General features: G+C 50.5%; 47 protein-coding genes, 1 tRNA gene, 2 pseudogenes and 1 other annotated feature (1 of these 51 running past the window's edge). Of the genes and pseudogenes, 12 read left to right on the top strand and 38 right to left on the bottom strand.

Features of this window, described 5'->3' with window-relative positions; genetic code table 11:
• From FYJ45_RS18550 to FYJ45_RS18520, 7 genes are all read right to left on the bottom strand, one after another.
• Window positions 1–153, bottom strand: partial view of a GntR family transcriptional regulator gene (locus FYJ45_RS18550; RefSeq protein WP_154466490.1) — the start only. It extends 900 nt beyond the left edge of the window; only the first 153 of its 1,053 coding nucleotides appear in the window; its start codon is at window positions 151–153; its stop codon lies off the left edge, out of view.
• Between the two features lie 453 nt (window positions 154–606).
• Window positions 607–810, bottom strand: coding sequence for a hypothetical protein (locus FYJ45_RS18545; protein ID WP_154466488.1), 204 nt, complete (start codon window positions 808–810; stop codon window positions 607–609).
• Window positions 811–1,209: 399 nt separating this feature from the next.
• Window positions 1,210–2,730 (bottom strand): 23S rRNA (uracil(1939)-C(5))-methyltransferase RlmD, encoded by a 1,521-nt coding sequence (gene rlmD, locus FYJ45_RS18540; RefSeq protein ID WP_330588744.1) that lies wholly within the window; start codon window positions 2,728–2,730, stop codon window positions 1,210–1,212.
• A 132-nt stretch (window positions 2,731–2,862) separates the two neighbouring features.
• Entirely contained in the window at window positions 2,863–3,177 is a 315-nt protein-coding gene (locus tag FYJ45_RS18535; RefSeq protein WP_330588743.1) for a hypothetical protein, read from the bottom strand.
• Window positions 3,178–3,396: 219 nt separating this feature from the next.
• Window positions 3,397–5,736 (bottom strand): DNA helicase PcrA, encoded by a 2,340-nt coding sequence (gene pcrA, locus FYJ45_RS18530; RefSeq protein WP_154466484.1) that lies wholly within the window; start codon window positions 5,734–5,736, stop codon window positions 3,397–3,399.
• A 202-nt stretch (window positions 5,737–5,938) separates the two neighbouring features.
• Window positions 5,939–6,559 carry a hypothetical protein gene (locus FYJ45_RS18525; RefSeq protein ID WP_154466482.1) on the bottom strand — a complete coding sequence of 207 codons (621 nt, stop codon included), beginning with the start codon at window positions 6,557–6,559 and terminating at the stop codon, window positions 5,939–5,941.
• A 122-nt stretch (window positions 6,560–6,681) separates the two neighbouring features.
• A complete protein-coding gene (locus FYJ45_RS18520) occupies window positions 6,682–8,433 on the bottom strand; it encodes an O-antigen ligase family protein (RefSeq protein ID WP_154466480.1) in 1,752 nt (583 codons plus the stop codon).
• Window positions 8,434–8,654: 221 nt separating this feature from the next.
• Here FYJ45_RS18520 and FYJ45_RS18515 point away from each other — a divergent pair, with 221 nt between their 5' ends.
• A complete protein-coding gene (locus FYJ45_RS18515; protein ID WP_117544649.1) occupies window positions 8,655–9,674 on the top strand; it encodes an ABC transporter substrate-binding protein in 1,020 nt (339 codons plus the stop codon).
• 153 nt (window positions 9,675–9,827) lie between these two features.
• Here FYJ45_RS18515 and FYJ45_RS31485 read toward each other — a convergent pair whose 3' ends face one another.
• Genes FYJ45_RS31485 through FYJ45_RS18505 form a run of 3 tightly spaced genes read right to left on the bottom strand, consistent with a single transcriptional unit; the run spans window position 9,828 to window position 11,840 of the window.
• Window positions 9,828–9,956, bottom strand: coding sequence for a hypothetical protein (locus tag FYJ45_RS31485; RefSeq protein ID WP_268890953.1), 129 nt, complete (start codon window positions 9,954–9,956; stop codon window positions 9,828–9,830).
• A 16-nt stretch (window positions 9,957–9,972) separates the two neighbouring features.
• Complete coding sequence (locus FYJ45_RS18510; protein ID WP_154466478.1) at window positions 9,973–11,166, bottom strand: sensor histidine kinase; 1,194 nt, start codon at window positions 11,164–11,166, stop codon at window positions 9,973–9,975.
• Window positions 11,163–11,840, bottom strand: a complete 678-nt coding sequence (locus FYJ45_RS18505) for a response regulator transcription factor (protein WP_154466476.1) — start codon at window positions 11,838–11,840, stop codon at window positions 11,163–11,165. The genes FYJ45_RS18510 and FYJ45_RS18505 overlap by 4 nt, the downstream gene beginning before the upstream one ends.
• 313 nt (window positions 11,841–12,153) lie before the next feature.
• Here FYJ45_RS18505 and FYJ45_RS18500 point away from each other — a divergent pair, with 313 nt between their 5' ends.
• Window positions 12,154–12,675, top strand: a complete 522-nt coding sequence (locus FYJ45_RS18500; protein ID WP_021639897.1) for a hypothetical protein — start codon at window positions 12,154–12,156, stop codon at window positions 12,673–12,675.
• A gap of 109 nt (window positions 12,676–12,784) precedes the next feature.
• Here the strand turns inward: FYJ45_RS18500 and FYJ45_RS18495 are convergent, their stop codons facing one another.
• Window positions 12,785–13,804 carry a LacI family DNA-binding transcriptional regulator gene (locus tag FYJ45_RS18495; RefSeq protein ID WP_154466474.1) on the bottom strand — a complete coding sequence of 340 codons (1,020 nt, stop codon included), beginning with the start codon at window positions 13,802–13,804 and terminating at the stop codon, window positions 12,785–12,787.
• A gap of 223 nt (window positions 13,805–14,027) precedes the next feature.
• On the opposite strand from FYJ45_RS18495, the gene FYJ45_RS18490 reads away from it, so the two are divergent.
• The 4 genes from FYJ45_RS18490 (at window position 14,028) to FYJ45_RS18475 (ending at window position 19,142) form a co-directional block, all read left to right on the top strand.
• A complete protein-coding gene (locus FYJ45_RS18490; protein WP_154466472.1) occupies window positions 14,028–15,350 on the top strand; it encodes an extracellular solute-binding protein in 1,323 nt (440 codons plus the stop codon).
• A gap of 122 nt (window positions 15,351–15,472) precedes the next feature.
• On the top strand, window positions 15,473–16,420 hold the full coding sequence (locus tag FYJ45_RS18485; protein WP_235930880.1) for a carbohydrate ABC transporter permease: 948 nt from the start codon (window positions 15,473–15,475) through the stop codon (window positions 16,418–16,420).
• Window positions 16,417–17,259 carry a sugar ABC transporter permease gene (locus FYJ45_RS18480; RefSeq protein ID WP_154466470.1) on the top strand — a complete coding sequence of 281 codons (843 nt, stop codon included), beginning with the start codon at window positions 16,417–16,419 and terminating at the stop codon, window positions 17,257–17,259. The genes FYJ45_RS18485 and FYJ45_RS18480 overlap by 4 nt, the downstream gene beginning before the upstream one ends.
• 134 nt (window positions 17,260–17,393) lie before the next feature.
• Entirely contained in the window at window positions 17,394–19,142 is a 1,749-nt protein-coding gene (locus FYJ45_RS18475; RefSeq protein WP_154466468.1) for a glycoside hydrolase family 13 protein, read from the top strand.
• A 64-nt stretch (window positions 19,143–19,206) separates the two neighbouring features.
• Here FYJ45_RS18475 and FYJ45_RS31850 read toward each other — a convergent pair.
• The 4 genes and pseudogenes from FYJ45_RS31850 to FYJ45_RS18450 form a co-directional block, all read right to left on the bottom strand.
• Window positions 19,207–20,807: pseudogene (locus FYJ45_RS31850) on the bottom strand (alanine--tRNA ligase-related protein).
• Between the two features lie 114 nt (window positions 20,808–20,921).
• Window positions 20,922–21,165: a binding site (T-box leader), on the bottom strand.
• 135 nt (window positions 21,166–21,300) lie between these two features.
• A tRNA-Ala gene (locus FYJ45_RS18460) sits at window positions 21,301–21,373 on the bottom strand.
• A gap of 76 nt (window positions 21,374–21,449) precedes the next feature.
• The gene (locus FYJ45_RS18455) at window positions 21,450–22,436 is read right to left on the bottom strand and encodes a CobW family GTP-binding protein (RefSeq protein ID WP_195841880.1); all 987 of its coding nucleotides are present in this window, start codon (window positions 22,434–22,436) and stop codon (window positions 21,450–21,452) included.
• 139 nt (window positions 22,437–22,575) lie between these two features.
• Window positions 22,576–23,637: an NAD(P)-dependent alcohol dehydrogenase gene (locus FYJ45_RS18450; protein ID WP_154466460.1), complete on the bottom strand. Its 1,062-nt coding sequence runs from the start codon at window positions 23,635–23,637 to the stop codon at window positions 22,576–22,578.
• 453 nt (window positions 23,638–24,090) lie between these two features.
• Here FYJ45_RS18450 and FYJ45_RS18445 point away from each other — a divergent pair, with 453 nt between their 5' ends.
• A complete protein-coding gene (locus FYJ45_RS18445; protein WP_154466458.1) occupies window positions 24,091–25,221 on the top strand; it encodes a hypothetical protein in 1,131 nt (376 codons plus the stop codon).
• Window positions 25,222–25,251: 30 nt separating this feature from the next.
• Here FYJ45_RS18445 and FYJ45_RS18440 read toward each other — a convergent pair.
• Window positions 25,252–25,947, bottom strand: a pseudogene (locus FYJ45_RS18440) (DEAD/DEAH box helicase); the annotation flags it as partial.
• A 218-nt stretch (window positions 25,948–26,165) separates the two neighbouring features.
• On the opposite strand from FYJ45_RS18440, the gene FYJ45_RS18435 reads away from it, so the two are divergent.
• Window positions 26,166–26,591, top strand: coding sequence for an SDR family NAD(P)-dependent oxidoreductase (locus tag FYJ45_RS18435; RefSeq protein ID WP_154466454.1), 426 nt, complete (start codon window positions 26,166–26,168; stop codon window positions 26,589–26,591).
• Here the strand turns inward: FYJ45_RS18435 and FYJ45_RS18430 are convergent.
• From FYJ45_RS18430 to FYJ45_RS18420, 3 genes are all read right to left on the bottom strand, one after another.
• Window positions 26,530–27,537 (bottom strand): transglutaminase domain-containing protein, encoded by a 1,008-nt coding sequence (locus tag FYJ45_RS18430; RefSeq protein WP_154466452.1) that lies wholly within the window; start codon window positions 27,535–27,537, stop codon window positions 26,530–26,532. The two genes, FYJ45_RS18435 and FYJ45_RS18430, sit on opposite strands and share 62 nt — an antisense overlap.
• 53 nt (window positions 27,538–27,590) lie before the next feature.
• Window positions 27,591–28,502, bottom strand: coding sequence for a sensor domain-containing diguanylate cyclase (locus FYJ45_RS18425; RefSeq protein WP_154466450.1), 912 nt, complete (start codon window positions 28,500–28,502; stop codon window positions 27,591–27,593).
• Between the two features lie 113 nt (window positions 28,503–28,615).
• Complete coding sequence (locus FYJ45_RS18420) at window positions 28,616–30,394, bottom strand: bifunctional 3'-5' exonuclease/DNA polymerase (RefSeq protein ID WP_154466448.1); 1,779 nt, start codon at window positions 30,392–30,394, stop codon at window positions 28,616–28,618.
• A 257-nt stretch (window positions 30,395–30,651) separates the two neighbouring features.
• On the opposite strand from FYJ45_RS18420, the gene FYJ45_RS18415 reads away from it, so the two are divergent.
• A complete protein-coding gene (locus FYJ45_RS18415; RefSeq protein ID WP_154466446.1) occupies window positions 30,652–32,217 on the top strand; it encodes an alanine/glycine:cation symporter family protein in 1,566 nt (521 codons plus the stop codon).
• 32 nt (window positions 32,218–32,249) lie between these two features.
• On the opposite strand, the gene FYJ45_RS18410 is transcribed toward FYJ45_RS18415, so the two are convergent.
• On the bottom strand, window positions 32,250–32,570 hold the full coding sequence (locus tag FYJ45_RS18410; protein ID WP_195841879.1) for a helix-turn-helix domain-containing protein: 321 nt from the start codon (window positions 32,568–32,570) through the stop codon (window positions 32,250–32,252).
• Between the two features lie 228 nt (window positions 32,571–32,798).
• Here FYJ45_RS18410 and FYJ45_RS18405 point away from each other — a divergent pair, with 228 nt between their 5' ends.
• Window positions 32,799–33,137, top strand: coding sequence for a helix-turn-helix domain-containing protein (locus FYJ45_RS18405; RefSeq protein WP_025491401.1), 339 nt, complete (start codon window positions 32,799–32,801; stop codon window positions 33,135–33,137).
• A 214-nt stretch (window positions 33,138–33,351) separates the two neighbouring features.
• On the opposite strand, the gene FYJ45_RS18400 is transcribed toward FYJ45_RS18405, so the two are convergent.
• The 4 genes from FYJ45_RS18400 to FYJ45_RS18385 form a co-directional block, all read right to left on the bottom strand.
• Window positions 33,352–34,830 carry an L-fucose/L-arabinose isomerase family protein gene (locus FYJ45_RS18400; protein WP_025491400.1) on the bottom strand — a complete coding sequence of 493 codons (1,479 nt, stop codon included), beginning with the start codon at window positions 34,828–34,830 and terminating at the stop codon, window positions 33,352–33,354.
• A 127-nt stretch (window positions 34,831–34,957) separates the two neighbouring features.
• Window positions 34,958–35,578: a DUF4867 family protein gene (locus tag FYJ45_RS18395; RefSeq protein ID WP_021639865.1), complete on the bottom strand. Its 621-nt coding sequence runs from the start codon at window positions 35,576–35,578 to the stop codon at window positions 34,958–34,960.
• Between the two features lie 111 nt (window positions 35,579–35,689).
• Complete coding sequence (gene xylB / locus FYJ45_RS18390) at window positions 35,690–37,159, bottom strand: xylulokinase (protein ID WP_154466442.1); 1,470 nt, start codon at window positions 37,157–37,159, stop codon at window positions 35,690–35,692.
• Between the two features lie 24 nt (window positions 37,160–37,183).
• Window positions 37,184–37,387, bottom strand: a complete 204-nt coding sequence (locus FYJ45_RS18385; protein WP_154466440.1) for a hypothetical protein — start codon at window positions 37,385–37,387, stop codon at window positions 37,184–37,186.
• A gap of 434 nt (window positions 37,388–37,821) precedes the next feature.
• On the opposite strand from FYJ45_RS18385, the gene FYJ45_RS18380 reads away from it, so the two are divergent.
• Window positions 37,822–38,838, top strand: a complete 1,017-nt coding sequence (locus FYJ45_RS18380; protein WP_025491398.1) for a LacI family DNA-binding transcriptional regulator — start codon at window positions 37,822–37,824, stop codon at window positions 38,836–38,838.
• A gap of 171 nt (window positions 38,839–39,009) precedes the next feature.
• Here the strand turns inward: FYJ45_RS18380 and FYJ45_RS18375 are convergent, their stop codons facing one another.
• From FYJ45_RS18375 to FYJ45_RS18350, 6 genes are all read right to left on the bottom strand, one after another.
• On the bottom strand, window positions 39,010–42,432 hold the full coding sequence (locus tag FYJ45_RS18375; protein ID WP_154466438.1) for a glycosyl hydrolase 115 family protein: 3,423 nt from the start codon (window positions 42,430–42,432) through the stop codon (window positions 39,010–39,012).
• A 487-nt stretch (window positions 42,433–42,919) separates the two neighbouring features.
• Window positions 42,920–43,771: a hypothetical protein gene (locus FYJ45_RS18370; protein ID WP_154466436.1), complete on the bottom strand. Its 852-nt coding sequence runs from the start codon at window positions 43,769–43,771 to the stop codon at window positions 42,920–42,922.
• Between the two features lie 101 nt (window positions 43,772–43,872).
• On the bottom strand, window positions 43,873–45,480 hold the full coding sequence (locus FYJ45_RS18365; protein ID WP_154466434.1) for an ABC transporter substrate-binding protein: 1,608 nt from the start codon (window positions 45,478–45,480) through the stop codon (window positions 43,873–43,875).
• Complete coding sequence (locus FYJ45_RS18360) at window positions 45,477–46,352, bottom strand: carbohydrate ABC transporter permease (RefSeq protein ID WP_154466432.1); 876 nt, start codon at window positions 46,350–46,352, stop codon at window positions 45,477–45,479. The genes FYJ45_RS18365 and FYJ45_RS18360 overlap by 4 nt, the downstream gene beginning before the upstream one ends.
• Before the next feature lie 13 nt (window positions 46,353–46,365).
• Window positions 46,366–47,256 carry a carbohydrate ABC transporter permease gene (locus FYJ45_RS18355; RefSeq protein WP_154466430.1) on the bottom strand — a complete coding sequence of 297 codons (891 nt, stop codon included), beginning with the start codon at window positions 47,254–47,256 and terminating at the stop codon, window positions 46,366–46,368.
• Window positions 47,257–47,268: 12 nt separating this feature from the next.
• Entirely contained in the window at window positions 47,269–48,372 is a 1,104-nt protein-coding gene (locus tag FYJ45_RS18350) for an ABC transporter ATP-binding protein (RefSeq protein WP_154466428.1), read from the bottom strand.
• Between the two features lie 225 nt (window positions 48,373–48,597).
• Between FYJ45_RS18350 and FYJ45_RS18345 the strand changes: the two genes are divergently transcribed.
• Complete coding sequence (locus tag FYJ45_RS18345) at window positions 48,598–49,425, top strand: helix-turn-helix domain-containing protein (RefSeq protein WP_154466426.1); 828 nt, start codon at window positions 48,598–48,600, stop codon at window positions 49,423–49,425.
• Between the two features lie 20 nt (window positions 49,426–49,445).
• Here FYJ45_RS18345 and FYJ45_RS18340 read toward each other — a convergent pair whose 3' ends face one another.
• The 8 genes from FYJ45_RS18340 to FYJ45_RS18305 all read right to left on the bottom strand — a co-directional run bounded on the left by FYJ45_RS18340 (window position 49,446) and on the right by FYJ45_RS18305 (window position 57,284).
• Window positions 49,446–50,264 carry a metal ABC transporter permease gene (locus tag FYJ45_RS18340; protein ID WP_154466424.1) on the bottom strand — a complete coding sequence of 273 codons (819 nt, stop codon included), beginning with the start codon at window positions 50,262–50,264 and terminating at the stop codon, window positions 49,446–49,448.
• Window positions 50,257–50,967 (bottom strand): metal ABC transporter ATP-binding protein, encoded by a 711-nt coding sequence (locus FYJ45_RS18335; RefSeq protein ID WP_154466422.1) that lies wholly within the window; start codon window positions 50,965–50,967, stop codon window positions 50,257–50,259. Before FYJ45_RS18335 ends, FYJ45_RS18340 begins: the two co-directional genes overlap by 8 nt.
• A 72-nt stretch (window positions 50,968–51,039) precedes the next feature.
• The gene (locus FYJ45_RS18330; RefSeq protein WP_154466420.1) at window positions 51,040–52,107 is read right to left on the bottom strand and encodes a metal ABC transporter substrate-binding protein; all 1,068 of its coding nucleotides are present in this window, start codon (window positions 52,105–52,107) and stop codon (window positions 51,040–51,042) included.
• A gap of 37 nt (window positions 52,108–52,144) precedes the next feature.
• Complete coding sequence (locus tag FYJ45_RS18325) at window positions 52,145–53,062, bottom strand: putative ABC transporter permease (protein WP_154466418.1); 918 nt, start codon at window positions 53,060–53,062, stop codon at window positions 52,145–52,147.
• Window positions 53,063–53,092: 30 nt separating this feature from the next.
• Window positions 53,093–53,863 carry a YlmH/Sll1252 family protein gene (locus tag FYJ45_RS18320; RefSeq protein ID WP_154466416.1) on the bottom strand — a complete coding sequence of 257 codons (771 nt, stop codon included), beginning with the start codon at window positions 53,861–53,863 and terminating at the stop codon, window positions 53,093–53,095.
• 12 nt (window positions 53,864–53,875) lie between these two features.
• A complete protein-coding gene (locus FYJ45_RS18315; protein ID WP_276890534.1) occupies window positions 53,876–54,805 on the bottom strand; it encodes a TIGR03943 family putative permease subunit in 930 nt (309 codons plus the stop codon).
• A 170-nt stretch (window positions 54,806–54,975) separates the two neighbouring features.
• Complete coding sequence (locus FYJ45_RS18310; RefSeq protein WP_154466412.1) at window positions 54,976–56,169, bottom strand: CobW family GTP-binding protein; 1,194 nt, start codon at window positions 56,167–56,169, stop codon at window positions 54,976–54,978.
• 257 nt (window positions 56,170–56,426) lie between these two features.
• Window positions 56,427–57,284: a S1 family peptidase gene (locus FYJ45_RS18305; protein ID WP_154466410.1), complete on the bottom strand. Its 858-nt coding sequence runs from the start codon at window positions 57,282–57,284 to the stop codon at window positions 56,427–56,429.
• Between the last annotated feature and the right edge of the window lie 387 nt (window positions 57,285–57,671).

The raw sequence follows: 57,671 nt of genomic DNA, 5'->3' as shown, positions 1-57,671 counted from the left end.
TTCCTCCAGTTCCGCAATTGCCTTATCCACCGTATTACGTGCCACTTCATATTTTCTGCTCAAAAAATTCCGGGAAGGTATTCTGCTGCCTGATTTCAACCCAGAAATTATCTTTTTTATTTCCTGCTTTACTTCCTGATATCTAAGCGGCATATTCAGATCCTTTCTGAAAAAAATGCATAAAAATTATGAATATCACACATATTTATGTCATATTTTCCCTGTTTTTTATTTATTTTGTCTTATATTGTCATTCTAATCAAAGAGGATCATAACGTCAATATGATTGCCTTTTATTACTCATCTTCTTTTATTATTGAACTATTTTATGTTTTACTGCCTATTTATAAGCAATTTCCGATATCATCTTAAAAAACATTCTATTTTGGTTGAAAATAAAAAGTCCTAATTCTGGATGCGTTTTCTGCAAAATTCAAATAATTATCATAAAAAAGTTGCTTCTATATCACTCTCAACACTGATTTTTCTGGAGTAGAGAGCCTGGAAGCATTGATTAAACATGGTTTTTCGATCCCCTGCTCATTTTACGTCTAAGATCAATCCAAGCTTCCCGATACCCGTCTTTTTCTCCGACTTCCAAACATATCAAAATGGGACAGTTGGCTTCTTCTTTAAAGTTCTGTATTTTTTCATCATAAACATCATCCCATCCCTCTTCAAAACGAAAACAATACCCTTCCTCTGTAAAATTTCATTCTCCTGTTCAACAATATATGCTCCTACTTTTATCTCACTTAGCAAGTCGTAAATATCTTCCGGAAGGCTTTCAAAAACAGGGAGAATGTCCATATCTATAGCAGACGCTCCCAGTTTTTCTTCCGAATGTTGGCATCACCTCCTTTTCTGGTTCCCATTTACACACTAACTAAAGAAAACGGCCATGTGAAATATTTCACTTAGCCGCTTCTTATCTTAATCTCTTATATCTCATTTTTGTCTAACAAATTTTCTGTACTGATTCATAACTATCTTTACTTTTTCAAAAAACACACGGCACCGTTGAATATAAATTTCAAAAATTAAGCAAAGACCCTAATCTTCCTTCAGGCAGCATTCGCAGCTTAGCCATAATTCAAGCCATAAAAGCAGCAATATATTTAACTATACATGGCTGCTTCTTCCTCATACACCGCAGTTTTTAATAAGCGAATTATCGTAAACAAAGATTTTATATATTTCCCTTGTTTTTTATTCTAGCGCTAATGGTTTATTTTGATTTTTCCCAGAAAAACCACAACGTTCGATCATTATCACAGTCTCAACTCCGGAAGTCCACGGAAACTGATCCAAAGCAACCGCTCTCCTAACCGCATATCCGTTCCCAAGAAACACCTCCAGATCCCGTACCAGACTGGTAGGCTTGCAGGATATATACACCAGCCTCTCCACCCCATATCTGATAATCTTCTGCAGCGCCCCGGGATGAATCCCGTCCCTGGGCGGATCCAGGATAATAAAATCCGGTTTTTCTTCAATCTCATCCAGCACCTTCAGCACATCACCGGCGATGAACTCACAGTTATTAAGCCCGTTCAGCTGTGCGTTCTTTTTCGCGGCCTCCACAGCCTCCTCCACGATTTCCACGCCAATCACCTTTTCCGCCACCGGCGCCATCAGCTGCGCAATGGTTCCGGTACCGCTGTAAAGATCATACACCACACAGCCTTCCTTTTTCAGTTCTCCGATGTACTCCCGGGCCGTGCGGTAGAGCACCTCCGCGCCATAGCTGTTTGTCTGGAAAAAGGAGAATACCGATACCTTAAACCTCAGCCCCAGCAGCTCCTCATAAAAATAATCCTGCCCATAAAGCACTTCCGTCCGGTCGCTTTGAACCACATCGGCCACGGAATCGTTTTCAATATGAAGAATTCCCGCAATTTTTCCCTCCAGCGGCAGTCCCAGAAGCATGTCCCGGAATGCAGCCAGATCCCTGTTTTCCTGCGTTGTAGTAACCAGTGCAATCAATATCTCCCCGGTATGGGAAGCCTTTCTCACCAGCAGATGCCTCAGATACCCCTGATGTGTCAGCCTGTGGAAGAAGGCCGCCTTCTCCGCGGTAAAATAATCCAGCGTCCCCTTAAGAATCCTCCGGTAGTCCTCATCCACAATCCTGCAGTCCCTCACAGATACAATATCATAAAAACTCCCCCTCTTATGCATTCCCAATGCCAGGGGCCCGTCCTTTACCTCATCCCCGAAGGAAAATTCCATCTTGTTCCTGTAGCCCAGCTGCCTCGGGCTTGCTTTTATCGGTTCCCAAACCCATGGCTCCTCCTGCCTGCAAAGCACGCTGTCCAAAAGCTCCTTTACCTGCTTTTCCTTCAGCGCCAGCTGCTTTTCATAAGGAAGCGCCAGATATGTACAGCCGCCGCAGCTTCCGAAATGGGGGCAGGGCGCTTCCACCTCATCGGGCGCCTGCTCCAGCACTTCCAGCACACGCCCCTCCCCTTTTCCTTTGCGTACCTTTGTTATCATCACGGAAAGCTTTTGTCCGGGAAGCACATTTTTTACCGTGCAGTACTCAGCCGCAGAAGCCATTTTTGTTGGGGAAGTTCCCATTGCAGACGCTTCCGCCGCAAATGTTTCTGTCGCGGACATTCCCGGAGCCGTTCCTTCCTCCCTGTCTTTTAAAGGCAGCAATTCCACATTTCCTTTATTGGGGAACTTCACGTCCCGTACGATTCCTTCTCTGACCTGACCTTTTTTCATATCGCCCTCTCACTTCTTCCATTCTGTATAATAAACTTCATAACTGTCCCATTACATCACAATTACATAAACATTAATAAAACGCCTAAAAAACGGGATGCCTCAGCATCCCGTCTCCTGTCGATACTTTACTTATTCTTCACTTGTTTCTTCATCATTCCCGGCATCATCTGCCTTGGCAGTATCTTCTGTTGTATCGGTGCCTTCTTCATCCTCATCTTCAAAAAATTCGTCGTCGAAATCATCATCAAAATCGTCGTCGAAATCTTCCAGATAATCAGGAGTAAGATAACGGTACACCGCATATGCAATTCCTGCTACCGCCGCAATGGCTCCGATAATTGCAAGAATCCAGAGAACTGTATTCCCATTGTCTTTCTTTTCTACTTTTTTGCCAAGGAGTTCGTTTACTTTCATCATTTCTAATACCTCATCCAGCTTTCCCATGCAAACCATCCTTTCTTCCCTGCTACTAGTATGCTTAAATACTGTTCTTATCATACCACTTTTTACATTGCTTTACTATAAATTTTTCATGAAATAAATATGAACTTGCCGTATCCATATATCAGTTCAGTTTACTGAACCGATACATTACGATGCCCGGGAAAAATATAATCCGGCCGTCAGGGCACAACAAACCGGTTCTCCAAAAACGGCTTCCCCTTATATCTTCTTCAGCTTTGCAAAAGCGGCATACATGATCTTCTGGCCCGCTTTATCAAAAAGAACGGTGACCTGATAGTCTCTCGGTCCGTCCACAATGTTGAGCACGGTTCCTTCTCCATATTTAATATGGCGCACCCTGTCACCAATACCGTATTCCAAACTGGCCTGTTTGGTTCCTGCCCCCTTGCTCAGTCCTGCTACTCCGGCCAGGCTTCCGATGCCCTGGGCAATGAAGGGCTTGTTTTCCGGATCGGTCCGTTTGGGCTTTACCACAGCTTTCGGCCGCCAGTCCGCCGCCTGGGAAGGCGCGCCCGCATAATTGCCGCCGTAAGGGGCCGTCTGGAATCTGGCGCGGCTTTCCGGCGTCTCCCTGTATTCCTCAAAATCCGTTTTTTTCTTGAATATCTGAGGCTTGTTATCCAGCAATTCCCCGGGGACCTCCCGGACAAACCGGCTGACCGGGTTGTACTGTGTCTCGCCGCGCAGCATGCGCTGTTTTGCACAGGTAATCGTCAGATCCTCCTTGGCCCTGGTGATTCCCACATAGGCCAGGCGGCGTTCCTCTTCCACTGCCGAAGGGTCGTCGGAGGTGATTGTCATGTAGCTGGGGAACACGCCGTCCTCCAGTCCGGCCAGATATACATGGGGGAACTCCAGTCCCTTCGCGGAATGCAGGGTCATGAGAAGCACCCGGTTATCCTCCGCATCCACGCCGTCAATATCAGCCACCAGCGCCACCTCTTCCAAAAACTCGCTCAGGGAGGGGTCGTCATGGCTGTCCTCATAAGCCACTACCTTACTTACCAGCTCGTCGATATTCTGGATACGATCCTCCGCATCCTCCTCGTCCGATTCCTGAAGCTCCTTCACATAGCCCGTAGTTTCGATGATATCGTTCATCAGCTCTTGCAGGCTGTAATATTCCAGCTTGCTGCGGAAGGACTGGATCATCATTACAAAGGGCTTCAGCTTTGCCGCGCTTTTTCCGATGCTCAGAATCTGATCGGCTTCCCGGAGCGCATCATAGAAGCTGAGTCCCCTGGCGTCCGCATATTCCTGCACACGCAGGATGGTGGTTGCGCCGATTCCCCGCCTGGGAACGTTGATGATGCGCTTTACCGCCAGATCGTCCCGCCCGTTGTCAATGGTCTTAAGATATGCCAGCATGTCCTTGATTTCCCGGCGGGAGTAGAAATTAACCCCGCCCACCACATCGTAGGGAATGCCTTCCATAATAAAACGTTCTTCCAGAATGCGGGACTGTGCGTTGGTGCGGTAAAGAACCGCGCAGTCCCTGAATTCCGCTTTCCCGTATTTTTTCTTCTTTCCGATTTCACCTGCAATGAATTCGGCTTCCTCATAGGCAGTGTCAAACTGGCGGAAATGAATCTGGTCGCCCTCTCCCTTTTCCGTCCACAGCGCCTTCTCCTTACGCTCCACGTTATTGCGGATCACCGCATTGGCTGCATCCAGGATGGTCTGCGTGGAACGGTAATTCTGCTCCAGCTTGATAACCTCCGCTTCGGGAAACACCTTTTCAAAATCCAGGATATTGCTGATATTGGCCCCGCGGAACTTGTAGATGGACTGATCGTCATCGCCCACCACGCACAGGTTCCGGTACTTGCCCGCCAGCAGGTGTATCAGCTCAAACTGGGCCGTATTCGTATCCTGGTACTCATCCACCATGATATAACGGAAACGCTCCTGATAATAATCCAGCACATCCGGGCAGGTCTTAAACAGCTCCACTGTCTTTACGATCAAATCGTCAAAATCCAGCGCATTATTCTTATGCAGAACCTCCTGATATTCCTTATAAACCTGCGCCGCCCTCTGCTTCGTGTAATCCCCCATGGCCTTCAGCTCATATTCCACCGGGGAGATCAAGCTGTCCTTTGCCGATGAAATGACGGATAACAGCGTCCGCTCCTTCAGCGTCTTGGTGTCTATCTGCAGTCGTTTGCAGATATCCTTCATGATATTTTTCGTATCGTCCGTATCATAGATGGTGAAATTATTCCCATAGCCCAGCCGTTCTATGTATCTGCGCAGAATACGGACACAGGTGGAATGGAAGGTGGATACCCAGATGCTCTCCGAGCCAAAGCCCACAATATCGTCCACTCTGTCGCGCATTTCCCCCGCCGCCTTATTGGTAAAGGTAATGGCCAGGATATTCCAGGGGTTGACCCTCTTTTGTTCTATCAGATAAGCAATGCGGTGGGTCAGCACGCGGGTCTTCCCGCTTCCCGCACCGGCAAGTATCAGCACCGGGCCGTCCATGTGGTAGACCGCCTCCTGCTGCCTTTCATTCAAAGTATCATAAATGCTCATATTATTTCTCCATTCTCGCCTCTTCCGTAAATCCATGCTCTCTATTATATCGGAACATGCATTCGATGTCGATAGAAAAAAGGGGAATTTTTTATAAAACCAGTCTGCCAAACCGGTTGGGAAAGCCGGAAAAAGCTGCCGGGAATCATCTCCCGGCAGCCTGCCCGCCGCACACCGCTCTATATACGGCATCCAACTGTACTTAATAAACCAGCGCCAGCACGCCAAAATTGCTTGTGGCCACCGTCACCGTCCTCGGATCCACATCCAGATCCGGCAGCACCTCAATGGAGCCGTTTGCAATGCTGATTACCTGAAAATTATTCCAGGCCTGGAACTGATCCGGCACGCCGATGGTCAGCACCACAGGAGCAAGCGTCCGGCTTATGATGTTAGTCTTCCCGCCGGCATTGCTCGTCAGCTGCACATCCAGCATGGATATCACGTTTCTTCCGTTCATGGCTGCAGTGAGGAACACCGCCTGTCTGGCCTGCGGCCCTGTCTTTCCTTCCGTTACGGAAAAATAAAGGCCAGCACCGTTCTTTATCTGGGCATCCGTCAGCCCGGCAGCCGTTTTCACCATACCGTCCGGCGAAAGGATGATGACCCCTTTTACCGTATCCGCATAAAAATAGGTAGGCACCGTGGAATTCAGCTTAATTCCGGTACTCATCTGCACCACATTGGGCTTTGTGGGCGCCGGCGCATTCCCGCTGGCCGAATTGCCGCTAGCCGAGCCTGAGGCTCCGGCCGTAATGGGAATCACCACTGTGAGCAGCACCGCTGCCGCAAAATACATCAGCCATTTCTTTCCTTTTTCCATAGCAACACCTTACCCTTTCCCGTTGCACGCCTCCGGGCCAACCGGCCGGACGCTCCTCTTTTTCCATAAATCTTTGTAGCTGTTCACCATCCTCACTATTGAAGGTCTTTTACTCTTTATCCTCATTTTACTCTATTCTCCCGCTTTATACAACCACTGTTCCATGCCAGTCCTATCGCAAGAAAAAGGAGGGGTGTGCTCGTAATCTGCTGAAAACTAACCATATTATGAACCGTGTAGGTAATGATTGCCAGCGCTCCCGCCGCCCCTGCAGTTCCGCCCTTATGCAGGAAACGCACCGCAGCGCTGACCAGGAAGCCCGCATAGGCAATGAGTCCCAGCAGCCCGGTGTCCATCAGCAAGGTCATCCACTCGTTATGGCAGTTGGTCAGGACCGCATCCGCATAAATCTGTGTCAGAAGCGGCCTGCCCCCCTGCTCCGCATAAAGGAAGGCCTTCAGGCAGTCCGGCCCCACGCCGAACACCTTCCTGGCAATGTCCTGTTCCCGCCATATTTCCAGGCACTCCTTCCAGATACCGCCCCGTCCGTTCCCCCACTCCTCACTGAAAATAAAAATGGACGGCAGGCTTTCCTTCATTCCTTCCCCTCCCAGCGTACCAGCCGCCAGAAGTCCCGCACAAATCGCCGCTGCCGCCGCCGGCAGCAGCACGCCCATTTTCCGCATAAGGGAAAGCCGCCTCCCCTGCTGTACGGCATCTGCAGACTTGTCGTTCCCCGTCCTGCCTTTTTTTACTCCGATGCGCTCCGTCCCGCCTTTTTTCATTCCAGAGCGCTCCCCAGCGCGCTCCGTCCCGCCGCATTTCTTCCACCAGAGCCGCCCCGCAAACGCTGCCGCCGTAACCGCCCCCGCGCCATACAAAACGATCCCCGTTATCCAGCTGTCCGCTTCCACAGTCCCCCGAAATACCCGCAATCCCAGCAGCCCCACGAAAACAGCGCCCGAAGCCGTCAGAAACACATCCTGGAATGCGGACATTTCCGCTCCGTCCCTGCAGGCAATCAGGAACAGTACCCACAGCGCCGTCCCTATGATCAGAAAACCGCTGTCACTCCCCTGCACAGTCGTACACAGAAAAGCCGCCGCCGTGAAAACGCCCGCTCCCGCCTGCAGCCATTTTCTGCCTTTCCGCCCTTCCCTGCATTTTCCGCCGTTCTGCCCTTCCCTGCGGCTTCCCCAGAACACCGCGGTCCCCACAGGCAGCAGCACCGACAGATACCCGCACAGCCAGTTCACATTCCCAATAGTGGAAAGCGTCGTATCCGACCTTCCCCGGAAATCCACCGGCCAAAAGCCGAACCGGTTCAGCACCGCCAACAGGCAAATCCCACCGGAAACTCCCAGAATCACCCCAACCGCTTCTTTTTCCGCCTTCCAGACATACGCATAATAAAAATAAAGCGCCACAAAGCTCATCTGGGAAAAAAGCCCCATATTCCAGCCCTCCGCCCCAAACAATCCCTCTTTTTTATAGGAAGAAAGACAAAAAGAAAGTATCACCGCAGCGCCATAAGCCAGAAGAAAAAGCTCCGGCAGCCAGGTTCCGGCCTTGTCCTTAATCCAAACGCCCGGCAGCGTCCCATTCCCGCCTTTTTCCCTGCCCCAGAGCCTCCGGCGTCCCCCTTTACAGCCGCCCGCCGCTTTTACCGCAGCAAAAATCACCATCAAGGGCAGCGCCATGAAGCCCACATTCCGGTAAAGCTGGAATTTTGCCGTCCCAAGCCCATAATATCCGTCATGCATATACAGCGGCACCATACAGGCCGCAACCAGAAGATATACCGTTGCGGCGGCCTGTATGGCTTTTTCACACATCCCGCCCGCTTTTTTCCGCCAATCTGCAAATCCTGCCATTTTCCCGCCCAGCTTCCTTTTTCCGTAACCGCCCAGTCCCCTCGCAGCTTTTTGCCCCAATCCACAAGTGACTTTTTCCGCTCTTTTCTACTATTATCCCCAAACCCTCCTTAGCTGTCAAGCCGGTGCTTTCCAGCGGCTGTACAGCCATACCAGCCAAAAAAGAAGCACCTTCCGCGCTTTTTTTCATACAATATACCATCAAACCTATGGAGGGATTTATGAAAAAAAGAATTCTCGCATTTACTTTGGTTCTTGCCATGGCTGTCTTTACCTTTGCAGGCTGTGGTAAGAAGCAGGAAACCGCCAAGGATACGCCGGATAAAGCAATGACGGAGGTTACGCTGAATGAGGTAGCCCATTCCATTTTTTATGCGCCGATGTACGTGGCCATCGAAGAAGGCTATTTTGCCCAGGAGGGCATCGACCTCACGCTGGTTACCGGCTTTGGAGCCGATAAAACCATGACCGCCGTACTTACAGACGAAGCCGACATCGGCTTTATGGGCTCTGAAGCCTCCATTTATACTTATCTGGGCGGCACGGAGGACTATGTGGTAAACTTCGCACAGCTGACCCAGCGCGCGGGCAACTTCCTGGTAGCCAGGGAGCCGATTGACAATTTCTCCTGGGATATGGTGAAAAACACCACCATTCTCGGCGGCAGGGCCGGAGGAATGCCGGAAATGGTCTTCGAATACATCCTGAAAAAGAACGGCATCGATCCGCAGGCAGACCTGACAATTGACCAGAGCATTGATTTCGGTTCCACCGCAGCCGCATTTTCCGGCGGACAGGGTGATTTTACCGTAGAATTTGAACCACATGCCACCGCCCTGGAAGCCAAAGGCGACGGTTACGTGGTAGCATCTCTGGGCGAGGATTCCGGATATGTCCCTTACACCGCTTTTTCCGCGAAAAAGGGCTATATTGAGGCGCATCCCGACGTAATCCAGTCCTTCACCAACGCCCTCCAGAAGGGCATGGATTATGTAAAGAGCCACACTCCTGAAGAAATTGCCGCAGCCATCCAGCCGCAGTTTGAAGAAACCGACAAGGAAACCATCACCACCATCGTCACCAGATATTATGATCAGGATACCTGGAAGGACAATCTGGTTTTTGATGAGGACGCCTTCACCCTGCTGCAGAATATCCTGGAGGAATCCGGCGAGCTTTCCCAGAGGGTTCCCTATACCGACCTGGTAAATACGGAATATGCACAGACGGCAGCAAAATAACTGTCTCCCCGACGCTTTACAAAAAATCAGTAAAGGCCTCCGCTTTCTCCCCAACAATAAACCGCAAAGCTTTCTCTTGAAATAAAAAAACCGGCAGCCGCAGACATAATCTGCAGGCTGCCGGCGCTGTTTCAGCCTCTTTCCTGTCCTGTTTCAGCCTCTTCCCTGCCCTGTTTCAGCCTCTTCCCTGCCCTGTTTCAGCCTCTTCCCTGCCCTCACAAGCCGCTTCCCTTCAAAAGCAACGCGCCCGATTTCCACGCCGCTGTCCGATTTTCCCTCCACTGTCCGCCGTCCCCCCTCAGTGATGGTAAAACCGGACCGTAAAGCAGGCTCCTCCCTCCGGCAGGTTCTGCGCCGTAAGGAAACCATTTTGCATCTCAATCAGGGATTTCGCCAGGGACAGGCCGATGCCGATCCCGATTTCTCCCGCATCCTTTCCCCGGTAAAACCGTTCAAACACATGCGGAAGCTCCTCCGGAGCAAATCCCGCCCCCGTATCCCGGATCATAATCTGGGTATACAGCGGGTTCCCGGTATAATCCATCATAATCCGGCCGCCCTCAGGCGTATGCTCCGCACAGTTTTTTATCAGATTGGAAAAAGCCTCCATGCTCCATTCCATATCCCCCTGAAACGTAATATCGGGATGGTTGGGGATATCCACCCGGATTTTCCGTGCGCGGATTATCTCATCCACGCCCTCCGCTGAAAGCTCCAGCAGAGTAAAAATATCCACTTCCTTTTTTTCCAGCTGCAACACGCCCGCATCAATTCTGGACAGGGTCAGCAGCGCTTCAATTAGCCGTTCCAGCCGCGCCGTCTGTTTTCTCAGCGAAACCGCCCGCTCTCCCCCCTGTCCGTCCGTTTCCATCAGCTGCGCCACAATGGAAAGGGAAGCTACCGGCGTTTTCAGCTGGTGCGCTATATTCGCCAGATTATCCGCAAAATTCTTCCGCTCCTGCACCGCCGCTTCCCTGGCCAAACGCAGGGCAGTCACCGTTTTGTATATCTCATCCTGCAGCGGGGCCAGCATATCCTCTGCGTCAGACAGTATGGAGGCTGTCCCCTCCCGGTTTATTTTTTCCAGATATCCGGTCAGCTCCCCGACCCTTTTTTGCCGCTTCTTTTGCACATGCCCATACAGCCCTGCCAGCAGGAGCAGAACCACCGCCGTGCCCACAAAGGCCGTCCCTATGGAACGCTTCAGATAACCGGAAGCAAAATCCGACAGCCGGTAACCATATGCCGACAGATAGTCCGCCGTTTTTTCCTCCCCGCGCACAGCCGGCTGCAGCCCCTTCTTTACCAGAAGCATGATTTCCTTTTCCTCCTGCGGATATGCTTCCACCAGGCCGGCCGTGACTTCCGTAAGGATACGCTTCTGGCTCGCCGCAAAATACCGGGCCAGGAGCACTCCCGCACACATGCTGCAAAACAGGCAGCACAGAATCGCCAGTATCCCCGCCGCTATAACCGACTGTTTCTTATTCATTCCTCCACATCCTCCATACGGTATCCGAAACCGCGCACCGTTTTGATACAGGCCGGATTCGACAGCTTCTCACGCAGCCTTTTCATGGCAACGGTCAGGGTATTGTCATTTACAAAATTTCCGTTTGCATCCCACAAAAGCTCCAGAAGCTTCTGCCTGGTAAGCGTATGGTTTTTATGCTCCAGCAGCGCTGCAAGAAGCTGGTATTCCAGTGAGCCCAGACTGATTTCTTCCTTATGAAGAAACACCTTCATCTGATTTTTATCCATGGAAACCGGACCGCACACCAGATAGCTTCCCCCGGCCTGCCCGGCCCGTCTGAGAAGCGCACAGATTCTGGAATACAGCACCTCCAGTTCAAAAGGCTTGACCAGATAATCATCCGCCCCTTTCTGAAAACCGTTCACAATGTCCCTGGTATCGCCCCTGACCGTCAGAAAAATCACCGGCAGCATGGGCCACTTTTCCCTTATCCACCTGCACAGCCCCTCTCCGCTGCCATCCGGCAGATTCCAGTCCACTAGCACCACGGAGGGCAGACCTTTGCCCAGCAGCTGCTTCCCCTCCGCAACCGTAGCGGCCGTTATCACCTCAAAGCCCTTTCTTCGCAGGAAAAAAGCCACTCCCTCCGCTATCCCCGCATCATCCTCAATATAATAAATCCTGTGGGCCATATATGCCTCCTATCCATGTTTTGCAGTCTCCGACTGCATCTGATTACTGTATTTACGCCCCTGTATTGCACTCATTTTACCTGCTTTCCATATGTATTTCAAGAAATAAGGTAAAATGTAAAGGATGGTTCCTCTAACAGGCTCTCCCGCTAAGACCTCCCGCTGAGTTAAAATCCCGCAGTCCTGCCTCCCCTGGTCACAATACGGGAAATCCTGCCATAAATGTATGGTAAAACTGTGGTTGGCTTTCTCCTTAAACAATGGTATGATATACTGTAGATACATAAATTCATAAACTATGGAGGGTTAAATTATGAAAAAGAAAATGCTGTGCCTGGTTACCGCACTGCTGCTGGGAGTGCTCCTTGGCGCCTGTTCAGGCAGCTCCGCGGAAAAAATGTTCGGGGTAAAGCTTCCCTCGGGAGATAAGCTTAAGCTGTACATGAGCCGCGCCGATGTGGAGAAAATCATGGGGGACGAGGAATACAAACTGGTAAATAATACCTATGATTATGGCTATATCACTCTTGGCTACACAGATGGCTTGTTATCCTACATCTCTTTTAACGGTGATTCCACTGTTTCCCTGTTAAACGGATTATCATTGGGTGATACCAATTATGATAAATATGATTTTACCGTCTACAACGATAAAGACGGTAACGCCTATTATAAAAATAACAACGGAAAATATGAATTAACCGATACCTTTGATCCCAAAATGGAATTCCAGGACGGCGTTACGGTCACTATTTATTTATCTTCTGAAAAGAAGGTAGAAAGCGTTATGGTTCTCGACTCTTATGTTGCAATGGTACGCAGGCTGGACGGCTGACGCTGTACCCATCAATGCAGAGCATTCCTTATATAAGTATAATAGAAAAAGATTCGCGGGCAGTTATATCCGCGAATCTTTTTTATATCGTTCCCATGGAAAAACTGCACTAAAAAGCCGGTACGGTAGACAACCCCTGCCTGAGCACCGGCAGCGTGGTATAGGCCTGTACCAGCAAAGTAGGGTTTTCCAGCTTGCGCAGCAGCATTTGTGCTGCCTGGACGCCCAAATCATAAACATCAATGTCAATGACAGTGGGTGCCGGATCAATAATGGAGGAATAGGGATAGCTGTCGAAAGTCAGGAAGGCGGCTTCGCCGGGAATATGCAGCTGTCTTTCATGGAGAGCCTTGACGACGCCGAGCGCCAGCGTATTATTTTCACAGATGAAGGCCCGGGGAGGTACGGGCAGGGAAAGGACCTCATGTGTCTGCCGGCAGGCATCCTCTCTGGTGGAATCCGTGTAACGGATGTATTCGTCAGGCACCCTGTAGCCATAGTCATACATACCGCCCAGAAAACCGTTCAGCCGCTGGGTGGATATATGATCCGTGCGCCGTTCGCCGATGAATGCGACTTTTTCATAGCCGCATTCCAGCATATGCTGCGCGGCAAACTGCCCTGCCAGGCCGTTGTTTGTGTCGATCCAGCACATACGGCTTCCGGGGCCGGGATGGCCGATATGGATATGGGGAAACCGGCTTTCCGTAAGCAGCCTGGAGAGCTGCGGGAAGGAACAGGAACCATGGATGAGAATACCGTCTGCCAGCCCTTTCCCGATAAGCCCGGTGAGATATTCCTGCGGTTCGGCCGTATCCGGGAAGTCCGTCAGCATCAGTGTATATCCATGCTCCGCCAGAGTCCGACGGACGCCGCAGAGAATGTCAAACATATGTGGATTGCGGTAGGCCTCCTCTTTTTTCAGGCTGGATAAAAAGAGAATATTATGGGACGCGCCCTTTGCAAAGCTGACAGCCCTGGCATTGGGCGTATAATGCAGCTTTTTTATGGCTTCGTGAACCCGTTCACAGGTTGCGGGGGAAATCGAGCTCCAGTTGTTGAGTACCTTGGAAACGGTGGAGGTGGAAACACCGGCCTCCTTTGCCACATCGCTTATTGTTACGGCCATGGGAACCTCCTTGTGAAAAAGTGATAAGTTTAAAATTATAGTATAGCGGTTTCCTAACAAAGTCAACGTATTTTGCAAAAACCGATAGAAAAGGGAGCCGATAAATGCTATAAATGACTTAAATAAATGGTGCGCATCCTTATTTGAGAAATAAAAGTTGTTTTGGGTAAGCAAAGGACATGATTAATCAGGAAAGCGATTTCGCAGAAATGGAGGACGTGAAATGAAAAAGATATTGTGTTATCTTCTGACCGGAGTCATGGCGGCAGGAGTGCTGGCAGGCTGCGGACAGAAAGCGCAGACCGGCACGGAAAATACAGCGCCGGAGGAAAAAGAAGCCGTACAGACGGAGGCCTCCTCCCAGCCGGAAGCTCCGGTACAACAGGAGGCTCCGGTACAGCAGGAGCCGGGTGAGGCGGTTACACTCACCGCATGGCATGATAATGATGAAGCGATGATGAATGCGCTGGCGGATGTGGTGAATGAAGCGCTGGCGGGGGAAAATATCACCCTGAAATTTGAAAAGAAAAGCGATGTGACCGGACAGATCAAGCTGTACGGCACGGATGCTGAAAATGGTCCCGATATGTACCTGTTTGCCCATGATTCGCTGGGCAGCTTCGCGGAAATGGGTATTCTGGAGCCGGTGGGGAACCTGATAAGCGCCCAAAAGGAAGCTGAACTGCTGCCCATGACAGTTGAAGCCGCAACCTACAAGGGAGAACAGTATCTTATGCCGGTTTATTATGAAACCGTGCTGTTTATGTATAATAAGGCGCTGTGGGAAGGCGAGATTCCTTCCACCACAGAGGAGCTTTACGACTATATGACGGCTCACACGGATACCGCAGCCGGAACCTATGCGCTGGTGAACCAGCATTCCAACACTTATAATGTGGCCCCCTTTATCAACGGGTTCGGAGGCTATGTCATCGATAAGGATGGAAATCCGGGGCTGGATGCGCAGGCGACAAAGGACGCCATCCTATACAATGAAAAGTTTTCCAGGCTGCAGGCCGACGGGGATTATAATACGGTAACCGCCCTGTTTAATGAAGGGAAAGCGGCGGCAATTATAGGCGGCCCCTGGCTGGTTTCCGGAATTAAGGAAGCCGGCATTGATTTGGGTGTCAAAGCCCTGACAGATTTTACGCTTCCCAACGGCAATTCCCTCATTCCGTATTCCGGTGTTCAGTGTATCGGCGTATTAAAATATGCTGCCGAAGCAAAAAAGGAAGCAGTGACAAAGGTGCTGGAGGTACTCGCCGGGGAGGAAGCAGGAATCACGCTGGCCAAGGGATTCAACTGCGCCCCTGCCAACAGCAAGGCCTATGACGACAAGGAGGTTGCATCCAATGAAATGATCCTTGCCATGAAGCAAAGCGCAGAAAAAGCGATACCCATGCCCAACATCCCTGAAATGAGTGTTATGTGGGGACCGGCAGAATCCCTGCTTGCTGCAGTCAACAAATCCGGAGAGGATGTGGACACAGCAGCTGAAAAATATCAAAAAGAAGCCTTGACCGCCATACAGGATATGAAGTAATTTTTTGCAGTCCGGTTATGCCTGGATCGCTGCAGACAGACAAAAAAAAATGCATGCGGCGCTTCCTGTACAGCCCGGCCGGTGAAACCCGGCCGGGGCAATTCAGAAGGGAATACAATAAAATGATGAACGTAAAGCACAGCGCTCCCCGGAAGCCGGATATTCCGGTGAAGCGGAAGCATCCGGTCCGAAGGCAGCTCCGTCCCTGGGGCTACAGCCTCCCTGCCATGATATTGATTGCCATGATTGTACTCTTCCCAATCCTTTATACCGGCTATATTTCTCTGACTAATATGAATCTTTATCATTGGACGGACTATTCCCTGGTCGGTGCGGATAATTATAAGAGGGCGCTTCTGAAAGTGGATTCAGGCTTCCTGTCGGCCCTGGGCACCACCATACTATGGACGGCTGTCAATATGGTGCTGGACACGGCTATCGCCTACGTACTTGCCGTGGCCCTCAATACACAGGGGCTGAAGGCAAAGCGCCTGTACAAAACCCTGCTTATTTTTCCCTGGGCGATGCCGGCTTATGTCTCCATTCTGGTGTGGCGCGTGGGAATGTTCAATACGGAGTTCGGGCTGCTTAATAAGCTTCTTGTGGCATTCGGGATGGAAAAAGTGGATTTCCTGTCCAGAAATGTACCCGCCTTTATATCCTGCATGGTTTTAAATCTCTGGATGTCACTTCCTTATATGATTCTGATGATGGACGGGGCTTTGCAGAGCATCGACCAGAGCATGTACGAGAGTGCGGTGCTGGATGGAGCCAATCTGTGGCAGAAGAACCGGTATATTACCATCCCTTCCCTGAAAAAAATCATGGCCCCGGCGGTGATCATGACCACCTTTATCACCTTTAAGCAGTTTGATATTATCTACCTTCTTACCATGCAGAAGGGCTCAGTAACCGGGGCTACCGTGTCAACCATCATTACCTATGCCCATCAGAATGCATTTGTATCCAATAATTATGGATTATCCTCTGCTGTATCCATGATCATTTTCGTTATTATTATCCTGTTTTCCTTCTGGACAAACAGGGCACAGAAGGAGGAAACGGTATGAAACGCTCTGTAAAAAGAACGATTGGCCTGGCTTTTTTAAATCTGTTTTTCATCAGCATATGTCTGGCCGGACTGATTCCGATACTGTATGCTTTCCTGCTTTCTGTCAGCAGCGGAAGCGGGGCGCTTACCACAGGCCTTTCTCTCCTGCCGGAAAAATTCACGCTGGATAATTACCGCAGCATCCTTGTGGAAAAGCCCTTCCTGAAATGGCTTTTCAATTCCGTCCTCCTAAGCACGGGTACAATGGTGCTTGCCATGGGAACGAGCATCACGGCTTCCTACGCTTTTTCCAGGTTCCGTTTCCCCGGCCGGACGGCTGTCATGCAGCTGCTTCTTCTGCTGAACGCCTTTCCCCAGATTTTGTCCATGTTCGCTATCTTCAGACTGTTTAAGCTGCTGAATCTCCTGAATTCCCATGCAGGGCTGATTTTTATTTATTCCGGGAGCATGTGTATTTTTTCCATCTGGAACATGAAGGGCTATTTCGATTCCATTCCCGTTGAGATCGAAGAAGCATCCAAAATTGACGGGGCAGGCAATCTGACGCTGATAGCGAAAATCATCCTGCCGCTTGCACGTCCCGCCATTATTGTAACTGCCGTCATGGTATTGATATTTGTCTGGAATGAATACCTTTTTGCCACTACCTTTATGCTCCGGGAAGAAAGCTATACGCTGGCCGGCGGCCTGTATCAGCTTCAGGCAAACGATTACAGCCGCAGCTGGCCCCTGTTTTCAGCGGCCGCCATTTTAGTATCGGTGCCTATCCTTATTATTTTCTTCTGTATCCAGAAGTACATGGTGTCAGGGCTGACCGCAGGCGGTGTAAAAGGTTAAAAACCAAGAGGAAAATTAGGAGGAAAATCCTCTGCTCGTCAGAGGACTCGCATTTTGCTCCGCAAAACTAGGAGGAAAATCCTCTGCTCGTCAGAGGACTCGCATTTTGCTCCGCAAAACTAGGAGGATTTGAAATGAATAGGAGTGCGGTTGCGCACATACCGGCGTCCCAGTACGCTTTCGCCCGGTCGGAGGATACGTTTACCATCCGTCTGCGGGCCGCGAAGGGGGATCTGGATTTGTGTACGCTTTTTTATGGGGACAGGGCCTGTCCGGATTCACCGGTAAGCTTTGCGTCCATCCCCATGCAGCGGCGTTACAGCGATGAGCTGTTTGATTTTTATGAGGGGACTATCCAACCGTGTCCCCGCAGGATCTGTTATTTTTTCAGGCTGGAAAAGGGAGGGGAATATGTCTGGTATTATGCGGATGAATTCCATGAGGATATGCCGGATCTGGTGATGGAGGATGGCTTTGTTGTTGAGGGGCGGAGTGAATACTACCAGTATCCTTATATCCTGCGTTCGGAAATCGTCAGGGCGCCGGAATGGTTTCTGAATGCCGTTGTCTACAATATTTTCCCGGACAGCTTTGCAGACGGGAAGGCCCGGCTCTGCGGCATGGGAAAAGAGCTGAAGGCGCCTCACGGCACGGTGAGCAAAAGCCGTCTGGGGGGTACCATTAAGGGCATTATGGAAAATCTTGATTACATTCAGGAGCTGGGATTTACCTGCCTGTACCTGAATCCGGTTTTTCAGGCCGGAGAATATCACAAATATGATATTGTGGACTATTTCCACGTGGATCCCTGCATGGGCACGGATGCGGATTTCCTGGAATTGACGCAAGCCGTCCATAACAGAGGGATGCGCATCATCATTGATGGGGTATTCAACCATTGCAGCTGGTATTTCCCCCCGTTTGACGATGTGGTGAAGCATGGGAATACTTCCGCTTATGCAGACTGGTTTTACGATCTCTCCTTTCCTGTAAAAAGGCCTCAGGAGGGAGAAGCGCCCGGTTATGCCTGCTTCGCCTATGAGCCTAAAATGCCGAAGCTGAATACGGCCCATCCCGGAGTGCAGGAATATTTTGCCGAAGTGGGCCGCTATTGGATCGAGAAATTCCATGTGGACGGCTGGCGTCTGGACGTGGCAAATGAGGTGGATAAAAATTTCTGGCGCAGCTTCCGTTCTGCTGTGCGGAAAGCAAATCCAGAGGCTGTGCTGATTGGAGAGGTCTGGGAAAACGCGGCGGACTGGCTGAAGGGCGACATGTTTGATTCCGTCATGAACTATGATTTCCGAAAGCACTGCAGAGATTTTTTTGCATTGGAAAAAACAGGGGCGGATGATTTCCTCTGGAGGATGGCCGACATGCAGCTGCGTTATCCCTTCCAGGTGACGGCGGCACAGCTGAACCTGCTGGACAGCCATGATGTGGCGCGTTTCCTGGGATTGTGCGGAGGCGATTATGACCGGTGGCAGGCGGCTTTCCTGTACCTTTGTATGGCTCCCGGAGTGCCAAGTGTTTTTTACGGAGATGAAAAAAAGGTGACCGGCATCCGGGAAACAGAGTACAGACAGGGAATGCCCTGGGATGAAAACCACGCCGATTCGGAAGACTTTGTGAAAACAGTCCTGCGTATCCGCAGGGACTGGATTGCCCCGACGGATGAATGGAGAGGCGTTTATGGCGGCCATGACGACAGACTGGTGGTATTTGAAAGATACGGCGCGCATACGGTACGCGTAATCATCCACATGGGAGAAGCTCCCGCAGATGCCGAACGCTTCATGAACGGCGGCCAGCTTCTTCTTCTAAAGGGCTCGGTTTCCCATATGCTTGAAAAAAATGGCTTTGCCGTTCTGTTGATGGCATAAAATGTTATAAATGCAGCTTTCCGGCGCCGCAGCTCTCCTGCCTCTCCATCTTGAGGGGCAGGAGTTATTTATGCCGGAGACTGCCTCTCCTGCGTTTTGCAACCGCTTTTGATGAAATTGCTTCGTTCACATATTTTTCCACCTTTGCAATCTGCTCCGGCGTAAGTTTTTCATCATGGTTAAAGTCAAACCTCAACCGTTCTGAAGTAATATTACTTCCTCTTTGATGAACATGATCACCCAAAACTTCCCTTAATCCAGCAAGTAATAAATGAGCAGCAGAATGTAATGCTGTTGTTTCCGTTGATTGGTCAGCTAATCCACCTTTAAATTTACCTGCGGAAGCTGTTCTGCTCTTTTCTGCATGTCTTTTTTCCGCCTCTGCAAAAGAAGCCCTGTTCTCTATGCTACAGCCACTTTCAGTCAGGAATTCTTCCGTTAATTCCAGAGGGAAACCATATGTTTCATAAAAATAAAATGCATCTGCCCCTGTAACTTTGCCCTTATTTTTAAGATGCTTTTGTATTTCAAGTTCTCCTTGCTGCAATGTTTTATAGAAAAGGTTTTCTTCCTTGTTTATTATCTCAATAACTTTCTTTTTATTACTGTGCAAGTCTTCATAAGCTGTTGCTTCATCTATATAAACTTCAGACAACTCACCCATAAAACTTCCTTGTATACCGATTTTTTACCTGCACGAATCGCCCTCCTTAATAACCTTCTTGTTATATACCCTGCGTCACTATTTGCCGGCTCCGCACCGTCATTGATTAGAAAAACTGCTGCTCTCACATGATCCAGTATGATTCGAAATGACTTAAAATCGTCAGCATAATCTTTTCCGCTTAACTCCATTAGTTTTTTCTTAGCATTAAAAAAGAATGCCGTATTAAAAACATCCCTATCATCATTAAGAGCTGCTGCGACCCTTTCTAATCCGCCTCCATAATCAATATTGGGATTCTGCATTTTTACAAACCCGGTGCCCTCTTTTTTGTAACACATAAATACATTGTTCCCAATCTCTAAAAACCTTTCGCTGTCAGAAGCAGGATGATCCAGTGAATTACCATCTGGTTCAAAATCATAGAACATTTCACTATCTGGCCCGCCTGGTTCACCAACAGGCATATCTAAAGGACTTCCAGCTCTGCTCCACCAGTTTTCTTTTTCATCATATAAAAATATTTTTCCTCCTCTGGATAACCCATATTTATATGGATTATCCTCAACGACAGGCTCTATACCTACCGATTTGAATTTCTCTGACCAGATTTGAATTGTTTCTGTATCTTTCTGTATATTCCAATCATCACTTCCCTTAAACACACTGATATATAACCTGCCGGGGTCAATTCCCAATTCGTTAATCTGCCAATTCCAAATGGCATCAATTTGCTTATTCTTATAGTTATTTTCATTTGCTTTAAATTCCCATCGGCCCAGCATTTCAAAAAAAGTTAAATGCGAGGTATCTCCAACTTCATCAATATCCACTGTTCTTAAGCATTTCTGAATATTTGTTATTTCATTGCCTATTGGGTGTTTTTCCCCCAACAAATATGGAACCATAGGCTGCATCCCACTTCCGGTAAACAATGTTGAGGGATCATTTTCCGGCAGCAAGCCAGCGGAAGGTACTTGACTGGCCCCTTTTCTTTTCATGAAATCAATATATGATTTCCTTAACTCATCCGGTGTCATTTTTACCATGCTTAATACCTCCGTTTAATTTGTTTTTTAAAACAAAAAAGCCCTAAGCTGACATTTATATTGTCAGCTTAGGGCGAACTCTCCTGTCCGTGTTACCACCTAATTTCAGATTTCTCTGCACTCTATCAATACGGGATATCTCCGATATTGTTTCCTGAATAACGGTGGAATTCCGTTGAAGCCTACTGAGATTTATCCGTTCGGTTCACAGCTCTGAGACTGCTTCAATATTAGATCAATGAAGATTTACACCAACCATCTTCTCTCTGCGAAATCCCTAATACTTACTATTTCTCGTCAAGGCCTTTTTATTTTAAATTAGACTGATGTTATCACACTCAAATTGCTCTGTCAATCTAATTTTCCTTTTTTATACGAATTGTAACGAAGTAACACAAAATGCAACACGATCAAAAAAAGTACCGCAAATACGGTACTTTTCCAATGGAGCATACGGGGCTCGAACCCGTGACCTCCACGCTGCCAGCGTGGCGCGCTCCCAGCTGCGCTAATGCCCCATCCGTGATATATCATATCAAATGTTTCCCTGCTTGGCAAGAAAAATTTTTACCATTTTCTCATTTTTTCCACATTTTATTTTCCTGCCAGCAACGGCCTCATCTGTACTTCCCGCATTTTCTCAGCCTTTCCCATCAAATTCTTCTCTTCCGGGCAAAGCACCTCCTCCAGTTCTCTCCGGTGAATCCCTCTCCCGATAAATACGGCACGGGAATCCCCGCCGCCTTCGTAGCCGGTAATACTGTAATTCCTGTCCACCACATCGAATCTGAGCCAGGCGCCCCCTGCCGGAAGATACCCCTTGGCCCGCCTGATATCGCCGAACACGCCTGACACCACTCCCTGCAGAAACAGAACCAGCTGGTTACCAGACTCCAGGTGTATGGAGGTAAAGCCTGCATTCTCCAAATCCGGCTGCAGCATTTCCCTCTCCCTTTTCTTCGCGTTCTCCTCCCCTTCCTTCGTCAGATATCTCTCAAAAAGCCCATTCCACCAGGAAGCCTCTTTCTTCTCGCAGGAATCCGTCACAATCTCCCCCTGGGGATTCATTGCCCTCACTTCTGACGCAATCCTGCAAAGCTCCTCCGCGTCCAGTGCCCCTGTTTTGGTAAAAATAACCGTGGCTGCGTTTTCAATCTGGTCCCTGCAGATTTCCGGGTACTTTTCCTTATCCCTGTCAAAAGCGGGCACATCCAGCACCGTTACCGGCTGCAGCAGTACTATTCTTTCATATTGGATCTGGCTGATATTGGTAAGGATATTTCCCAGCTTCCCAAGCCCCGTCGGCTCTACCACCAGGTATTCCGGATCAAGCGTATTGGAAATCGTCAGAATGGAGGAAGCAAAATCTGCCTTCATCGTACAGCATATACACCCTTCCGTCAGCTCCCACACCTTCATTTCCGCCTGCCCTGTCCCCGATGCCAAAAAAACGCCGTCAATCCCCACTTCACCATATTCATTTTCCATGACCACAAACTTCTTATCCGTTTTTTCTGCCAGAGCCTTGATGAATGTGGTTTTTCCCGCTCCCAGGAATCCCGATATTACCAGTATCTTCATAAAATTATCCCCTATGCTGCAGCTCTTTCCGGAAAATGCGTACGGTCCAAACGGGCCGCACGCACACATTTCCCGCCGTGCCGGACAAGGTATGCTATTGGCATCCCGTATCCGTCAGGAAGTTCAATATACCCTGATATCAGTCCTCAATCTTCACTACGGGCTTAATCAGATCCTTCGGCTTATCCCTCATTAAGAACAGCGCCTCTTCCACATGATCCCAGCCTTCAAATACATGGGAAACCAGAGGATGCACATCCAGCTTGCCTGCGGAAACCAGCGAGCCCAGCTTCTCCATACGCAGACGTCCGCCGGGCATCAGGCCGCCGTTAATCTGCTTATGTCCCATGCCCACGCCCCATTCCACACGGGGAATGTTAACATAGGTGCCGCTGCCCAGATAATTAACATTGCCGATTTTTCCGCCGGGCTTCAGGCACTTCACGGCGGATTCAAAGGTTTCACAGCCTCCGCCCGCTACAACTACCTTATCCACGCCCTTGCCGTCCGTCAGCGCCAGCACCTGATCCTCAATGGTCCCGTCCTTATAGCTGATAAAATCAGAAGCGCCGTAGTCTCTGGCCGCCTCCACGCAGTTTGGTCTGGTGCCCACCGCAATAATGCGGGACGCGCCGCGCATATTCGCCCCGGCCACCGACATCAGGCCCACCGGCCCGATTCCTATTACAAGGACCGTATCGCCGAACTGTACATCTGCCAGTTCCACGCCATGGAAGCCCGTAGGAACCATGTCAGAAAGCATACAGGCGTCAACAGGGCTGATATTGGAAGGCAGAAGCGCCAGGTTCCCGTCCGCATCATTTACATGGAAGAATTCTGAAAATACACCATCCTTGAAATTGGAGAATTTCCAACCCGCAAGCATTCCCCCCGAATGCATGGAATAGCCTGCCTGCGCTTCCAGGGAGTTCCAGTCCGGAGTGATAGCCGGTACAAGCACTCTGTCGCCGGGCTTGAAATCCTTTACCATAGAGCCGACCTCAACCACCTGCGCACAGCACTCATGACCGAGAATCATATTATGCCTTTCACCGATCGCCCCTTCCCAGAGCGTATGTACATCCGACGTACAGATTGCTATAGCCAGCGGCTTACAGATGGCATCCATGGGCCCGCACTGCGGTCTTTCCTTCTCGATCCAGCCGGATTCCCCGATTTTAAGCATTGCATAACCTTTCATAAAAATACCTTTCCTTTCTTTGAACCCCAATACCATAACAGTTGCGCTGATAATAAATAGATGTTAACTGTTCCGGACGGCCGTCTTTTTGAATGGCTCTTCCATGCAAGAAGCACCGGAAGTCCATCCGATGTAAATGTTGGCGCAAAAAAAGTCTTATAAGCCAGCTTAACACCTGCTTTGCACCAATATTCCCGCCGACCTGAACTGTTATCATAGATTATACATTCTTGTTAAAAAAAAGTCAATAAAACGCCCCATCATATTCATTTTATATTATAAAGCATTTTTATTCACAGCTTCCCCCGGCATATTTCACAAATCGTCCCCAACAAAAAAATACGGGCGGGTAGACTATCCCTCCCGTATATGCTATATTCAACTATAAACATCTTTTCCTGTTAAATTTCTTTTTCAGGAATACGTCCTGCCCACGAAAGGAGACAACACCTTATGATAAAAAAACAAATGACTAACATCCTGCTCACAGCGGCCCTTTGCATTCTGACAGCCTCTGTCCTCACAGGATGCGCAACAAACGGCAAAAATAATGCCTCGGGCGTACAGGAAAGCACGCCCGCTTCCCAGGGACAGACCGAAAATCCGGCCGCCGTCAATACTGCTGCCGCAGATGCCGGAAATATGGCAGACGGCAAAAGCCCTTCCGGAACTGGCGCTTCTTCCGATAATATCAGTTCCGCCGGAACATCTCCGGCCGCCTCATCATCCTCCGACGGCACCGAAGCCTCTTTGGAAGGCCAGAAGGGCGGCGCAGACGCTAAAGTCATAGAGTCCCAGACCTTCTCCGGCGTCAGCCTGGGCGATTACGAAAATGTGCAGTTCACCACCTGCGAAATCACGGAAAACGGGCGTACCCGTGTGGAATATTCCCTTATCTCGGACGGCGATGCCGTATACACCTTCCCGGACGCCTATGATTACTGGCTGTTTGCTTCCGAAGTTAATTTCATCGCCTTCCGCGATGTGAACGGCGACGGGCAAAAGGATGTCATCACAAGCGAGCAGTACATTACCGGCGCCGGAGAGGGAGGTGCGGTGCCCTTCAGCATGACGCGCATTTACCTGAATCAGGGCAGTGAATTCCTGTTCGCAGAGGGTCTGTCCGTTTCCATCGGCAACAGCCTGGATGCCTCCCGTCCCGGAGAATATACCATTGAAAATATCCTCGCCATCCTGGAAGAGCCGGTTTACTGTAATTTCGGCAGCGGCGGCTGGACCAGAGGAGAAATCGAAAGCTTCGCCTTTCTTGTAAAAAATGACGTTCTGAATGATAACAGAAAAGCCCTTTCACAAAAAATCAATTATCCGCTGAACCTGATCAGAAACGGTGAACAGCTCCTGATTTCATCTCCTGAGGAATTTCTTGCCAGCTACAATGATATCCTGAACCTGCAGGTCATCTATGATGTGGAAGGCTCGGAAACCGAGGATCTTTTCTGGAACCAGGACGGCGTCATGCTCGGCACCGGCGCCATCTGGTTCGGCAAAATGCAGGATGGCAGCATTAAAATATACGCCATCCCCGCAGAGGTACAGTACTGTAACCCCCTGGATGTGGATTAGCCCCTTTTACCTGATTTCCAGCTTTACGGTGACCTCATAAACCGCCTGTCCGATGGAAGGCGGCGGGCCATCCTCCTGATCCTGCGCCACAAAAACAGCGTCGGCTGCATAATTGTCGATCAGGGTCTGCACCTGTTTTTCCAGAGTTGCTGAAAAAAGCAGGATTTTCCTGTTTTCCGGCAGCAGGGAAATGATCTCTCCCACCTCTTCCAAAAAGCCCATGTCCAGCATAAGATCCGCTTCATCAATGACCAGATGGGTGATGCCGGACAGCTGCAGGCTGCCGCGGCGGACAAGATCCATGACACGGCCCGGCGTTCCCACAACGATATGGGATTTCTGTTTCAGGGTCTGCATCTGTTTATCTATGGGAAACCCGCCGAATACGGCCGGTACCTTCAGCCGCTTCTTCCTTCCGATTTGAAACAGCTCCCGGCTCACCTGCACCGCCAGCTCACGGCTCGGCTCGAGCACAAGCGCGCGGGGAGAATTTTCTTCCCATACGGCCATTTCGCAGAGGGGAACTGCAAAGGCTGCTGTTTTTCCGGTTCCCGTCTGGGAACGCGCCACCACATTCTTACCCGCCAGGACAAGGGGGATAACCTCCTGCTGGATTGCGGTGGGATGGTGATAGCCAAGCATATCCAGGGCCTCCAGGATTGGCAGGGATAGTCCGTATTGGGCGAAGCCATGGGACGCGGTCGTGTTTTTATTTTCTGTACTCATGCATTGGTTTCCTTTTTATCATTTTTTATTGTAACTGTGCGTCTCACAGTTACGTTTTATTTTTCCTTCTCCGCCCTGCTTATCCGGGTTTTCCGCTTTCCACACAGCGGCGCCGTTTATGACTCCGGCTCCCTGGCATACTTTTGCGTAAAATGGTATCATAAAGATATTGTATCACCATAAATCAGGACGTATGGAAAGAAGAAAGGGGAAAATATATGTTTGAGGGAAAAATTGCTGTGGTAAACGGCGGCGCGCAGGGGATCGGCAGGACCATTGCCGGGGAATTTGAGAAAAACGGTGCGAAGGTATGTGTGATTGACAAGCAGCCCGGCGTCTATTATACCGGTGACCTGGCTGACGAGAAAACACTGGAGCGCTTTGCGGCGCAGGTAATTGCCGACTATGGCCATATAGACTATCTGATTAACAACGCGCTGCCATTAATGAAGGGAATTGACAGCTGTACCTGGCAGGAATTCAACTACGCGCTTAAGGTGGGCGATATTTCATCCTCAGGAGATCGCATGAGCCAGCCGAATACGGAAAGCTACACCGCGGCAAAGAGCGGGATAGAATTACTCAGGTGTCCTTTACTTCTTCAAGCACCAGTTCATTTTCCGGAAGTTCGTCCAAAAACCTGACGGACAGAACGGCCTGCGGCCAGTTCAGGCTGACTTGCGCATATTTTCCCCGGCCGCGCGCCGTTCCTTCCAGAAGCTGCAGCAGCTCAGTCAGCTTTTCCCTTGTCAGATATCCGCCGCGCCAGTGGAAGGTCAGGTTTTTCTTTTTTTTGATTGCCTGCAGCGCTCTTTTTTCCACATCCTCCATTTTGGTGAAGGACTGCTTTTTTACCAGGTAATAAAACAGGTTACCTTCGCTGCAGGGAGGCGCTTTGTAAAGAACCGGCTCATGATCCCGGAAAAAGGCGCTGTCTGAAAGGTTAAAATAATCATACCGGATATTGTCCCCAGTACCCAGGGAATTGTCAAAGGTGGCATCCAGGTGACAGTACTTTCCTTCCGCCCTGATGATATTCCAGGCATGTCTGTACTTAATGTTTTTCTCCGGATTGGCCTCGGAAATGGCGATCATGCACCAGATTCCAAGGGCGTCGCACAATATTTTTACCGTTTTGGCAATTCCCTCGCATACGCCCACGCCTTGTCCCAGCGGGCCGATGATTTCATGGGAATAGGGCTTTTTCAGTTTATCATAGCGAACGCCCTGGCAGATAAAATCATGGATATAAAGCTCCTTTTCCCACTCTGTAAGCGCCTGTGCCGGGCGGATCAGCTTGGCGATCCTTGCTTCCATTGCCTTCTGGTGTTCCCGGATCTTCGCCTTCTCAAACAGATACTCGGGAACCAGCTCCACTTTGGTGGAATCCGGATAAAAACGGTATTGAAAGCCCACGGCATAAAAAATCTCAGGGCAGTCCAGACGCAGCTGGAAAAAGATATCCTCCAGTACCCGGTTTTCAAGCCTTGTAACCAGGAATGAGGGCGCAAGGGCCTGAAGGCCCGCTTTTATGTCACGGTAAGCAGCCTGCTGTTGTTTGTCCATCTGCATATAATAGTAGGGTTCCATATTGTACTCCGGTTTTGTTTTATCTTACGTCCTGCTGCAAAGAGCCGGCAGGCTCAGCCATCCTGGGCCGTACAGAATAGAAACTTCTCTTTCTCCGCCTTTGCATGATAGAGGGCGGTATCAGCTTTTTTGAATAATTCACCAAAGTCCGCCGCATCGCGGGGCCAGATCGACACACCGATGCTGTTCGTGCAGGCAATGCCGTCTGTCTCAATACGCGTCAGGCCGGACAGCTTGCCCCACAGCCACCGTTCATTATCAATGTCCCTGGCCAGGATAATAAACTCATCCCCGCCGAACCTGCCTGCAATATCCGTTTTCCTGAAAGTATTCCGTATTTTCTCCGCAACTGCTTTAATCACCTTATCGCCTTCGAAATGGCCGAAGGTATCATTAAAGTTCTTAAAATTATCAATATCCAGTATTATCAGGGCATGCCTCATGTGGCTTTCCCTGCGCAGATTTTCAGTAATCAGTTTTATTGTGTGTTCTTTATTATAAAGGCCTGTAAACGCATCAAGCTTTACCGCCTGGCGCAGGCAGTCCGTCTGCTCCTTCATATCGGATATATCCGTGATCACCCCCACCATTCTTGCCGGTACTCCACTCTCCATGACAGGGGTTACAAAAATCCTGCACCATATATAGCCGGAATTCCCTGCCTTCATACGGGCTTCATAGGCAGTGGATTTCCCCGCCAGAACATCTGAAAAGGCATTCTCAATCACAGCCTCATCCTCCGGATGTGAAAAATACCTGCTTACGGCCAGCCTGTATGCCTCCGGATCCAGTCTGCTGTAGGGCTGGACATCCTTCAAAATGGATTCTCCGGAAACACCAAAGATGACTTCCGCATTTTCAAAATAAGTATACAGCTGCTTCTGTATATCCACCTCAAAAATACAGATTTTTGCGGCGGTCAGCGCTACATGCAGCCGTTCCTTGTACTGTGTCAACTCACTCATGGCGGTTTGGGCCTCTTTCCCCGATGCAATATTCAACAGTCGCTCTTTTCTATATTAACATCCTTTATAAATAAAAGAAACGGTAAATATGAACAGCAAATAAATTCCGTGCTCTACTTCGCCGCCCAGCTGTCCGCCGTCTTGGCCTCCGCCACACAGGGCACCGACCTGAGGATGTCCTTCCCCGCCCTTTCCATCACCGTCTTCAGACGCGCCGCCGCCTCCAATGCTTCCGTTTCCGGCACCTCCATCAGGATTTCATCATGGACAATCCCCACGATCTTCCAGTCCCTGCCCACAATTTCCTCAAACAGCAGGCCCAAAGCCCTTTTCAGGATATCGGCCGCCGTACCCTGTACGGGGGTATTGGCCATGTCGGCCACGCCGGATCTTGGGGAAAACAGGAATTTCCTTCCGGTAAGCGTCCTGCCCTCCCAGAAGGTTCCCACCTTCAGGTCATGATGCCACCAGCTGATTCCCGCATAAGCGTTAAAAAAACTGTCCCGGAATTTCTTAGCCTCCTCCAGCGTCATATCCACGCCGTAGGACTGGGCTGCATACTGCTGCAGCCCCGCCGCCCCCATTCCGAATATCAGGCCGAAATTCACAGCCTTGGCCGCCTGTCTCTGGGCGGACGTCACCTGTTCTGCCGGAATATCCGATATGAGGGAGGCGGTCAGCCTGTGCAGATCCTCCCCGCGGGCATATGCTCCCTTCATCCTCACATCCCCCGAAATCTGCGCCGCCACCCGGAGTTCAATCTGGGAATAATCCGCCAGCACCAGCTTTCTGCCCTCCGGGGCGATAAAACAGCTGCGGAAACGGGCTTCCCTGGGAATCTGCTGGATATTCGGCCCCCAGCAGCACATTCTGCCGCTGTATGCGCCGATCTGCCCATATTTAGGGTGCAGCCGGCCCGTAACCGGATGTATCTGCGCAGGAAGAGGATGCAGGAAGCCGGAAAGCAGCTTGGAATATCTCCGGTAATCGGTGAGCGCTTTTACCAGAGGATGATTATGATAGGGCGCCAGGCTGTAGCGGGAGGTGTTCGGCACATGGATGCCGTTATCCCGCAGCAGCCTGAGCACATAGACATTGCTGTCAAAATTTACATCCACGGCTTCCTGCGTTCCCCACAAGGTCAGCTGGAAGGTCGGTTCCCCGCTGAAGGCATATAACGCCTTAAGCGACTTCTCATACTGCTCCTGGATATCCGCGCACAAAACCTCCCACTGCTCCAGATCCAGACAGATCCCATCATATTCCGTCCAGGCCAGCGCCGGCGCACATGCAAATTCAATCTGTGCCACCCTCTCCAGCCCGTTATCCTGAAGCTGCTTTCCCAGGCATTCCCACAGCCGCAGCAGAACACCGGAATCCAGCGCCGCATATTCAAGCTGGGACGCGGTCAGGGAACCGCTCCAGTCCCCGGTCTGCTCTGTCTTGTCCAGCGTCTCTCCCAGATAATGCTCCGACACAGCCGCCAGGTTCACCTTACGCGGGCCGCCGCAGGGGCGCAGCAGCTCCGCCGCCAGCATGGTATCGAACACCGGCGCCGCGCACACTCCTGCTTTTCTCAAAAACTGCAGGTCGAACTTGGTATTATGAAAAATTTTCACACTGTCACCCTCCAGCGCCTCCCGCAGGAACGCGGTTCCCTTTTCCGGCCCGGCCGTCCTGTCACGCCTGTCCTCCGTCCCGCCGCCGAGAAAGGAAAAACAGTCTATCAGCAGCACGGGCATACCGGGAGCGCCTATCTGTATGAGTCTGAGCCTGTCCCTGTGCACATCCAGCCCTGTAGTCTCCGTATCCACCGCCAGCACAGGCGATTTTTTCAACTGCTCCAGAAAAGGTTCCCCTTCCTCCGGGGTACGAACCAGGATATACTCCATGCGATCATCCTTCTTTCCTTTTTGCTGCTTTCATTATAACAGTATCCCTCTGCAACAGCAACTGAAATATCAAACATATGTTCTTTTTTTATATTATTGCCCGCAGGCGGTGAGCAGGCAATAACGTTGTTAAAAGAAGCACTTTTTACAATATAATCAGTGTTTTTTCTGTAGTGAATGCATTCTGCCTTTCGTATAATAATAAAAAAGGCTGCCAATACAGGCAGCGGGGCACCAAACACATAAGGAGGGGCGCTATGGAACATCTCTTTTCGGCAATCAACAATATCTTCAACTTCGTCATACCCGTTTCCGACTTTTTCTGGGACTTTCCCACCAATTTCAGCTGGTATGCCTCCATTCCCATCCTGGGGAATTTTTCACTGGCGGTAATGCTGCTCATCGGATCGGGCATCTATTTCAGCATCAGGACAGGTTTTATCCAGGTGACGCATTTTGGAAAGGGAATCCGCATCCTGGCAAAGAAAAAAAGCGATGAAATCGGCATTTCCTCCCTGGCGGCGTTCTTCCTGAGCTCGGCCATGCGCGTCGGCCCGGGCAATATTCTTGGCGTTACCGGCGCCATCGCAACAGGAGGCCCGGGCGCGCTGTTCTGGATGTGGGTATCCGCATTTTTCGGAATGGCAACCGCTTATACGGAAGCTGTCCTGGCACAGATTTTCAAAGAAAAGAAAAAAGATGAGTTCGTAGGAGGCCTTCCCTTTTATGGAAAGGTGCTGCTGGGGAACAAGCTCTGGGCAGGCGTCGCCCTGTCGCTGATGTACATCATCTACGCCATGTGCTGCCTTCCCGCCCAGGGCTTTAACGTGGTAAGTTCCATCGGCCAGATGGCTGAAATCGTTACCGGCGCTTCCATGGGCAGCGCTTCTTATTTTTACTATATTGTATCCGTTCTTCTCATCCTCGTTACCGCCTATATCGCTTTCGGAGGCATCCGCAAGGTCACCAGGGTCACCGACGGGCTGGTTCCTGTCATGGCTGTGATCTACGTGGGTGTGGTTTTCCTGCTCATTCTCCTGAACCTGGGAAGCGTCCCCTATTTCTTCGGCGCGGTGTTCGGAGGCGCATTTACGCCCCAGGCAGTATTCGGCGGTATTTTCGGCACGGTTCTGGTACAGGGCGTGAAAAGAGGGCTGATGTCCAATGAAGCCGGACAGGGCACCATCACCATGGCCGCCGGCGCCGCCAATACGGATCATCCCTGCGAACAGGGCTGTGTCCAATCCATCGGCGTGTTTCTCGATACCATGGTTATCTGCACCCTTACCGGCTTCGTCGTTGTCATGGCGCATGTCTGGACCGGCAACAGCGCTGAGGCCTGGTTTGCCATGGATCGTCTGCCTAAATTCCTGGAATCCGCAAAGGCGCTTACCCCGGGTGCGGCCATGAACGCGGCAGTGGCCTTCCTGCTCACCTTCTGCTTCTGTCTGTTCGCCTTTACCTGCCTGGTGGGCATGATCTCCTTCAGCGAAATCGCAGCCAACCGGATCAGCTCCAGCAAAAAGGTGATTTATACCGTCCGCATTGTTGGCATTTTCATCACGGCCTTCGGTATCGCCTGCTCCCTTGCCGGAATTGAACTGGGAAATCTCTGGGCCATCTCCGATCTGGGCAACATCCTGATCGTTTTTGCCAACATTCCCCTTCTCTATCTGGGAGCAAAATGTGTGTTCCGCGCCACCGCCCATTTTAAAAAGAAAGACGGAACGCCTTTTACCTCTTCTGTTATCGGGCGCAGCTGTCACTACTGGGATGAAAGAGCCGGTAAGGCCACAGATAAAAAAACAGATTCCGCCAGATAATCCGCAGCCCAGGCAAAAAGGACCTGCCAGCATCACCGGTACAGAAGCGCAAGATAATGCATAAGCTGTATCACCAGGTCCTCTTTTCCTTTGGGGCATTCCTCCATCAGCCGTTCAATCAGCTGGTTGGAATTATGCTCCCCTGTAATCAGGTAGGTAGGGTCAAGCTCTAAATGTTTCCTGACCAGCAAAATCCTTTCTATGGTAAGCTTCCTGTTTCCTCTTTCTATCTCTCCGTAATACGTTTCTGAAATTCCAAGCAGCTTTGCAGTCTGCTTCTGTGTCAGCCCCATTTTCTCCCTCTGGGCCCGCAGTCTGTCCCCAATATCCATCAACAGCTTAGATTCAGGCATTTCTTCCCCTCTTTCTCCGCTAAAACGCATACACTCTCCATAAATCCCTTCAAAAATAAATTACAAGGAATTTACCTCATCCGCCGTGCTTTGTCAACATGCGCAAAGCAGTAATCCATGGCGCACAGGGAAATATTTATAGTATCAAATTCAAGGAATTACATATTATTAGTATATTGAAAGATAATTTCCGTATTTATAGTCTTTTATATGGAGGTCGGAAAAAATATGGATAACATCTCGAAACTGGTTGGGGCCAGAATCAGAGGATTTCGGAAGGAAAAGCATTTAAGCCAGGAGGAGCTGGCAGAAAAATGCAATCTTCATCCCACTTACATCGGGCAGCTGGAACGCGGAGAGAAAAACCCGACAATAGAAAGTGTCATGAAGATATCCGACGGACTGCAGGTTCCCTTAGACCAGCTCTTTGCCAATGTCACTGCTGCCAACTTTCCTGCCATGGATTATATTCCGGATAAAATCATGTTTCTTGTAATGGAACTGACTCCCAAAGAACAGAAGATCATATATGAATTAATCCTTCTGGCATTGAAGCTTCGAAATTAAATAATGAATGACCTATGGTAACTGTGAAGGAACTGAACAGTTACAGCTTATGAAAAAATGCAGCCTCAGGTTTCTCTCCGGCTGCATTTTTCTGTAGGTTTTTATTCTGAAAACCGCAGACGAGGTTTACGCCACCCCACGTAAACACTGCTTCTGCGGTTTTCTTTCTTTTTTACCCGGACCCGGCAGCGCCGGAACCGGAATTATGTTTTATTTAAGCGAACGGATTTTCCGTAGGATACATCATGCCCTTAGGCTGGTTGAAGTTGATTTCATCCGTTTCAACACCGATGTATTTAAATACTTCATACAGAGCCTTTCCGAAATGTCCGAACGCAACTGCACCGTGGTGAGGATAGTTCTTCTCAACCAGGACATGACGGTAGAAGCGTCCCATTTCAGGAATGGCGAATACGCCGATTCCGCCGAAGGAACGGGTTGCCACAGGCAGAACCTCGCCCTGTGCGATGTATGCGCGCAGCTTGGCATCCGCTGTGCTCTGCAGACGGTAGAAGGTAATGTCCCCGGGGATGATATCTCCTTCCAGAGTACCCTGGGTAACTTCTTCAGGCAGGCTTCTTGCCATGATGAACTGATATTTCATCTCGCAGAAGGAAAGCTTGCTGGATGCGGTATTTCCGCAGTGGAAGCCCATGAAGGTATCTTTCTGGGTATAGTCATATTTTCCTTTGATGTCGGATTCAAACATATCTGCGGGAACCGTATTGTTGATATCCAGCAGAGTAACCACATCGTTGCTGACAACGGTTCCGATGAACTCACTCAGAGCGCCGTAAATATCAACTTCACAGGATACTGGGATGCCTCTCTTGGTCAGGCGGCTGTTTACATAGCAGGGAACGCAGCCAAACTGTGTCTGGAATGCGGGCCAGCATTTTCCGGCAACTGCTACGAATTCACGGCTTCCCTTATGTTCTTCGATCCAGTCAAGCAGGGTCAGCTCGTACTGAGCCAGCTTGTTTAAGATTTCGGGCTTCTTGTTTCCTGCACCCAGTTCTTCTTCCATATCCTTTACAACTTCAGGGATTCTCTCATCTCCTGCATGGTTGTTGAAGGCTTCGAACAGATCCAGTTCGGAGTTTTCTTCGATTTCCACACCCAGGTTGAACAGCTGTTTAATCGGTGCGTTGCAGGCCATGAAGTCTTTCGGACGAGGTCCGAAGGAAATGATCTTCAGGTTTCTTAAACCAACGATTGCCCTGGCAACAGGTGCGAATTCAGCGATCATATCAGCGCATTCGGAAGCAGTTCCCACCGGATATTCGGGAAGATATGCTTTCAGGTTGCGCAGCTTCAGGTTATAGCTTGCATTCAGAACGCCGCAGTATGCGTCGCCTCTGCCGCTTACCAGATTGTTTCCGGTTTCTTCCGCAGCAGCCACTACCATAGCCGGTCCGTCAAATTCCTTGATTAACAGGGTTTCAGGTGTTTCAGGTCCGAAGTTTCCAAGGTAAACCACGATTGCATTGCAGCCGGCTTCCTTCACGTCCGCCAGTGCTTTTCTCATATCGATTTCATTTTCGATACATACAGGGCACTCATAAAGACCGTCCCCATATTTTTCCTTGTAAGCTGCAACTACTGCTTTTCTTCTGGATACGGATAAATCCATAGGGAAGCAGTCACGGCTTACCGCTACGATAGCGATTTTTTCTTTCGGCATGTTGTTCATTTCTTTCCTCTCCTTTCGCGGCCATAGGCCGCACTAAAATCAGGGGAGAAGCGTCTTTTGCTTCTCCGGTGGGACACAAGGTGTCCCATCCTCTCCTTTCGCGGCCATAGGCCGCATTAAAATCGGCTTATTTTACACAGATGTTCTCGCCCTTCAGGCCGATATGGCATCCTTCGGGAAGGCCGCCCTCGGCATGTCCGATGAGCCATTTGTTCTTGGCAGTGATCAGCGCATCCTCGCCGCCTGCACAGTGGTTCTCATCCAGCGGCAGATTGGTTCCGTCGGGGAGAACGATAGCACAGCGGAAGCCTTCCTCCGTGCTGTTGCAGGGCGCATAGTGAAGTGTTGTTGCATAAAGCTCCACGCCCACACCCTTAGGAAGCAGAAAAGCTTCCACCTTAGAGGTATCGTAAGTATAGCCCTCTTCGATATCCTGCTGCCAGCCAAGCAGCAGAATCAGATCGGAAGCCGCCACGTCGATCTCTGAGGATCTATGGTACTCCAGCGCGTTCAGCTTGTAATTATTGCCGTTACAGAAGCCGATCTGGATCGGCATTTCCCCATAGGCAGTATCCTGAAGCTCCTTGTATACAGGAAGAGCCTCCAGTTGTTCCACGCTTGGCTCATAAACAACTTCCTGTGTACAGGGTGTCTTTTCCAGTTCTGCAACCAGAGCCGTAAAATCCACATTGTCCACTACCCTTCCGTATTTCCGGAAAGCGGCGTCCGTTACTTTCTTAATTTCCATCCCTCTTCTCCTTTCTTTTGTTCAGTCCATTTTTAGATTCAGCCGGAATCAGCCGGCATTATCAGCATTGAGAACATCCCTGCGCGGCTTTGCCCACAGCCGGGAACTTTTTTAAATAATCTTGTCAAACAGTTCTTTGCAGGCAGGATAAATCTGTCTGAACTGCTGATATCTTTCCTCATATTTCGCAGTCAGCTCCGGATCAGGCTCCACGGTTCCCACAACCTTCACCAGCTTGTCTGCGGCTTCCTCCACGCTTGCGAACTCTCCGCAGCCCACAGCCGCCAGAATCGCTCCGCCGTAGCCGGGTCCTTCTTCGCTTTCAATCATATCAACCTTAATGCCAAGCACGTTCGCCATGATCTTCTTCCAGAGAGGGCTCTTCGCTCCGCCGCCGCAGATCTTGGTTCTTTCAATATGTATTCCCAGAGACCTGGCAACCTCAAAGGAATCCCTCAGTGCAAAAGCAACGCCTTCCAGAACAGCCTGCGTCATATCAGCCCTGGTGGTATCCATGGTCATGCCGATGAAGGTTCCTCTTGCATTGGGGTTATTATGGGGAGAACGCTCTCCCATCAGATAAGGCAGGAAAAATACATGGTTTTCTCCCAGCTTTGTAATGGCCGCCTGCTCCGCCGCATAATCGCCTGTGCCGATGATATCATCCATCCACCACTTGTTGCAGGAAGCCGCGCTGAGCATGCATCCCATCAGATGGTATTTCCCGTCCGCATGGGCAAACGCGTGCAGCGCATTGTTGCTGTCCACGCAGAAGCTTCTGGAGGAAATAAAAATCGTTCCGCTTGTTCCCAGGGAAATATTGCACATGCCGTCGCCCACGGTTCCGGTTCCCACAGCCGCAGCCGCATTGTCCCCGGCTCCTGCAATCACCTTTACATTCCCGGGCAGCCCCAGCTCCTGTGCGATTTCGGGAAGCAGTGTTCCCACCACTTCATAGCTTTCAAAAATCTGCGCCAGCTGTTCCTTACGGATGCCGCAGATTTCGCACATCTCATCCGACCAGCAGCGGTTCTTCACATCCAGCAGCAGCATGCCGGAAGCATCGGATACATCCGTGCAGTGTACGCCGGAAAGCTTATATGCAAGGTAATCCTTGGGAAGCATAATTTTTTCTATTTTGGCAAAATTCTCAGGCTCTTTGTTCTTCACCCAGAGAAGCTTCGGTGCGGTAAAGCCTGCAAAAGCAATATTCGCCGTATATTCGGACAGCTTATCCTTGCCGATTACCTGATTCAGATAATCCGTCTCCTCACCGGTCCTTCCGTCATTCCATAAAATGGCCGGGCGGATGACCTGATCCTCCTTATCCAGAATTACCAGTCCGTGCATCTGTCCGCCAAAGCTGATGCCCGCCACCTGTGATTTGTCACATTCCGCAACCAGCTCCTTCAGGCCTGCCATGGTCTGCTCAAACCAGTCCTCCGGCTTCTGCTCAGACCAGCCCGGATGAGGGAAAAACAAAGGATATTCCTTTGAAACAATCTTCTTAATCTCTCCCTTTTCGTCCATCAGCAAAAGCTTGACCGCCGATGTCCCAAGATCTACGCCTATGTATAACATACCGCGCCTCCCGTCCTTTCCTTCTTAAATGCGGCTTTCAATGCGGCGCCTCAGCCAGCCTTCCGGCTTCCCCAAAAGCAATTGCCCGCATGCCGCCTGTTTTTTGTCCGTTCTTACGTGCTCGTGCACGTTACTTTCATAATAAATGATTTCCTCCCAAAAATCAATGGGGTTTGTCAAATTCGTTAAAATATACAATCCACCTTGTTTTTTGCGGCCTTTTGACATCCTCTTTTGTATAATCTGCTGTTTCGTGTTGCACGCACACGATTTTCACCCTTTGAAAATTGACTTTGACCGTTTATTATGTTACGGTTATGGAAAGTGTAACTGCAAAGTTGCATACAACTGCAAGGTTGCATACAACCATCGGATAACCGGAATTTACATTGCCATAAGAATCCGGAACATTTCTGCCGGGCGTCTGCCGCGGGCGTCCTGTCTGGCAGACGGGAAAATATTCGTTTTTCTTTGAATTCACCGTTTAACCCGCCGCCAGCAGAAATAATCAAAGTCCCCGCTGTAAGCAATGGGGTATCAAATTTGCAGCGCTGCAGAGCAGCGGGGCATTTGACCCTCGCGGCAGTCGCCAAATATCCATGCAAGCATGGCTGCTTGGTTCTGCCCGCGGGAATAAAAAAGAAATCAGAGGTGAACCAGGCATGGCTACGATTAAGGAAATTGCCGAGCTGGCCGGAGTCTCCAGAGGAACGGTTGACCGGGTCCTGAATAACCGCGGGGCGGTAAATCCCAAGACGGCCCGGAAGGTACTGGAAATAGCCCAGGCGCTTGATTATAAACCGAACAGGGCCGGCATCGTGCTTGCCGCACAGAAAAAGAACCTGAAAATCGGGGTAATTTTGTTCGATACGGGAAATCCGTTTTTTAATGATGTGATAGAAGGGGTAAATAAAAAGGCGGAAGAGCTTGGCGGATATAACTGCTCCGTCCTCATTTCACGCGTGGGCTTCGACCTGCAGGCCCAGCTGGACGCCATGGACAGGATGGCGGCCCAGGGCGTGAACGGCATCGTGCTTTCCCCCTATAACGATCCGCTCATTGCCGGCAAGATCAATGAGCTGAGTGAAAAAGGCATCCCCGTGATCACCACCAATACGGATATTGAAAACTCCGCCCGCCTGGCCTACGTAGGCTGCAACTTCTACCGTTCCGGGGAAACCGCCGCGGGACTGATGCATCTGATGTCGGACGGGGAGGTCTACGCGGGAATTATCAGCGGTTCCTCCAAGGTACTCTGCCATACGGACCGGATTGCGGGCTTCAGGGACCGGGTGCAGTCACATTATCCTGGCATCCACATCGTGGATACGATTGAAAACAGCGACGATGAATTTGAAAGCTATGACGGCACGCTGCGGCTGCTTGGAGAGCATCCGGAAATTAACGCCCTTTATTTTGCGGCGGGCGGCGTATACGGCGGCTGCCGGGCGGTGCTCGCTTCCGGGCGGCGCGACATTACCATCATTTCCTGCGATAAGGTTCCCACCACAAGGGATATGGTGCTTCAGGGAGTCATCGCCGCCACCATCTGCCAGCAGCCCCTCATTCAGGGCACCAGGCCTTTAGATCTGATGTTCTCCTGCCTTACCACCGGGGAAAAGCCGGAAAAGGAATACCATTATACGACGGTGGACATCCGTATCCGGGAAAACATCTGACTTATGCGGCAGCAGCCGGCAGAAAGCATTTTTCAAACACGATCTTGCGTCAGGACATCTTTTCAGTTCATTCCTGCTGCAAAAAAGTCGTTCCGTGCGGCAGACCAACCGGTTCACCTGCACGGAACGGCTTTTTTTGTGTGATTTCAGACTATTGTCCTGTTACTCCCCTCATACAGGCCACTGCGTATCAGACGGAGGAAGCTCTTCCCCCCTGGTCAGATAGAACCGGTCGAACCGCATGCCTGACGCCATGGAATACACCTGCAGCGTATGGCTGCCTTTTTCTAACAGGCATCTGGCCGCAGGGACCCATCTGTAAATCTGCTCCGCCTCATAACGGTGCAGCGCCCCGCCCCGGTACAATTCTTCTTTGGCTAACGGATGTCCGTCCACTCCCATGGCAAAATAAGCCTCTTCCATCACATCGAATTTGGACAGCATCCAGACGGTGTATTCCCCGCCTTCACACTCCAGCTGATAACTGAGGGAAGGCGCTTCGGACGGCTCCTTCCACGACAGCCCCGGTGTCCTGACATACATGGCCAGCCCGCTGCGCCCATAGGATTCACTGCCGCAGTGCTGCCATAGCCCTCCGTCCGCGTGGGCAAACCTGCTCTGCGCCAGGGCCGCCGCCGCATCAATCCGGATGCTGCCGTTATTTTCCGCAAACGGATGCTCCCCTTCCTGTAAAAAGAAGCCTGGCTCCACCGTCTTGGCATACCGTTCCGGATACAGGATCCTGCTTGTCACCGCCAGCCCGTCATCCCCGCATTCCGCCGGGGCGTATTCCACCGGCCGGGGCTTAAGCGTCAGCTTCCCGTAAAAATCCTCCGTCCACCGGTCCGCGTCCCAGTCCCAGGGAAGCTCCTGCGCTCCGGTAATCCCCGCCAGATTGTTTTCCTTTCTCTCCTTCGTATAAATCACGAATCCGGAAAAAGCAAAATATTTATCCACCGCATACAGGGAAATCCGGTGTAAGCCGGCCTTCATCGCCTGGAGGGACAGATACAGGCGATCCACATTGTTAAGCACGTTTTTCTTCCAGTTTCCACGCCACTCGTCATTGGAATACGATTCCAGTATCCGCACCGGCCCTTCGTCCACGGAAACACCTATCCTGATCCGGCCGGTGGAATCCAGCAACGGGAACCGGTGAAGCTCCAGCAGGAATTCCCCCTCACTGGCGGCATACACCTGATAACAAAGAGGCGCCGAAAAACCACTGTCCTCCCTGACGGCCTCCATAAGGCTCCCCCGGCATCTGCCCAGCCGCTTTATGACGTGAAAGTAAGGGGAAGAAACCGTACTTTGCGCCGAAACGGCCTGCACGCAGATACAGCCGTCCTCCTCTGTATTTTCACAGACCTGTGCCGGAGGCTCTGTTTTTACCGGAATCCTCACCTCGCTGCAGTCCGAAAGATCCTTTACAAGAATCTCCCCTTCCCTGGCGGCGGTACAGTCCTCCACCCTGACCAGAATCCTTTTTTCCGTCCGCACGCTTCCGCTGTTTTCAGACAAAGTCATCCAGTCCGGCGCGGTTATGGTAAAATCAAAGCTTTCCTGTCCCGCATTTCCCAGCTCCAGCCATTTTACGCCGGGCTTCCTGAACACAGGCTCCGTTTCCTCGTTCCATAAATGCGTCAGCATTCCCCGCTCTCCGATAGAAAGCGGCGGCGTACAGACGGGCATCTGCGCGGCGCGCGGCGGCGGGAAGCCCTCCGGGTTCAGGATGCCGTCCCATTTTCCATCAGCCATCACCTTATTATAGTACAGAAGCATCTTCCTCCTGGCATCGTCAAACTGCATGGATTTCTTCGTATAATATGCGGCGGCCTGCATTTTTCCCTGCCTGTACGCAAGTGTGCTCCTGTCGCCATAATAAAACTGCAGATTCGTAAAATATCCCGCATGGATACGCATGAGAACCAGCTGGAAAAAGGCGTCCTTTTCCTTTTCGGGAAGCGCTTCGTAAATGGCGTTTCCGCGGGCAAAAAGCTCCTCATATTTATGGATACGCACTACGGCCTCGTCTCCGTAGGCAGTCTGGGAAAAAGCATCATAGTCCATATTTTCCAGCTTTCTTACATTGGTAAGCTGGGAAAAATCATTCAGGAGCGCTGAAACCTCTTTCCCGATGCCGCCCTCAAAATTACGGTCGATCCAGTCTGCCACATAAGCGTCCACATCCTCCGTCAGCGCATTTTCACTGCCGATTTCCCAGGCCAGGCGCAGGAAAAATTCAATTTCCTGCTCCAGCGGCTTCATGGCGCCGCTGTTTAGCACCCACAGCTTGCGGATTCCCTCATTATAAGCCTTCTGCAGCTCATTTCTCGTGTGGGCCAGCGGTATGGAGCAAAGGAACACATAGGACATGCTCGGGGGCGCCCAATAGGAATTATGATAATAAATACCGTTGCCTCCGCTGCGTTTTTTCTCCTTTTCGGAAGGGTATCTGCGGATATAGCCGTAATTGTCGTTCGCCCAGACAAGCGTCATATCCTCCGGCACCTCAAGGCCGTGGTCATACAGATCCAGAACCTCTTTATATGGAATAAAGGTCATCATCGTATCATGGCCCAGCGTATCCCTTAAAATACTGCGCTGATCCCGGATAATGGTTTCCAGAAGCTCCACCTTGGCCTGCCGTTTTTCCTCCTCGCTTTTGTTTTCCAGCCCCCTCGTCTCAAAGCCGGAATCATGGATGCCGCGCATCCCCAGCGTATAGCAGACCTCAAAATCCTGATTCTGTTCCACGCTCTCCCGCCAGTATTCCTGCAGGATTTCCCGGTTTCTTCCTGGTACGGAATAGTCGTAAACCGCATCCTGGTATCCCTTTTTTGCTATCCAGGGACGCCATTCCCGATTGTTAGATCGCATCAGCATATCGCAATGGGAGGTTCCCACCACAATGCCCATGCGTTCCGCCAGCGCGCCGTTTTCCCGTTTACTGTTGAAGGAATTGACATGCATGGCAGGCCATATGTAGTTTGCCTTTAACCGAAGAAGCAGCTCAAACACCTTTTCATAGGTCTTCACGCCGATGGTTTCCTCGCCCATGTGCTTCTTTACCCAGGCCTCCAGCTCTTCCTCATCATTGATAAAAATCCCCCTGTATTCCACGGAAGGGTGATCCGTCCTGAAAAAATCCTCCGGCAGACGGATTTCCTGCTTTTCCTTCACCGGTACATCCGCCCAGAAATACCAGGGGGAAACGCCGATTTTTTCACAGAATTCGTAGATGCCGTAAATCGTTCCCCTTCTGTCGCTGCCCGCAATGATCAGCCTTCCTTCCCGGACACAGAGCAGATACGCTTCCTTTACAAGTACGCCTTTTTCATCCCGCAGGAAGTTTCCGGCAATTCTGTCAATGTCCTCACACATTCCGATTGTTCCGATACGGATTTCGGAATAATTTTCCGCAGAATCCACTTCCGGAACGGCTGTCTGTGCGTACTCGTCGCCCTGCAGTCCTCCTCCCAGAACCTTTTCCAAATCCTTTTCCAGATTGGAAGCCGCAATTTTTACCGCATCGGATTCCTTATCGCTTATCCTGATCCGGTATTTCTGTCCGCGTTTTATGTAAAAATCCATACGTTTCTCCTTTCATCCTCTCCGGCTGATATCACCTCATGTCTGTATGATATTTTGTAACTGTTCAGTACCCCTCACAGTTACTGCTAAAATCCATCCTAAATCGCCTTTGGCGATGGATTTTAGCACTCTTGAATCACTTTCTTACGGTCAGCGCAGTAAATGCGCTGACCTGCTGAACAGTTACGATATTTTCATCATATCATACAGTGGGTATTTTTCTGCAACATTATTGGCAAAAACATTGCGTATCTTGACTTTATATTCTGACTTTATACTTTTACTTTATATTTACACTTTTATATTCACTTCGTACTTTGGCTTTGCAGCTTCAACCGCCGTCCCATTCATCCGCTGATTACCATCAGGGCTGCTCCTTCTCCCTGTTTCGGATCAAAAAACGCCTCCCGCCATATCCTTTCCGGCGAAGAACCGGAAAATACGGCGGGAGGCGCATTATCTTACTGCTTAAGCCCCGGGCTTCTGTTTATTTAACTACAGTAAGGGAAGTGATATGGGGATTTACGCCCTCATACCAGTACAGGAAACCTTCCATATCAACGGTCTGGCCGATTTCCAGAGACTGTACAGCCTTGTATACATCGGTTGTTTTATCACACAGGTAGGATTCCACGGTGAAGGTGTAGGTTTCTCCGTTATAGGAAACGTTGAAATATAAGTCGTCGCCTTCTGTACCGGAACCGTCCCAGTTATACAGGTAAGCCACATCATTGCCGTCGGCATCCTGTCCGGCAGCCTCTACCGTCATGCCCTTAAAGGTAACAAACTGGTTCTGATGGTCGATCAGGCCGTCGGTTCCCAGCATATCGGTAACATCCAGCGCGTCGGCGATAAACTCATCCCCTTCCACGAATTCAAAGGTTGCATCCATCAGCTCGATTTCTCCGGACCATTCTGACTTGTAGCCTGTTACACGGATCTTGGTTCCCGGAACAAGACGCTCATAGTCTTCCTCTGAGCATGCCATATTGTACAGGAAATAAGCGCCGTCCTTATCCTGGCTGTAAACGGTGGCCTTATCCTCCCACCAGGACTGCTTTGCCTGGACATAAGTCTCGATTACCACCTGGGAATCCAGATCGGCAGCCATATACTCTTCATAGGTCATAACCCCGGCAGCGGTGTCTGTGGTGACCGTCTCAGCCACCGTTGTGGTTTCTTCCACTGCAGCCGCCGGCGTACTCTCTTCCTGAGCGGTCTCTGCTGTGGTGCTCACTGCTTCCGAAGCAGCGGTTGCCGCCGGCTCCCCTGTCTTTGCACAGCCGGCAACGGCCAGTGCCATGGAAAGCGCAAGCGTAAGAACGATAGTCTTTTTCATAATTCTCTCCTTTGTGAATAAAGTTTTAAAAGCTGCAGGAACTCAGGTTTCCCAAGCCCCTTCATGAGTTATTATAGCTTAAAAATAAAAGAAATCAATGGTCATGTCTCATTTTTTCTTCTCCATCCAACAATCAGATAGGCCAAAATCAGTATCCAGGCCGCCGCAAGGGAGGAAAGCAGCGCCACGGCAGTGCCCGGGAGCGGACCCAGATCGGTTTTTGCGGCGGTCTGTGAGGCGCGTTCATTTAAGTGGTAAAGGGCCGTCACGTCGGAAAAAAGCTTGTCCATGTAGGCATCGTTGATCTCTTCCTTCCTCCTGGCGGATTTTGCCACATTCTCAATCAGCTGTCCGGCAGCGTCCCGCAGGGAAGCGGAACCGTTGAATACCGGCGTGGTGAAGGTATCGTCCGTATGGGAAAGCAAAAGCTGGGAAGCCTTGATTTTCACGTCATAATAATTATCATTGTCCTCACCGGCCCGGGACAGATAGTCCTGATACTCTTCGGATTCCCTCGCGGTTCTGGTAACCGGCACATACCCTTCCGTCTCCGCATAGGCCGTCTGTACCCCGTCGGAAAGCAGGTACTGGGCAAAAAGCCAGGACGCCAGGACCTCCTGGGGATCCTCCTTATTAAAGATACAGACGGAAGGCCCCTGGGAAATCATCTGCGGATTCGCGGGATCAAACTGCGGAATCATCATCACCTCGGTTTCAAAATCCACCAGGGCTTCTTCACTGATATCGGTAAGAGGCGCATCGGTCCCCATCCAGGTAGCGCCCGCAGTGGAATCTATGGCAAAAATGCACTGCCCGGCATTTAAGAAGTTAGCCGGATAGCTGGAAATTTTGAAAGTGGAAAAGGCGCCGCTTTTCACATGTCCCGCGATGGTATACAGAAGCTCTTTGGCCGTATCGTTAAACAGCTCAATCCGGCCGTCCTCCGTGGAATACCCCGCCCCCTTCTGTTTCAGCATCTGAATCATCATATTGTCCGTGGACTTATAGAGGAAGGGAATCATCACACTCTGTCCGTTGACGAGGAAATTCCCGTCCGCATCCTTTTTCGTGGCGGCCTCGGAAACCTCCCAGATGAAATCCCAGGTCAGCGTTTCCGGCAGGGTATAGCCCAGAGCCTCCACATAGGTCTTATTCACATAGCAGGCCTCCGTGGATCGCATATAGGGAATGGCATAATGGCGGCCGCCAAAGGAACACTCCTCCAGGAACTGTGGTATCAGCTCCTCCTGCACTGGAGAATCAAACCTCACCTCACTGCCTCCCAGCCCATACTTTTCATCTGAAAACAGGCCGTCCAGGGGAACCACCACGTTGTCTCCGGTGAGATAGGTTGCGATGTGATCCGGGTAGCTGATGCAGACATTGGGGGTGGTCCCGGTGGAAATATTGGTTATGACATCGTTATATATTTTCCCGTAATCCGTGTACAGCCGCAGGTTTACCGTGATGTTGGGATAGAGCTCCTGAAAATCCTCAATCGCCTTTTTATAAATATCCGTCTGCCTCTTATTGGTATCGTTTTTCGCCCAAAAGGTAATCTCATGCTGCTTTGCGGCATCAAAGGCCTCCGGCACCGTAAAGTCCGTGTTTTCCCTGGAACCATGACAGCCGGTAAGCAGGAGCGCGGAGGCTGTCAGCACAGCCGCGGCAAGCGCACCCGCCCGGCCCTTCTTAAATAAGCGCTTCATCCCTTCAGCCCTCCCCGTGACACACCGGCCATAATTTTTTTCCGGAATACTAAAAACAGCAGGATCAGGGGAATGGAAACCACCACAACCGCCGCCATCATTGCCGGGATATTCTCGCGTCCGAAGCCGTTTTCCCGGATTTCCTGGATTCCGCCGCTGACCAGATAGTAAGCGGGTTCGTCCGTAATCAGCCGCGGCCATACGTAGGAATTCCAGCACTCGATTACCTTCAGGATGATGATGGTTATCAGCGTCGGCCAGCACATGGGAATCATAACCTTCCAGAGGAACTTAAAATCCGAGGTGCCGTCCACCTTTGCCGCCCGGTACAGCTCATCGGGCACCTGTTCAAAATTTTCCTTCAGCAGATAGATGTAAAAAACCGACGTAACCGACGGCAGGATCAGTCCCATGAAAGTATTGCGCATCTCCCAGGAGGTGATGGTCGCAAAGTTGGTGATGACCACCAGCTCGCCGGGAATCATCATCAGGGAAAGAAAGAGCGTGAAAATCAAATTCTTCCCCCTGAATTCCAGCCGCGCGAAGGCGAAGGCCGCCAAAGTGATGACCACTACCATAAGCGCCGTAGTGATGACCGAAAAAATCACCGTATTCACGAGGTAGCCGCCCAGAGGCACCTGCGTAAATGCATCGGCGTAGTTTTCCATGGTCGGAGACAGGGTGAAAAAGGCGGGAATGCGCTCCGCATTATAGGAGCCATAGCTCTTCACCGAGGTCAGGAGCATCCAGTAAAAAGGAAACAGGACGATAACTCCCCACAGCGAAAGCAGCACATACGTCACGATCCGTCCGATCCGCGCCCGCCGTCCGGCCCTCAGTTCAATTTTTTCAAAAAAAGTCCGATTATCCATAAATCCGGCCTCCTCAGTAATGAACGTGTTTTTTGCTCACCAGCAGATTGATGCAGGTAATGGTAAGGACGATGGCAAACAGTATAATGGCCGCCGCCGAGGCGTAGGAGGGGAAGCCGCCGCTGTCGCCGTAGAGCATGTCGTAGACATAGCCCACAATGGTGTTCATGCCCGCCGCATTCAGATCCGTGCCGAACAGCGCCACCGCATCGCTGTACGCCTTGAACGCGCCGATGAAGCCGGTGATTACCAGATAAAAAACCATGGGGGAAATCATGGGCAGGGTTATCCGCGTAAAGGTACGCAGCTTTGAGGTGCCGTCCACCCGGGCCGTCTTATAATAATCCTGGTTTACGGAGGCCAGCGCGCTGGTCAGGATCAGGATTTTAAAGGGCATGACCACCCATATGGTATAAAAACACAGGACAAACATCTTGGCCCAGTAGGGGCCGTCGATAAAATCAACGGACGGGCCGCCGAACAAGCCAATCAGCAGGTTGATGAGCCCGTCGGTATACTCTGTCTTCTGGAACAGAATCATGAATACCAGGCCCACCGCCAGCGTATTGGTCACATAGGGCAGGAAAAAAACGGTCTGGTACAAATCCCGCAGCGCCCTGATGGAGCTTAAGCCCAGAGAAATCAGAAGAGCAAGCCCCGTGGAGAGGGGAACGGTGATGATAACCAGAAGGAAGGTGTTTTTTACGGCCTGCAGGAAATAAGGATCGTGCAGCACATAGGAATAATTATAAAGGCCTGTCCCGAAATAGGTCTGGGAGGCGAAATTATACCCCTCCTCCGCGGAATAGACGAACACGTCAATCAGCGGATAAATCATAAATATACTGAGAAATAAAAGCGCCGGCAGAAGATACAGCCAGGCTTTCATGCCATGTCGGTTCATAAGCGGCTCCTTTTATCTGACCTGAAAGGGAATACGTGCTTCCGTCTGCGGGTCGAATAAATATACTTTTTCAGGTTTCAGGGCAAAACGGACCTTCTCTGCATCCGGGTCAGCCAGCTGCGAGGCATCTACAATCGCACGGAAGGAAGCGGCTTCGCAGTCCGGGTGAGAAGCTACGACGCTGCTTTCACGGCCCATCACCTCCACGCCCGCAAGGCTGCAGCAAAGAGGCCCGTCCTCCCGGAGCAAAAAGCCCTCCGGACGGATTCCGGCCAGCACCTTACCATCCGCCGCCCCGGGCACCGGAAGCACCGGTATGCCGCCGATGCAAAGCTTCCCATTGCATACTTCGCCCCGGAAAATACCGATAGGCGGTGTTCCAAGGAACTTTGCCACAAACAGGTTCTGCGGATTGTCATAGACCTCCTGGGGCTTTCCAATCTGCTGCAGAAGCCCGTCCTTCATGACCACTATCAGATCGGAAATGCTGATGGCCTCCTCCTGGTCATGGGTTACGAACACCGTGGTGATTTTCGTCGCTCTCTGTATTTTACGGATTTCCTCCCTGGTCTGCAGGCGCAGCCTGGCATCCAGGTTGGAAAGAGGTTCATCCAGCAAAAGCACCTGGGGCAGCTTTACCAAAGCCCTGGCGATGGCCACGCGCTGCTGCTGGCCGCCGGACAGCTCCCCGGGCTTGCGGTCCATCAATTCGTCAATCTGCACCAGCCTGGCGGCATCCTCCGCCCTGTTGTTCATTTCAGCCTGGGTCAGCTTGTCCTTTCCCTTCAGATTTTCCAGGGGAAAAAGGATATTTTTCCGTACTGTCATATGGGGATAAAGCGCGTAATTCTGGAATACCATGCCCACGCCCCGCAGCTCCGGCGGCAGTGCGGTCACGTCCCGGCCGCCGAAGAATATCTTTCCGGCCGTAGGCTTTTCCAGGCCGCAGATCAGATTCAGCGTAGTGCTCTTCCCACAGCCCGACGGTCCCAGCAGACCGATTAACTGTCCATCGGGTATTTCAAAGGTAAAATCATTGACGGCGATGACCTCGCCGGGATTTTTTCTGTTCCTGTTTGGAAATTTTTTAGTGAGATTCTGCAATTCGATTTTCATGCCTCTCCTCCCTTCACACATTCCGAAGATCATTATATCGCATCCTGCCAAACAATTCCAGTAACAGTTCCGCCATTTTCCCACCTGCTTGACTTTCATTTCCCCGTGTATCATACTGTTTTATTATAGCCGTGAAGCCGTCTGCGCCGGGAGGAGATATGCGTGTTCCTTTCGTTTTCCCTTGCAGCCAGGCGCGGCAGTCACTGCCGCAGGGAGGATATATGGATGGTCGATGAAATTATAACCGCATATTACCAGCTGGATTCCGAATTCGGCTATGATTTTGTATATAATATAGATAACACACCGAAAAATGACGCGGAATTCAAGCTGCATAATCATGATAATCTGTATGAAATAAATCTGTTTCTTTCGGGGAATGCGGAATTCCATATAGAAGGGAATATTTACAGGGCGCACCCCCACGATATTTTTATTGCCAGGCCTTATGAAATGCACCATAACGTGTTTCTGTCTTCTGATAAATATGAAAGAATCGTTATTTTTATCAGCCTGGATTTTTTCCACAGGAACCGGTGCGGGGAGCTGGAAGCCTTTTTCCGGGAGCGTTCGCTGGGCATGGGCTGCCAGATCCCTGCGAAAATTGTGGACAGGGAAATGTACCAGCTGCTTATGAAGGTCAACCGGTATCTTCAGGAGGGCGCCTTTGAAATTGCCAAATGTGTGCTGCTGGAATTTCTGTATCTGTTAAACCATATCGATGAGCCGCTGACCCTCCCCACGGTTGAGGATGAGCGGGTTAAAAATATTCTGCTCCATATCAATGAAAACCTGACCGGGGATCTTTCCCTGGACTGCCTGGCGGAGACATTTTTTATCAATAAATATCATCTCTGCCGGATTTTCAAGACAATAACGGGCTACACCATCAACCAGTATGTGAACCACAAACGGCTGCTGCTGGCAAACGAGCTGCACAAAAAAGGGCAGTCCCTGCTGGAAGCCAGCACCAACGCAGGCTTTAACAGTTATGCCCATTTCTACAGAATGCATAAAAAGGAATTCGGGACGAACCCGCGCTCCCAACGCTGAAAGGCGTCCGTAAAGCCCGATTATTTTCCCCGCACCGCGCCGGCCAGCCAGAAAATAAAGTACAGCACAATATCCACAATGACGATGCTCGCCCCCGCCGGCGTTGCCAGAAGGAAGGATACGGTCATTCCCAGGATAAAGCTGACGACGGATACGGCCACCGCGCAAAGAATCACGCTGCGGTAGCGCTTGCACACCCGCATGGCGGTGAGCGCCGGGAAAATAATCAGGCTGGAAATCAGGAGCGCCCCCATCATCCGCATGCCCAGCACTACCGTCACCGAGGTGAGCACTGCCAGAAGCATGTTGTAAAGGCCGGTCCTGATTCCCGTAGCCCTGGCAAAAACCGCATCAAAGGTCACGGCAAAAATCTTATCGTAAAACAGCAGATAGAGCACCAGCACGATAACGGACAGCACTACGCTCAATACCACGTCGCTTTTGCTCATGGCAAGAATCGATCCGAACATATAGCTGTTCAAATCCGAATTCATTCCCGTGGTCACGGACACCACCATAACGCCCACCGCCAGCGCGCCCGTGGAAATCATCGCAATGGCGGCATCTCCCTTCAGCCTTCCGCTGTCGCTTAAGCGAAGCAGGATAAAAGCGGCCAGGATTACCACCGGCACCGCCACAGCCAAAGGCGCCATATTCAGCGCGGAAGCCACGGCCAGCGCGCCGAAGCCCACATGGGACAGGCCGTCCCCAATCATGGAATAGCGCTTCAGCACCAGGCTGACCCCCAGAAGGGACGCGCACAGCGACACCAGGATACCAACCAGGAACGCCCGCTGCATGAAAGGGTATGAAAACATTTCAATAATATATTCAAGCATCTGCCAGACCTCCCAGAAATTTTTTCCCGAAGCCGCTCTTCCCATAGTCCTGTGTGGTTCCGAAAAAGTAGCCGCCTTGGGAAAGGTGCAGAATATGATCCGCATGCTCCACCGCTTCCCTGATGTCGTGGGAAACCATAATAATCGTAATATCGTGGTTTCCGTTCAGATCATCAAGCATGGCGTAAAATTCCTCCGTTGCCACCGGATCCAGCCCGGTAATCGGTTCGTCCAGTAAAAGCAGCCGCTTGGTGGCGCACAGAGAACGGGCCAGAAGCACTCGCTGCCGCTGGCCGCCGGAGAGATCCTGAAAGCTCTTGTTTTTCAAATCACCGATTTTCAGAAGCTCCATGTTATCAACCGCTCTTTTTTTCTCCGCCGCACCAAAGCCCGGCTTCATGCCACGGCTGTTCAGGCAGCCGGAAAGCACCACCTCATAGACGGATGCAGGAAAATCCTTCTGCACCGCGTCCTGCTGGGGCACATAGCCGATCTGCGTGGCCTTCAGCCCGTCTCCCGTGACAATTTCACCGCCCGCCGGTTTTTTCAATCCCAGAAGGCCCTTGATCAGCGTTGTTTTCCCGGTGCCGTTCTCTCCGATGATACACAGGTAATCTCCTGCGTTCACCTGAAAATCAAGGCCGGATACCACAATCTGGTTTTCATATGCAAATGATACATTTTTACATGTTATATAAGACATTTTCATTCCTTTCGGCCGCCGCTTCAGGGCCGGCTGGCTGTCCTTCGCCAGATGCAGGCAGGGCCGCTACAATTATTCGTTAAGCGCCAGCTTAAGCTGCTCCAGATTCTGCCGCATCAGCGAAAAGTAATTTTCCCCCCGCTTCATTTCTTCCCTGGTAAGGGTATGGCAGGAGTGCAGCATGGCGGTCCTGGCTCCGGTTACCTCAGCTATGGCATCCGCCACCTTGGCATTGGAAAGCTCCAGATAAAATACCACCGGAATATGCTCCTCCTTCACCTCATCCGTAAGGAAGGCGATGGTCGCCGCACTCGGCTCCGTTTCAGAGCTGCAGCCGGGAAAAGCCGCATAATAATCCAGGCCATAGGTTTTCACCAGATAGAGAAAGGGGAAACGATCCCCAAAGATTACCGTATGGCGCTTTGCCTCTCCTATTACCCGGCGGTAATCGCTGTCCAGACTGCGCAGCTGCTCCAGATAGGCCTTGGCATTCTCCTCATAAATTCCGGCGCGGTCAGGATCGATGGAGATGAGCGTATCCCGGATTTTTTCCACAATCAGAATGGCGTTGGCAGGGGAGGTCCATACATGCTCATCATATTCCCCTTCCTCCAGATGCACGCCTGCATCCTCTGCAAAAGCCTCTGTTCCGCCGGCCGTCTCTTCAGCCGCCCCATTTTTAAGCGCCTCTTCTTCATGGTCATGATCGTGCTCCCTGGACTGCATACCCTCCGCGGTTTCCTCTTCCAAAGGCTCGACCCATTCCAGAAGGCTGTGGGCGTGGACACGGGAATCATTGCCTTCCAGCAGCTCCTCCACCCATACGTCAGATTCTCCTCCGGCATACAGAAACAGATCACTCTCCGTTATCCTTATGATATCCCGGGGCGTAGGCTCATAGGAATGAGCCTCCATTCCCGGTTTGAGCAGCATATCCGCCTCCACATAATCCCCGCCTATCTGACGGACAAAGTCATATGGCGGAAATATGGTGGTAATTACCTGTATTTTGGGCCTGCCGTCGGGAGCCGTCCGGGCGGCCTCCTTTTCCTGCCCTGCCGCGCCGCAGCCGGCCAGAGTCAGGGCCGTAAGAAAACACAGAATCAGCGGGACTATTATCGCTGTCAGTCGTTTCTTCATTTCTTTCCTTTTCTGTAACTGTCCGTATTCTTTACAGTTACCGTTTTCTTCTATATTCAGAAGCAGATTTTTTCAGTTCCTCCAGTGTATCATGGAATTTATGGGAAGTCATGGTGGGGTTGCCCTTCAGCATGTTTCTCTTGATGAAGTTATGGATAAAGGACTGCTCCTTTTCCTCTCCCACCCGTTTGTTTCCGATAAATCTGTCACGCAGCTCCAGGATTTCTTCTCTCTTTTCCTTCAGCAGCTCGGAAGCAGGAAGCGCTTCACGAAGCTGGGCAAAGGCCTCTTCTATTGTCCCCACAAGCTCTTCCCTGCGCTCCAGGCGTTTTTCCTTCTTGGCTTCCCGTTCGTCGTTTGCCACGGCGATAAGTACGTCCAGACGCTTCTGCATCCGCTCCAGCTCCTGCTTGGCCTGTTCCGCCTTAACAAGGATATCGCGCAGATCCATGGCAGCCTGGAAGGAAGTAACGAAGTCGGCGATAAAGTATAACGATATCACCGCAACAACAAGCAGCAGCACTTTATGCGGAATCAACATGGCGATATGCTCCACCGGCTTATGGATGAACTGTGTCATTAAAATCGTGAGAAGCCCCCAGCAAAGCGTGGATTCCAGGCATATCTGCCCCTGGAAATTTAATTTTTTATGGGAATAATCCCAGTAACGCACCTTAAACAGCGCCTCCATCACCACCCCTGTTATATATTCCAGTACGGTGGCGCCGATACAGCCGGCAATATATATCCCCACCAGATTTCCCTTCATGGGGCTGGATACCAGGAGCATCATAATCGCTCCCGAACCGTACAGGGGAAGAAAAGGCCCGCGGATAAATCCCCGGTTCACCAGTTTTTTCTGACAGATAGATACATAGGTAGATTCAAAACACCATCCGAAAAAGCAGTAAAAATAAAAAAAGAAAAGCCACTGTGACAATGTATAGTGATACATGCTGTTTCCTCCCTCGTATTCTCAAGGCTTTCAGCGGTAAACTCCCGCCGCGGCATTCAGCCTGCCCTTTCTGGTTTCCCCGACAGCACCGTAGTAAAGGAACCGTCCGTAGCCTCTTGCGCTCACCATATCCCCGCTTTTGAGCTGGCAGCTGTTGTTTTCGCAAAGCCTTCCATTGATGTATACCTTTTTTGTCCGGAAGAGCTCCAGGCTCTGATTCCTGGACAGCTGGTACAGCTTGGCAAGAATGGCGTCCGCCCGTTCGCTGGAAATGATCAGGGAAACCCTTTCCGGCTCCCTCACCGGCGCTTCCATCCCCTCCGCCGCCGTCTCACAGCGCACATTGGTATGCTTTACCTTCGTCAGGTTCTCACAAAGCCAGGGCGCGATCCGCTGGGTGCAGTAAACCCACGCATGCCTGCCTTCCAAAAAAATATCGCCCACCGTACTTCTGTCAATTCCCAGGTTCATCACAGCGCCCAGGAAATCCCGGTGGGTAAAATTATCCGCAAATTTTTCCAATAACGGGCTGACCTTCAGCGTCTCTATGGGATACAGTTCCTCATATCCCAGCTCTTCCGGAGAGCCGAAGCGGGCCATCTGCCTTTCACAGCCTTCGCTGCCGCCCCACAGGCTGAAGGAATAGCCCTTCTGCGTATTCATCGCTTCAAATAAGGCTTCCTGCTCCGCCATGGACAGGAAGCCTGTAAAAGTAAAAATATTCTGTCTGTATGATTTTTCTGCCAGTTCCAGAAAACGTTTCTTTAACTGCTGCAGATCTTTTTCTGTTTCAGCCGACATTTGTCCCCCTGATTAAACAAAGCTGATGACTTTTTCCTTGGGCGCTTTGGCCTTTACCACGCTGGTGGCATGGAGCACAGGTCCCTCTCCGCCGTAATCAGCCCAGTATTCCTTTGAAACCTTCGCGGTCACCTTCACCCAGTCCTGTTCCTTAAAGCTGTCCGCATCCCTGGAAATGCAGACAAAGCCCAGGAAAGCTATATCTTCCGCACAGCAGGTCATCGCCATGCGGCCCGGCACGAAATGATCCTTGGGGAACCCGTCCGGCTTCATGACCATCGCCGTAAACTGCACATTTTTTCCCACATAACGGTCAAGATGATCCAGGGAATCAATATACCAGATTCCATATCCCATATCGTCCAGTACAATGGGATCGCTGTTTAAATCAAACGGAAGGTCTTCTTCGAAAATCTCGTCAATTTCACCATTGCTGTCTTCAAAAATAATGTCCGCCTGCTGGTTGATGGCCTTTACGTTGCGCTTATAGCTGTTCAGATCCTCCAGCCCGTCGCAGCGGTTGAAAATAATCATCTCCGAATTCCGGAGCATTTCCGCAAGCAGAGACTTCATGTTGGTAAAATACATGGAAAAGGTGGACGCGTCTATTGTGGTTATCTGCTGCTCCACACGCCAGTGCCAGGGAAGCTTCATATTTTTAAAGTTCCACATGCCGTTGTATTCTATGATGATGCGTTCCGGTTTGATTTTTTTCTCCAGGTTCAGCAGGTTCTCCGGGGTAAAATCCTCCTCGTTTTCGATAAGCTCCATCACGGTGTTGCTGCGCTTTAACAGCGCCGGATCATATTCATTTTCGCCCTCTTCACAGAGAATGAGCAGCGTCTTTCCCTTGATCTGAAAATAGGACTGATCCAGCGTATACGTAATAAATTCTGTCTTTCCGCTTTCCAGAAAACCATTAATGATATATACAGGTTTCACAATTATCCCTCCTGCATACCGCAGGCCTGCCTGCGATACTGCATCAATCAGCAGGTTGAAGGGAACCCTTCAGGCCTGCCATTTTCTTATCTTAATTTTTTGTAACTGCCCGTTGCCTTCACAATTACTTTTACAGCTGTTCCGTTCCTTCACAGTAATCGTGCGTTGCTTTATTTTCTGTCAAAAAGCTCCGCCAGCGCCGCTTCGTTCAGCTTGGATCCGATTACGCAGAATTTTCCGGTTACGTCCGGCTTTCCTTCTCTTACATTGCTCTCGCCGGGCACATAATCAAAGTATACCCAGGTTCCGTCCCCTGCAGGCACCATGCCCTTTGCACGGAGTACGAAGCCGTATTTCTTCTCATCCTCCAACGCTTCCAGGATATCGGAAATCTCATCCTTCGTGTAGGATGCAGGCGTTTCGGTTCCCCAACTGGTGAACACCTCGTCCGCATGATGGTGATCATGGTGGTCATGATCATGTCCGCAGCCGCAGCCGCAGCTGCAGCCTTCGCCGTGATCGTGATGGTGGCCGTGGTCATGGCCTTCGTGCTCGTGGCCTTCATGGTCATGGTCTTCATGATCGTGATCGCAATGCTCATGGCCTTCATGATCATGTTCTTCATGCTCATGGTCTTCATGATCGTGGCCGCAATGCTCATGGTCATGATGCTCATGCTCTCCATGGCAGCACTCCCCGTCGTGATGATGGTGATGGCCGGACTCCTGTTCCTTCAGAACCGCCTCCATCAGCTCTTTTTCCAAATCCTCGCCGCCTTCAATTGTTTTGAGGATATCCTTTCCGTCCAGCTGCTCTATTGGAGTGGTAATAATGGTTGCTTTGCTGTTATGCTCACGAATCAGTTCCACAGCCTGCTGTATCTTCGTTTCTGATGCCACATCCGTCCTGCTCAGGATAATGGTTCCCGCATGTTCTATCTGATTGATGAAAAATTCACCGAAGTTCTTAATATACAGCCTGCACTTGGAAGCATCCACCACTGCAACTGCGCTGTTGATTGTTACCTCGCTTCCCATGTCCACATTCTGTACCGCCTTCACCACATCGGAAAGCTTGCCCACACCGGAAGGCTCAATCAGGATCCGTTCCGGATGATACGTATCCATAACCTCCTTCAGGGATGTCCCAAAATCGCCTACCAGTGAACAGCAGATACATCCTGAATTCATCTCCTTGATTTCAATACCGGATTCTTTCAGGAAACCGCCGTCAATGCCGATTTCACCAAATTCGTTTTCAATCAATACTACCTGGCTTCCTGCCAGGGCTTCCTTCAAAAGCTTCTTAATTAATGTAGTTTTTCCTGCTCCCAGAAAACCTGAGAAAATATCTATTTTTGTCATATTACACCTCTCTCTCCGCTGTGACGGCTCTTAAGCCTGCAAACACCTGGCCCTGGTCCCGGCCTGTATTACTCAGCTCAGCCTGCGGCTATTTTATATCATAAGGATGCCTTTGATCGCATCCTCTATATTTTGCCCCGTTTTCCTCAACTTGTCAACTCTCATGCATGCCCGAATTAATGAACTGATAATAAAACGCAATAGTTCCACACATATTATAAAATTTATGTTAATTCCAGCTTTTCCCATCAGGCGGCTTAATATTCCTCAGTGTTCCTCATTCTTCCAAATACTTCCTCATATGCTTCATTTACCGTCTCCATAGAAAGCGCCGCCGCGTCATTTCCACTGCCGCCCCCCAGCATACCCACAAAATTTCCATTGCCGTCAAAAACACCGCCCCCTGACATTCCGGGTTTTGCCTCACATTCCAGGACCATGATATCGCTTCCAAACTCCTCGCGGTACCATGCCTTATCCTTTAAAACAGCATGTCTGGCCTCATCTCCCACGCCGTCCTCAGAGCATCCCAGCACCACAAGGGGACTTTCCGCATCCAGGGTATCAAAAATCCTCTGATGCAGACTGACCACCAGCATTGTCTTTTCCGCTGCATCAGAGGAAGCTCCATTCACTTTTTCTTTTTCCGGTAAATCCTCCGGCACTACTACAAAACCAATATCCTTAACCTGACATAGGCCCTCCGTCTTCCCGGAAGTCTCCCTTCCATCCGGAAGAACCACCCGAAGCAACTCCCCTTCTTCCAGCAAATGTCTGCTGGTCACAATAACTATCCCTTCCTCCGCAACATCCCAGATCACGCCGCTTCCGAAATACTCTGCGCCGTTTCCCTGCACATCCAGCCGGACTACGCTTCGTTCCGCCTGTTCCTGTGCCTTTTCCACATTTTCACCATCCAGGCTTTTTGCAAACCCTACGTTGTCCAACCCGGCACCATCAAGCATGCCTTCAGCCGCTTCCTGACTCTCCACCATAGTTTCCTTTTCAGAATTATTTTCTTTTTTATTTGCACAGGCCCACGGAGTTACCATAGCCGCTGCTGCAGTGAAAGCCAGCAAAATCCAGAAAACTATAGTTTTTATTCGCTCCTTCATTAATTACCTGTTTCCTCCATTTTTATTATAGGTATGTGAGACTGTATATCTTAATGTATGAGGCTCTTGCAAGCCTCGACTACAGCAAAAATGATCGGCTCTCTGGTGCAGGAATTTCAATCCACGAGGCTCTTGCAAGCCTCGACTATTACTCCGCTCAAAACTTATGACCCTCAAAACATTTCAATCCACGAGGCTCTTACAAGCCTCGACAGCAATACTATACAACATCTATCTTATAAAGCCAAGTAATAACACACCAGCGCCGAAAGGCGCTGGCAGGTTGTAAATAATCCTCTCGATACTTTTATACTTAAATATTTATTTTCCACATCGCTACGCCCTTTTCATGTTTTTATCCACACCCTTTAGGCATTCGTAGCCTTC

This window comes from Eisenbergiella porci (assembly GCF_009696275.1).
Classification (GTDB): domain Bacteria; phylum Bacillota; class Clostridia; order Lachnospirales; family Lachnospiraceae; genus Eisenbergiella; species Eisenbergiella porci.
This window is presented reverse-complemented; position numbering and strand designations above follow the sequence as displayed.

Coding starts and splice junctions, on each gene's coding strand:
- FYJ45_RS18335 (WP_154466422.1), bottom strand. CDS start 50,967: ATGTCTTATATAACATGTAAAAATGTATCATTTGCATATGAAAACCAG.
- FYJ45_RS18520 (WP_154466480.1), bottom strand. CDS start 8,433: ATGGCAGGATTTGCAGATTGGCGGAAAAAAGCGGGCGGGATGTGTGAA.
- FYJ45_RS18515 (WP_117544649.1), top strand. CDS start 8,655: ATGAAAAAAAGAATTCTCGCATTTACTTTGGTTCTTGCCATGGCTGTC.
- xylB (WP_154466442.1), bottom strand. CDS start 37,159: ATGTTATACATAGGCGTAGATCTTGGGACATCGGCGGTCAAGCTTTTG.
- FYJ45_RS18455 (WP_195841880.1), bottom strand. CDS start 22,436: ATGAAGATACTGGTAATATCGGGATTCCTGGGAGCGGGAAAAACCACA.
- FYJ45_RS18375 (WP_154466438.1), bottom strand. CDS start 42,432: ATGGATTTTTACATAAAACGCGGACAGAAATACCGGATCAGGATAAGC.
- FYJ45_RS18485 (WP_235930880.1), top strand. CDS start 15,473: ATGATGAACGTAAAGCACAGCGCTCCCCGGAAGCCGGATATTCCGGTG.
- FYJ45_RS18490 (WP_154466472.1), top strand. CDS start 14,028: ATGAAAAAGATATTGTGTTATCTTCTGACCGGAGTCATGGCGGCAGGA.
- FYJ45_RS18505 (WP_154466476.1), bottom strand. CDS start 11,840: ATGGCCCACAGGATTTATTATATTGAGGATGATGCGGGGATAGCGGAG.
- FYJ45_RS18350 (WP_154466428.1), bottom strand. CDS start 48,372: ATGAAAATCGAATTGCAGAATCTCACTAAAAAATTTCCAAACAGGAAC.
- FYJ45_RS18445 (WP_154466458.1), top strand. CDS start 24,091: ATGATAAAAAAACAAATGACTAACATCCTGCTCACAGCGGCCCTTTGC.
- FYJ45_RS18535 (WP_330588743.1), bottom strand. CDS start 3,177: ATGGGAAAGCTGGATGAGGTATTAGAAATGATGAAAGTAAACGAACTC.
- FYJ45_RS18510 (WP_154466478.1), bottom strand. CDS start 11,166: ATGAATAAGAAACAGTCGGTTATAGCGGCGGGGATACTGGCGATTCTG.
- FYJ45_RS18370 (WP_154466436.1), bottom strand. CDS start 43,771: ATGAAAAAGACTATCGTTCTTACGCTTGCGCTTTCCATGGCACTGGCC.
- FYJ45_RS18305 (WP_154466410.1), bottom strand. CDS start 57,284: ATGAAGGAGCGAATAAAAACTATAGTTTTCTGGATTTTGCTGGCTTTC.
- FYJ45_RS18415 (WP_154466446.1), top strand. CDS start 30,652: ATGGAACATCTCTTTTCGGCAATCAACAATATCTTCAACTTCGTCATA.
- pcrA (WP_154466484.1), bottom strand. CDS start 5,736: ATGAGCATTTATGATACTTTGAATGAAAGGCAGCAGGAGGCGGTCTAC.
- FYJ45_RS18330 (WP_154466420.1), bottom strand. CDS start 52,107: ATGAAGAAACGACTGACAGCGATAATAGTCCCGCTGATTCTGTGTTTT.
- FYJ45_RS18385 (WP_154466440.1), bottom strand. CDS start 37,387: ATGTCAAAAGGCCGCAAAAAACAAGGTGGATTGTATATTTTAACGAAT.
- rlmD (WP_330588744.1), bottom strand. CDS start 2,730: ATGAAAAAAGGTCAGGTCAGAGAAGGAATCGTACGGGACGTGAAGTTC.
- FYJ45_RS18430 (WP_154466452.1), bottom strand. CDS start 27,537: ATGGAACCCTACTATTATATGCAGATGGACAAACAACAGCAGGCTGCT.
- FYJ45_RS18525 (WP_154466482.1), bottom strand. CDS start 6,559: ATGGAAAAAGGAAAGAAATGGCTGATGTATTTTGCGGCAGCGGTGCTG.
- FYJ45_RS18360 (WP_154466432.1), bottom strand. CDS start 46,352: ATGGATAATCGGACTTTTTTTGAAAAAATTGAACTGAGGGCCGGACGG.
- FYJ45_RS18435 (WP_154466454.1), top strand. CDS start 26,166: ATGTTTGAGGGAAAAATTGCTGTGGTAAACGGCGGCGCGCAGGGGATC.
- FYJ45_RS18420 (WP_154466448.1), bottom strand. CDS start 30,394: ATGGAGTATATCCTGGTTCGTACCCCGGAGGAAGGGGAACCTTTTCTG.
- FYJ45_RS18450 (WP_154466460.1), bottom strand. CDS start 23,637: ATGAAAGGTTATGCAATGCTTAAAATCGGGGAATCCGGCTGGATCGAG.
- FYJ45_RS18320 (WP_154466416.1), bottom strand. CDS start 53,863: ATGTCGGCTGAAACAGAAAAAGATCTGCAGCAGTTAAAGAAACGTTTT.
- FYJ45_RS18425 (WP_154466450.1), bottom strand. CDS start 28,502: ATGAGTGAGTTGACACAGTACAAGGAACGGCTGCATGTAGCGCTGACC.
- FYJ45_RS18355 (WP_154466430.1), bottom strand. CDS start 47,256: ATGAACCGACATGGCATGAAAGCCTGGCTGTATCTTCTGCCGGCGCTT.
- FYJ45_RS18340 (WP_154466424.1), bottom strand. CDS start 50,264: ATGCTTGAATATATTATTGAAATGTTTTCATACCCTTTCATGCAGCGG.
- FYJ45_RS18365 (WP_154466434.1), bottom strand. CDS start 45,480: ATGAAGCGCTTATTTAAGAAGGGCCGGGCGGGTGCGCTTGCCGCGGCT.
- FYJ45_RS18380 (WP_025491398.1), top strand. CDS start 37,822: ATGGCTACGATTAAGGAAATTGCCGAGCTGGCCGGAGTCTCCAGAGGA.
- FYJ45_RS18545 (WP_154466488.1), bottom strand. CDS start 810: ATGGACATTCTCCCTGTTTTTGAAAGCCTTCCGGAAGATATTTACGAC.
- FYJ45_RS18475 (WP_154466468.1), top strand. CDS start 17,394: ATGAATAGGAGTGCGGTTGCGCACATACCGGCGTCCCAGTACGCTTTC.
- FYJ45_RS18400 (WP_025491400.1), bottom strand. CDS start 34,830: ATGAACAACATGCCGAAAGAAAAAATCGCTATCGTAGCGGTAAGCCGT.
- FYJ45_RS18345 (WP_154466426.1), top strand. CDS start 48,598: ATGGTCGATGAAATTATAACCGCATATTACCAGCTGGATTCCGAATTC.
- FYJ45_RS18405 (WP_025491401.1), top strand. CDS start 32,799: ATGGATAACATCTCGAAACTGGTTGGGGCCAGAATCAGAGGATTTCGG.
- FYJ45_RS18325 (WP_154466418.1), bottom strand. CDS start 53,062: ATGTATCACTATACATTGTCACAGTGGCTTTTCTTTTTTTATTTTTAC.
- FYJ45_RS18500 (WP_021639897.1), top strand. CDS start 12,154: ATGAAAAAGAAAATGCTGTGCCTGGTTACCGCACTGCTGCTGGGAGTG.
- FYJ45_RS18410 (WP_195841879.1), bottom strand. CDS start 32,570: ATGCCTGAATCTAAGCTGTTGATGGATATTGGGGACAGACTGCGGGCC.
- FYJ45_RS18395 (WP_021639865.1), bottom strand. CDS start 35,578: ATGGAAATTAAGAAAGTAACGGACGCCGCTTTCCGGAAATACGGAAGG.
- FYJ45_RS18310 (WP_154466412.1), bottom strand. CDS start 56,169: ATGACAAAAATAGATATTTTCTCAGGTTTTCTGGGAGCAGGAAAAACT.
- FYJ45_RS18495 (WP_154466474.1), bottom strand. CDS start 13,804: ATGGCCGTAACAATAAGCGATGTGGCAAAGGAGGCCGGTGTTTCCACC.
- FYJ45_RS18480 (WP_154466470.1), top strand. CDS start 16,417: ATGAAACGCTCTGTAAAAAGAACGATTGGCCTGGCTTTTTTAAATCTG.